Origin of the sequence: Flavobacterium sp. IB48 (assembly GCF_016405855.1) — a bacterium.
In the GTDB taxonomy this organism is placed as follows: Bacteria; Bacteroidota; Bacteroidia; order Flavobacteriales; family Flavobacteriaceae; genus Flavobacterium; species Flavobacterium ginsengisoli.
Genome location: NZ_JAEFCA010000004.1, coordinates 96,075 through 153,745, shown reverse-complemented (window position 1 = coordinate 153,745; position 57,671 = coordinate 96,075). Strand labels below are relative to the sequence as shown.

General features: G+C 33.4%; 49 protein-coding genes and 1 pseudogene (1 of these 50 only partly in view). 34 read left to right on the top strand and 16 right to left on the bottom strand.

Annotated elements, in window-relative coordinates; all coding sequences use genetic code 11:
• Window positions 1-338: the 5' end (the start) of a LytTR family DNA-binding domain-containing protein gene (locus JC605_RS14130; protein WP_198856812.1), read on the bottom strand. 376 nt of this gene lie to the left of the window's left edge; the window shows 338 of its 714 coding nt (coding positions 1-338); its start codon is at window positions 336-338; its stop codon lies off the left edge, out of view.
• A 3-nt stretch (window positions 339-341) separates the two neighbouring features.
• Window positions 342-1,382 (bottom strand): sensor histidine kinase, encoded by a 1,041-nt coding sequence (locus JC605_RS14125; RefSeq protein WP_198856811.1) that lies wholly within the window; start codon window positions 1,380-1,382, stop codon window positions 342-344.
• Between the two features lie 222 nt (window positions 1,383-1,604).
• Between JC605_RS14125 and JC605_RS14120 the strand changes: the two genes are divergently transcribed.
• The gene (locus tag JC605_RS14120; protein WP_198856810.1) at window positions 1,605-2,402 is read left to right on the top strand and encodes a DUF5694 domain-containing protein; all 798 of its coding nucleotides are present in this window, start codon (window positions 1,605-1,607) and stop codon (window positions 2,400-2,402) included.
• A 265-nt stretch (window positions 2,403-2,667) separates the two neighbouring features.
• On the opposite strand, the gene sucC is transcribed toward JC605_RS14120, so the two are convergent.
• Window positions 2,668-3,861 (bottom strand): ADP-forming succinate--CoA ligase subunit beta, encoded by a 1,194-nt coding sequence (sucC, locus tag JC605_RS14115; RefSeq protein ID WP_066035083.1) that lies wholly within the window; start codon window positions 3,859-3,861, stop codon window positions 2,668-2,670.
• 415 nt (window positions 3,862-4,276) lie between these two features.
• On the opposite strand from sucC, the gene gltB reads away from it, so the two are divergent.
• The 20 genes and pseudogenes from gltB (at window position 4,277) to JC605_RS14020 (ending at window position 22,959) form a co-directional block, all read left to right on the top strand.
• Entirely contained in the window at window positions 4,277-8,791 is a 4,515-nt protein-coding gene (gene gltB, locus JC605_RS14110; protein WP_198856809.1) for a glutamate synthase large subunit, read from the top strand.
• A gap of 93 nt (window positions 8,792-8,884) precedes the next feature.
• Window positions 8,885-10,339, top strand: a complete 1,455-nt coding sequence (locus tag JC605_RS14105) for a glutamate synthase subunit beta (RefSeq protein WP_012024227.1) — start codon at window positions 8,885-8,887, stop codon at window positions 10,337-10,339.
• Between the two features lie 453 nt (window positions 10,340-10,792).
• A pseudogene (gene lysA / locus JC605_RS14100) lies at window positions 10,793-12,019 on the top strand (diaminopimelate decarboxylase); the annotation flags it as partial.
• A gap of 347 nt (window positions 12,020-12,366) precedes the next feature.
• Window positions 12,367-12,681: a GIY-YIG nuclease family protein gene (locus JC605_RS14095; protein WP_198856807.1), complete on the top strand. Its 315-nt coding sequence runs from the start codon at window positions 12,367-12,369 to the stop codon at window positions 12,679-12,681.
• 258 nt (window positions 12,682-12,939) lie between these two features.
• Entirely contained in the window at window positions 12,940-13,344 is a 405-nt protein-coding gene (locus JC605_RS14090; RefSeq protein WP_008462113.1) for a helix-turn-helix domain-containing protein, read from the top strand.
• A 163-nt stretch (window positions 13,345-13,507) separates the two neighbouring features.
• Window positions 13,508-13,810: a hypothetical protein gene (locus tag JC605_RS14085; protein WP_198856806.1), complete on the top strand. Its 303-nt coding sequence runs from the start codon at window positions 13,508-13,510 to the stop codon at window positions 13,808-13,810.
• 452 nt (window positions 13,811-14,262) lie between these two features.
• On the top strand, window positions 14,263-14,712 hold the full coding sequence (locus JC605_RS14080; RefSeq protein WP_198856805.1) for a hypothetical protein: 450 nt from the start codon (window positions 14,263-14,265) through the stop codon (window positions 14,710-14,712).
• Window positions 14,713-14,765: 53 nt separating this feature from the next.
• Window positions 14,766-15,302: a hypothetical protein gene (locus JC605_RS14075; RefSeq protein WP_198856804.1), complete on the top strand. Its 537-nt coding sequence runs from the start codon at window positions 14,766-14,768 to the stop codon at window positions 15,300-15,302.
• An 82-nt stretch (window positions 15,303-15,384) separates the two neighbouring features.
• On the top strand, window positions 15,385-15,747 hold the full coding sequence (locus JC605_RS14070; protein ID WP_198856803.1) for a hypothetical protein: 363 nt from the start codon (window positions 15,385-15,387) through the stop codon (window positions 15,745-15,747).
• Window positions 15,744-16,193: a hypothetical protein gene (locus tag JC605_RS23740; RefSeq protein WP_233074113.1), complete on the top strand. Its 450-nt coding sequence runs from the start codon at window positions 15,744-15,746 to the stop codon at window positions 16,191-16,193. Before JC605_RS14070 ends, JC605_RS23740 begins: the two co-directional genes overlap by 4 nt.
• Window positions 16,194-16,335: 142 nt before the next feature.
• The gene (locus tag JC605_RS14065) at window positions 16,336-16,887 is read left to right on the top strand and encodes a hypothetical protein (protein ID WP_198856802.1); all 552 of its coding nucleotides are present in this window, start codon (window positions 16,336-16,338) and stop codon (window positions 16,885-16,887) included.
• A gap of 35 nt (window positions 16,888-16,922) precedes the next feature.
• Complete coding sequence (locus tag JC605_RS14060) at window positions 16,923-17,390, top strand: DUF1572 domain-containing protein (RefSeq protein WP_198856801.1); 468 nt, start codon at window positions 16,923-16,925, stop codon at window positions 17,388-17,390.
• Window positions 17,391-17,411: 21 nt separating this feature from the next.
• Window positions 17,412-17,900 (top strand): YegJ family protein, encoded by a 489-nt coding sequence (locus JC605_RS14055; RefSeq protein WP_198856800.1) that lies wholly within the window; start codon window positions 17,412-17,414, stop codon window positions 17,898-17,900.
• 53 nt (window positions 17,901-17,953) lie between these two features.
• The gene (locus JC605_RS14050) at window positions 17,954-18,661 is read left to right on the top strand and encodes a M949_RS01915 family surface polysaccharide biosynthesis protein (RefSeq protein WP_198856799.1); all 708 of its coding nucleotides are present in this window, start codon (window positions 17,954-17,956) and stop codon (window positions 18,659-18,661) included.
• A gap of 80 nt (window positions 18,662-18,741) precedes the next feature.
• Window positions 18,742-19,107: a hypothetical protein gene (locus JC605_RS14045; RefSeq protein ID WP_198856798.1), complete on the top strand. Its 366-nt coding sequence runs from the start codon at window positions 18,742-18,744 to the stop codon at window positions 19,105-19,107.
• 186 nt (window positions 19,108-19,293) lie between these two features.
• Entirely contained in the window at window positions 19,294-20,481 is a 1,188-nt protein-coding gene (locus JC605_RS14040; RefSeq protein WP_198856797.1) for a hypothetical protein, read from the top strand.
• A 153-nt stretch (window positions 20,482-20,634) separates the two neighbouring features.
• The gene (locus tag JC605_RS14035) at window positions 20,635-20,961 is read left to right on the top strand and encodes a helix-turn-helix transcriptional regulator (RefSeq protein WP_198856796.1); all 327 of its coding nucleotides are present in this window, start codon (window positions 20,635-20,637) and stop codon (window positions 20,959-20,961) included.
• Window positions 20,951-21,448, top strand: coding sequence for an SRPBCC domain-containing protein (locus tag JC605_RS14030; protein ID WP_198856795.1), 498 nt, complete (start codon window positions 20,951-20,953; stop codon window positions 21,446-21,448). Before JC605_RS14035 ends, JC605_RS14030 begins: the two co-directional genes overlap by 11 nt.
• Window positions 21,449-21,489: 41 nt before the next feature.
• On the top strand, window positions 21,490-21,993 hold the full coding sequence (locus tag JC605_RS14025) for an SRPBCC domain-containing protein (RefSeq protein WP_198856794.1): 504 nt from the start codon (window positions 21,490-21,492) through the stop codon (window positions 21,991-21,993).
• Window positions 21,994-22,089: 96 nt separating this feature from the next.
• Complete coding sequence (locus JC605_RS14020; RefSeq protein ID WP_198856793.1) at window positions 22,090-22,959, top strand: alpha/beta hydrolase; 870 nt, start codon at window positions 22,090-22,092, stop codon at window positions 22,957-22,959.
• A 60-nt stretch (window positions 22,960-23,019) separates the two neighbouring features.
• Here the strand turns inward: JC605_RS14020 and JC605_RS14015 are convergent, their stop codons facing one another.
• From JC605_RS14015 to JC605_RS14000, 4 genes are all read right to left on the bottom strand, one after another.
• Window positions 23,020-24,555: a YifB family Mg chelatase-like AAA ATPase gene (locus tag JC605_RS14015; protein WP_198856792.1), complete on the bottom strand. Its 1,536-nt coding sequence runs from the start codon at window positions 24,553-24,555 to the stop codon at window positions 23,020-23,022.
• A gap of 340 nt (window positions 24,556-24,895) precedes the next feature.
• Window positions 24,896-25,939 (bottom strand): hypothetical protein, encoded by a 1,044-nt coding sequence (locus JC605_RS14010; protein WP_198856791.1) that lies wholly within the window; start codon window positions 25,937-25,939, stop codon window positions 24,896-24,898.
• Between the two features lie 156 nt (window positions 25,940-26,095).
• Window positions 26,096-26,311 (bottom strand): hypothetical protein, encoded by a 216-nt coding sequence (locus JC605_RS14005; protein ID WP_198856790.1) that lies wholly within the window; start codon window positions 26,309-26,311, stop codon window positions 26,096-26,098.
• Window positions 26,312-26,361: 50 nt separating this feature from the next.
• Window positions 26,362-27,336, bottom strand: a complete 975-nt coding sequence (locus JC605_RS14000; RefSeq protein ID WP_198856789.1) for a Gfo/Idh/MocA family protein — start codon at window positions 27,334-27,336, stop codon at window positions 26,362-26,364.
• A 315-nt stretch (window positions 27,337-27,651) separates the two neighbouring features.
• Here JC605_RS14000 and JC605_RS13995 point away from each other — a divergent pair, with 315 nt between their 5' ends.
• Window positions 27,652-28,968: an ammonium transporter gene (locus JC605_RS13995; RefSeq protein ID WP_198856788.1), complete on the top strand. Its 1,317-nt coding sequence runs from the start codon at window positions 27,652-27,654 to the stop codon at window positions 28,966-28,968.
• A 347-nt stretch (window positions 28,969-29,315) separates the two neighbouring features.
• Here the strand turns inward: JC605_RS13995 and JC605_RS13990 are convergent, their stop codons facing one another.
• The 3 genes from JC605_RS13990 to JC605_RS13980 all read right to left on the bottom strand — a co-directional run bounded on the left by JC605_RS13990 (window position 29,316) and on the right by JC605_RS13980 (window position 34,222).
• Window positions 29,316-31,397, bottom strand: a complete 2,082-nt coding sequence (locus JC605_RS13990; protein WP_198856787.1) for a thioredoxin family protein — start codon at window positions 31,395-31,397, stop codon at window positions 29,316-29,318.
• Window positions 31,397-32,707 carry a tRNA lysidine(34) synthetase TilS gene (gene tilS, locus JC605_RS13985; RefSeq protein ID WP_198856786.1) on the bottom strand — a complete coding sequence of 437 codons (1,311 nt, stop codon included), beginning with the start codon at window positions 32,705-32,707 and terminating at the stop codon, window positions 31,397-31,399. The genes JC605_RS13990 and tilS overlap by 1 nt, the downstream gene beginning before the upstream one ends.
• 228 nt (window positions 32,708-32,935) lie before the next feature.
• Window positions 32,936-34,222, bottom strand: a complete 1,287-nt coding sequence (locus JC605_RS13980; protein ID WP_198856785.1) for an anthranilate synthase component I family protein — start codon at window positions 34,220-34,222, stop codon at window positions 32,936-32,938.
• Window positions 34,223-34,523: 301 nt separating this feature from the next.
• Between JC605_RS13980 and JC605_RS13975 the strand changes: the two genes are divergently transcribed.
• Window positions 34,524-34,898, top strand: a complete 375-nt coding sequence (locus JC605_RS13975) for a DoxX family membrane protein (protein ID WP_198856784.1) — start codon at window positions 34,524-34,526, stop codon at window positions 34,896-34,898.
• 59 nt (window positions 34,899-34,957) lie between these two features.
• On the opposite strand, the gene JC605_RS13970 is transcribed toward JC605_RS13975, so the two are convergent.
• Window positions 34,958-35,500 carry a lipocalin family protein gene (locus tag JC605_RS13970; RefSeq protein WP_198856783.1) on the bottom strand — a complete coding sequence of 181 codons (543 nt, stop codon included), beginning with the start codon at window positions 35,498-35,500 and terminating at the stop codon, window positions 34,958-34,960.
• A 345-nt stretch (window positions 35,501-35,845) separates the two neighbouring features.
• Here JC605_RS13970 and JC605_RS13965 point away from each other — a divergent pair, with 345 nt between their 5' ends.
• Window positions 35,846-36,334, top strand: coding sequence for a hypothetical protein (locus JC605_RS13965; RefSeq protein ID WP_198856782.1), 489 nt, complete (start codon window positions 35,846-35,848; stop codon window positions 36,332-36,334).
• A gap of 54 nt (window positions 36,335-36,388) precedes the next feature.
• Here the strand turns inward: JC605_RS13965 and lpdA are convergent, their stop codons facing one another.
• Window positions 36,389-37,792 carry a dihydrolipoyl dehydrogenase gene (gene lpdA / locus JC605_RS13960; protein ID WP_198856781.1) on the bottom strand — a complete coding sequence of 468 codons (1,404 nt, stop codon included), beginning with the start codon at window positions 37,790-37,792 and terminating at the stop codon, window positions 36,389-36,391.
• Window positions 37,793-38,154: 362 nt separating this feature from the next.
• The gene (locus JC605_RS13955; RefSeq protein ID WP_198856780.1) at window positions 38,155-38,613 is read right to left on the bottom strand and encodes an Lrp/AsnC family transcriptional regulator; all 459 of its coding nucleotides are present in this window, start codon (window positions 38,611-38,613) and stop codon (window positions 38,155-38,157) included.
• A 203-nt stretch (window positions 38,614-38,816) separates the two neighbouring features.
• Between JC605_RS13955 and JC605_RS13950 the strand changes: the two genes are divergently transcribed.
• The gene (locus JC605_RS13950) at window positions 38,817-40,019 is read left to right on the top strand and encodes an aminotransferase class I/II-fold pyridoxal phosphate-dependent enzyme (RefSeq protein WP_198856779.1); all 1,203 of its coding nucleotides are present in this window, start codon (window positions 38,817-38,819) and stop codon (window positions 40,017-40,019) included.
• Window positions 40,020-40,346: 327 nt separating this feature from the next.
• Window positions 40,347-44,270: a starch-binding protein gene (locus JC605_RS13945; RefSeq protein ID WP_198856778.1), complete on the top strand. Its 3,924-nt coding sequence runs from the start codon at window positions 40,347-40,349 to the stop codon at window positions 44,268-44,270.
• Between the two features lie 65 nt (window positions 44,271-44,335).
• Here the strand turns inward: JC605_RS13945 and JC605_RS13940 are convergent, their stop codons facing one another.
• Window positions 44,336-45,430 carry a DUF695 domain-containing protein gene (locus tag JC605_RS13940; protein ID WP_198856777.1) on the bottom strand — a complete coding sequence of 365 codons (1,095 nt, stop codon included), beginning with the start codon at window positions 45,428-45,430 and terminating at the stop codon, window positions 44,336-44,338.
• A 150-nt stretch (window positions 45,431-45,580) separates the two neighbouring features.
• A complete protein-coding gene (locus tag JC605_RS13935; protein WP_198856776.1) occupies window positions 45,581-47,515 on the bottom strand; it encodes an amino acid permease in 1,935 nt (644 codons plus the stop codon).
• A gap of 426 nt (window positions 47,516-47,941) precedes the next feature.
• Between JC605_RS13935 and JC605_RS13930 the strand changes: the two genes are divergently transcribed.
• Window positions 47,942-49,102 (top strand): Gfo/Idh/MocA family protein, encoded by a 1,161-nt coding sequence (locus JC605_RS13930; RefSeq protein ID WP_198856775.1) that lies wholly within the window; start codon window positions 47,942-47,944, stop codon window positions 49,100-49,102.
• A gap of 219 nt (window positions 49,103-49,321) precedes the next feature.
• On the opposite strand, the gene JC605_RS13925 is transcribed toward JC605_RS13930, so the two are convergent.
• Entirely contained in the window at window positions 49,322-52,228 is a 2,907-nt protein-coding gene (locus JC605_RS13925; RefSeq protein WP_198856774.1) for an FAD-binding and (Fe-S)-binding domain-containing protein, read from the bottom strand.
• Window positions 52,229-52,428: 200 nt separating this feature from the next.
• Here JC605_RS13925 and JC605_RS13920 point away from each other — a divergent pair, with 200 nt between their 5' ends.
• The 7 genes from JC605_RS13920 (at window position 52,429) to JC605_RS13890 (ending at window position 57,513) form a co-directional block, all read left to right on the top strand.
• On the top strand, window positions 52,429-53,241 hold the full coding sequence (locus JC605_RS13920) for a mechanosensitive ion channel family protein (protein ID WP_198856773.1): 813 nt from the start codon (window positions 52,429-52,431) through the stop codon (window positions 53,239-53,241).
• Window positions 53,242-53,602: 361 nt separating this feature from the next.
• Window positions 53,603-53,947, top strand: a complete 345-nt coding sequence (locus tag JC605_RS13915; protein WP_198856772.1) for a hypothetical protein — start codon at window positions 53,603-53,605, stop codon at window positions 53,945-53,947.
• Window positions 53,948-54,105: 158 nt separating this feature from the next.
• Window positions 54,106-54,339 carry a hypothetical protein gene (locus JC605_RS13910; protein WP_198856771.1) on the top strand — a complete coding sequence of 78 codons (234 nt, stop codon included), beginning with the start codon at window positions 54,106-54,108 and terminating at the stop codon, window positions 54,337-54,339.
• A 262-nt stretch (window positions 54,340-54,601) separates the two neighbouring features.
• Window positions 54,602-55,162: a hypothetical protein gene (locus tag JC605_RS13905; protein ID WP_198856770.1), complete on the top strand. Its 561-nt coding sequence runs from the start codon at window positions 54,602-54,604 to the stop codon at window positions 55,160-55,162.
• A 9-nt stretch (window positions 55,163-55,171) separates the two neighbouring features.
• Window positions 55,172-55,618, top strand: a complete 447-nt coding sequence (locus JC605_RS13900; protein ID WP_198856769.1) for a helix-turn-helix transcriptional regulator — start codon at window positions 55,172-55,174, stop codon at window positions 55,616-55,618.
• Window positions 55,582-56,040 (top strand): hypothetical protein, encoded by a 459-nt coding sequence (locus JC605_RS13895; RefSeq protein ID WP_198856768.1) that lies wholly within the window; start codon window positions 55,582-55,584, stop codon window positions 56,038-56,040. Before JC605_RS13900 ends, JC605_RS13895 begins: the two co-directional genes overlap by 37 nt.
• 264 nt (window positions 56,041-56,304) lie before the next feature.
• Window positions 56,305-57,513 (top strand): anhydro-N-acetylmuramic acid kinase, encoded by a 1,209-nt coding sequence (locus JC605_RS13890; RefSeq protein WP_198856767.1) that lies wholly within the window; start codon window positions 56,305-56,307, stop codon window positions 57,511-57,513.
• Window positions 57,514-57,671: the final 158 nt, after the last annotated feature.

Genomic DNA, 57,671 nt, shown 5'->3' with positions numbered 1-57,671 from the left:
TTAGAAACAGCTTGATAAAATCGTTCGAATGCAATTGGTTTTAACAAATAATCAACTGCATTCAGCTCAAAACCTTCTAAAGCAAAATCGGGATAAGCTGTTGTAAAAATGACTTTAATATTTTTCGAAATAATTCTAGAAAGCTGCAATCCTGTTAATTGAGGCATTTGAATATCTAGAAAAATCACATCTACAGATTGTGAGTTTAGAAATTCTAATGCTTTTAACGAATCATTAAAAACGCCAACTTTCTCTAGAAAATTTACTTTTCCGATGTAATTTTCCAATATTCGAGTTGCAGGCGGTTCATCATCTACAATAATGCATTTAAAAGCCATAAATTATTTCTTTAGCGGTATTTTTAAGTAAGTTTTAAAGGTATTATTTTCTTCTGTTTTTTCAAGAATAAATTGGTTCTTGTACATATATTCTAATCTTTTGGTCAGATTTTCATAACCAATTCCAGTTGACGAATAATTCTCTCCATTCACATTATAATTGAAAGTTGAAATCTCTAAAAAATCCTCTTTTATTTTGATTAGAATAACAGCTTTTTCAATTTCATTATTCAGTTTTCCGTGTTTAAAAACATTCTCTACAAAATGAATTAAAGCTGACGAAAGAATTCTTTCATTTGAATATTTTCCCTCTATAGAAAAATCCAAATATAACAGATCTTCAAATCGTTTTTTCTGCAAATGAATGTAGTTTTGAATAAACTGAATTTCTTTTGAAAGTATCGCTTCATCTTTATCTGTTTCTGTAATAACATATCGAAGTAAATCAGAAAGAACCAAAATATCATTGGCCATTTCATCTTCTTTCAAAACCAATTGACTGTAAAAGGAATTCAATGTATTGAATAAAAAATGCGGACTAACTTGCGCTTTTAGCATTTGAAATTCAGCCTTTTTGTTCTCCAAAAGCAATTCCTGATTTTGATGTTGCGTAGTATGAAACTGCCAAAACAAAAAAGTTAATGCACTTAGAATGACCGCTGGCAATCCGAAGAAAAAATTGTCTTTTATGTAATAACCTATTTCTCTAGCTTCTTCATAGTAATTGTGTCTTCCGGTAATATTAAACATAACAACTTCTTGCAAAAAATAGCGAACAGCCGCAAAAAGCAATAGCGAAACCGGAATTGTTAGGATGTAAAAAAGTAATTTCTTCTTGTTTAAAAACCATTCGCAGAAATAGTAAAAATTGAGAATGTAAATACAAAATATTGCTAACAAATGAGTTGGCGTAATTCCATAACATATTCCTTTGATTACAATTTCTACTTTTTTATCATTAAGTCCAATATCCCAGAAAATGTACGTTAGAAATAATAAAAAGAAAAAAACAATGTGATAGTAAAAAGGGATTCTTGATTTCATAGTTTTTTTGATAATTGACTCAAAAATACAATTAAGCCTTAAATAGAAAATTAGATTTATTCAAAACATGCGTTTTTAGGGATGAACTATCCAAAACGTTACACGAAATTATTACTCTGCAAATTCCATGTGTTTATAAAATGAAATCCTATGTTCATCAAAAACAAAAAATAGAGATCAAAAGACAGAATACATTTGTCATGAATTTAAAAACAAAACGTCATGTACAAAATCATTTTATTACTAACAATTATTACATTAAACTTAACTTCTGCTCAAACTAAGAAAAAACAGATATTATTGGTTGGAACATTTCATTACGCCAATCCAGGTCTGGATGTTACTCAAGTAAATAGTTTTGATATCTTATCTGAGAAGAGCCAAAAAGAACTCGAAATAATGAGTGACAAAATCAAAAAATTTGGCCCAGATAAAATATTTGTAGAATGGGAATTTAACGAACAAGCCGATTTAGATAAGTTTTACAATAAAAACACCGACAGTCTTTTTAAAACTAATAAAAACGAAATAACACAACTGGCACTTCGCACGGCTAAAAAACTAAATCATAAAAAATTATACGGAATGAATCTCTACACTTCTTTTCGTTATGACAGTTTAATGATGTCAATGGAAAAAGCAAATCAACAGGATTTATTGAAAAGAAATAATGAGTGGAAAAAAAGGAATGAAAAAGATCATAATGAAAGAATAACAAAAAGCTCGTTACAAGAACTCATGCTACATTACAATAAAAAAGAAACCGAAAATAAAAACATCCAATGGTATTTGGAAGTAGCCAACAGAGCTGGAAATCCAGATGATTTTACAGGAGCGTCTTTAGTCTCAAATTGGTACAAAAGAAACTTATATATGTATTCTTTAATTCAGAAATTAACGGAAGGCACAGATAATAAAATAATGGTTTTAGTTGGCGCTGGTCATGCTGCATTGATTAGAGAATTTATAACACATGATCCAGAATTTGAAATTGTGGAACTATCTACAGTTTTGAAATAAACTTAATGATTTAACCGCAAAGAGCACAAAGAATTACGCAAAGTTCGCAAAGTTTTTTAGCCACGAATTCACGAATTTTATTTTTTACAATCTTTGAAAATAATTCGTGAATTCGTGGCTATTTTCAACATACAGCTTTGCGAACTTTGCGTTTGTACTCACAATCCTTGACAAAAAACTTAGCGCCCTTTGCGGTTAAATAGACTTCAAAAAAAAATCCCTCCAAAATGGAGGGATTTTCTATATAAATTGATTTCTTATTTAATTAAGAAAGAGCAGCTTTTACTTGGTCAGCAGCTTCTTGGAATTGAACTGCAGATAAGATTGGCATACCAGAGTTATCAATTAATTCTTTTGCAATTTCAGCATTTGTTCCTTGCAAACGAACGATAATTGGCACTTTAATAGCGTCTCCCATGTTTTTGTAAGCATCAACAACACCTTGAGCAACACGGTCACAACGAACGATACCTCCAAAGATGTTAATCAAAATAGCTTTTACGTTTGGATCTTTCAAGATAATTCTGAAAGCAGTTTCAACACGTTTAGCATCAGCAGTTCCACCAACGTCAAGGAAGTTAGCAGGCTCAAAACCAGCGTATTTAATTAAATCCATAGTTGCCATTGCAAGACCAGCTCCGTTTACCATACATCCTACAGTACCGTCAAGGTCAACATAGTTAAGACCAACTTCTTTAGCTTCAACTTCGATTGGATTCTCCTCACGGATATCTCTCATTTCAGCATATTTAGGTTGTCTGTATAAAGCGTTATCGTCGATATTAACTTTAGCATCAACAGCTAAGATTTTGTTATCAGAAGTTTTTAATACAGGGTTGATTTCAAACATAGAAGCATCAGAACCAATGTAAGCATTGTAAAGTGCATCGATGAATTTAACCATTTCTTTGAAAGCATTTCCAGAAAGTCCTAAGTTAAAAGCAATTCTTCTAGCTTGGAAACCTTGCAATCCAACAGATGGATCAATTTCTTCAGTAAAGATTAAGTGTGGAGTGTGCTCAGCAACTTCTTCGATATCCATTCCACCTTCAGTAGAATACATAATCATGTTGCGTCCTGTACCTCTATTCAATAAAACAGAAACATAAAATTCAGAAGTTTCGCTTTCTCCAGGATAGTACACATCTTCAGCTACTAATACTTTGTTAACTTTTTTACCTTCAGGCGGAGTCTGAGGAGTAATTAACTGCATTCCGATGATTTGTTCTGCTAACTCTTCAACTTGTTGTAAGTTTTTTGCCAGCTTAACTCCACCACCTTTTCCACGACCACCTGCGTGAATTTGTGCTTTAATTACATGCCATCCTGTCCCAGTTTCGGCAGTTAATTGTTTTGCAGCGGCCACAGCTTCAACTGCATTATTAGCCACGATTCCGCGTTGTACGCGTACTCCGTAACTCGCTAAAATTTCTTTTCCTTGATATTCGTGTATGTTCATAATATAGAATTTGTCTGGTTCTGAATTTATTTCAGAATAAAAGTGCGACAAAAGTAACAAAATACAACTGAAAAGTAAAATCTTTTTTAAATTAATAACGGCTCCTTAAATGATTCTTCAGCTATTTAAATCGAAAGAAAAAAAATCATTAAACAATTGTATCTAAAAAGTTAACACAAAATCGCTAAAACGTTTGAGATTTAACAAAAACTTCACTGATATCAATACCTAAGCGACGATTTTTCTTAATATATTTTAATCGCAATTATGATTTTGATAATTCGCAATGCTTTATCTGATAATTTTATCATTTAAGAACCCTTTTTCTAATATTCCTATAAAAATGAAAGCGAATTCATAATTTCAATACATTATGTTTAACGAAATCTTTATTTTTGTAAAAAAAATATCAAGAATGAGAGTTAAAGAACAAGGGCTTTATCTGCCTGAATTTGAACACGACAATTGTGGTGCAGGATTTATTTGTAATTTGAATGGTATTAAGTCAAATGATATTATTCACAAAGCATTAGACATCTTAATTAAATTAGAACATCGTGGTGCCGTAAGTTCTGATGGAAGAACTGGAGACGGAGCCGGAATTTTATTCGACATTCCTCATGATTTTTTTAAGAAAGTTTGTGACTTTGAAATCCCAGAAGCGCGTGAGTATGCAGTAGGAATGGTTTTTTTACCAAAAAGCAAAAACCAGGTTTCTTTTTGTATTAATGCATTTGAAGCTACTATCAAAGACCAAAACTTAAAAGTTTTAGGTTGGAGAGATGTACCCGTTGACGTTGAAAATCTAGGTGAAATTGCCGCAGAAAAAGAACCAACAATTAAACAAGTTTTCGTTTCTAAAAACGGACAAGATTTAACTGAACAAGAATTTAATGCAAAACTTTTTGCAGCTAGAAAAATTGCTGAACATGCCGTAAGAGGATCTAAAACCTCAGAAAGCCACATGTTTTATTTTACTAGTTTATCGACAACTACTATAATATATAAAGGTCTATTGATGCCAGAAGACATCAGCCGTTATTATATAGATTTGAAAGATCCAGACTTGGTGACGCGTTTAGCGCTTGTACACCAACGTTTCTCTACAAATACATTCCCATCTTGGGACTTAGCTCAACCGTTTAGATACATGTGTCATAATGGTGAGATCAACACACTTCGTGGAAACGTAAGTCGTATGCGTGCTCGTGAAGAGCTTATGCAGAGCAAAGTTTTTGGCGATGATATCAAAAAATTATTCCCAATTATCTTAGAAGGAAAATCAGATTCTGCTTCTATGGATATGGTGGTTGAACTTTTATTAATGACTGGCCGTTCTCTTCCAGAGGCAATGATGATGGTAGTTCCTGAAGCTTGGGAAAAACACCAGACAATGTCTCCAGAAAAAAGAGCTTTCTATGAATACAACGCTTGTATCATGGAGCCTTGGGATGGTCCTGCTTCTATTCCGTTTACAGATGGTAACGTGATTGGAGCTTTACTAGACAGAAATGGTTTACGTCCTTCTCGTTATACATTAACGAAAAGCGGATTCGTAATTATGTCATCTGAAATTGGTGTATTAGATATCGATCCAGAAGATGTAATTCAGCATGGTCGTTTAGAGCCAGGGAAAATGTTCTTAGTTGATATGAATGAAGGCCGTATCATCGAAGACGAAGAAGTTAAAAAAGCAATCGTTACAAAACGTCCATACAAGCAATGGGTTGACGAAAACTTATTGCCATTGGCTAGCGTTCCTTACACCAACAACCCTACTCCTGTTGAAAAATTAGATTTCTTAACAAGACAACGTTTGTTTGGTTATACAATCGAAGATTTAAAAACAATCATTAACCCAATGGGTAGCGACGGAGCTGAAGCAATTAGTTCTATGGGTAATGATACACCTTTGGCAGTTCTTTCTGATCAGCCTCAGTTGTTGTACAATTACTTCAAACAATTATTTGCTCAGGTTACTAACCCACCGTTGGATGGTATTCGTGAAGAAATTATTACTGATATCAGTTTAGCGATTGGTGGAGATTTCAATATTTTCGAAATTGAATCTAAACAATGTAAAAAATTAAAAATCCAAAATCCAGTTGTTTCTAACGAAGATTTGGATAAAATCAGAAATATAGATCACCCAGATTTCAAATCGGCTACTATTTCTACTTTATATAAAATAGAAAAAGGAGTTAACGGTTTAGAGCGTGCTCTTGAAAAATGTGTTCAGGCTACTTTTAAAGCAGTTGAAGAAGGATGCAATATCATCATTTTATCTGACAGAGGTGTAAGCGAAGAATTAGCTCCAATTCCTATGTTATTGGCTTGTTCTTACATTCACCACTCTTTGAACATTTTACAGGTTCGTTCTAAATTTGGAATCATCATTGAATCTGCAGAACCAAGAGAACCTCATCATTTTGCTTTATTGTTTGGATATGGTGCAAGTGCCATCAACCCTTACATGGTAAACGAAATCATTCACGATCAGGTTGAAAAAGGTTTCATTACAAAAGTAAAAGCGGATTACGCTGTTGTAAACTACAACAAAGCGATTGCAAAAGGAATCGTGAAAATCATGAACAAAATTGGTATCTCTACTTTACATTCATATAGAGCTGCCCAGATTTTCGAGATTTTAGGTTTAAACAAAACATTTACATCTAAATACTTCCCTTACACTCCATCAAGAATTGAAGGAATTGGTTTAATGGAAGTTGAAAAAGAAGTTAAAAAACGTTTCCAAAAAGCTTTCCCAAATTCAAAAATTGCAAACTTGCTTTCTCTTGAAATTGGAGGTATTTACAGATGGAGACGTGGCGGTGAAAAACACATGTTTAACCCAACTACTATTTCTAAATTACAACAAGCAGTTCGTTTAAACAGCCCAGAAAGTTATAAAGAATACTCAAATGCCGTTAATGAGCAAAGCTCAAACTTAATGACCATTAGAGGTTTATTTGAATTCAACAATTTAGATCCAATTTCTATTGACGAAGTAGAACCTTGGACAGAAATTGTAAAAAAATTCAAAACTGGAGCAATGTCTTACGGTTCTATCAGCCAAGAAGCGCATGAGAACTTAGCAATTGCAATGAACAGAATTGGTGGAAAAAGTAACTCTGGAGAAGGTGGAGAAGATCCAAGACGTTTCCAGAAAGAAATTAACGGAGATTCTAGAAACTCTGCAATCAAACAAGTTGCATCAGGACGTTTTGGTGTTTCGATCAACTATTTGACAAACGCTAAAGAAATCCAGATTAAAATGGCTCAAGGCGCTAAACCTGGTGAAGGTGGACAGTTACCTGGAGAAAAAGTTGTGCCTTGGATTGCTGAAACGAGAAACTCTACGCCTTATGTAGGTTTGATTTCTCCTCCTCCTCACCACGATATTTACTCAATTGAGGATTTATCTCAGTTGATTTACGATTTGAAAAACGCGAACCGTGAAGCTCGTATTAACGTGAAATTGGTTTCTGAAGTTGGAGTTGGAACTATCGCTGCCGGTGTTGCCAAAGCAAAAGCTGATGTTATCTTGATTTCTGGTTACGACGGAGGAACGGGAGCTGCACCATTAACATCTTTACAACACACAGGTATTCCATGGGAACTTGGTTTAGCGGAAGCACAGCAGACTTTAATCTTAAACGATTTAAGAAGCCGTGTAGTTTTAGAGTGCGACGGACAATTAAAAACAGGTCGTGACGTTGCTATTGCAGCTTTATTAGGAGCTGAGGAATTCGGTTTCGCAACGGCTCCGCTTGTTGCTTCTGGATGTATCATGATGAGAGCTTGTCACTTAAATACTTGCCCAGTTGGTATTGCCACTCAGGATCCTGAATTGAGAAAAAATTTCAAAGGGACTCCAGAGCACGTAATCAACTTCATGTATTTCATTGCTGAAGAGTTAAGAGAAATCATGGCGCAATTAGGTTTCAGAACGCTAAAAGAAATGGTAGGTCAGTCACAAAAATTAAATGTGAACAAAGCCATCAAACATTATAAAGCAAATGGTTTAGACTTGTCAACAATTCTATACAAACCGGAAAAAGCGAAAACAGAGCCAAATCATAATACAACAACTCAAGATCACCAACTTGAAAATGTATTGGATTTTGACATCATCAAAGAAGCGATTCCGTCTATCTATAGAAAAGAGAAAACAAGAGTAACCTTTAAAATTAAAAATACAGACCGTTCTGTAGGTGCAATTTTGAGTAACGAAATCTCAAAAATCTACGGCGCACAAGGATTACCTGATGACACTATTTTAGTTGATTTTGAAGGTTCTGCTGGACAAAGTTTTGGTGCATTCGCAACAAACGGATTGTCATTTAAAATTCACGGAAACTGTAATGATTATTTAGGAAAAGGTCTTTCTGGAGGAAAATTAATTGTAAAAGTACCTCCTACTGCAACTTTCAACCCTGAAGACAATATCATTATTGGAAACGTTGCCCTTTACGGAGCTATTACCGGAGAGGCTTATATTAATGGAATGGCCGGAGAGCGTTTCTGTGTGAGAAATTCTGGAGCAACAGCAGTTGTTGAAGGAATTGGAGATCACGGTTGCGAGTACATGACCGGTGGTACAGTAGTAGTTTTAGGAAAAACAGGAAGAAACTTCGCAGCTGGTATGAGCGGTGGTGTAGCTTATGTTTACGATCCAAATAAGAAATTCGATTCTACAGTTTGTAACATGGAAATGGTTGCATTCGATCCAATGGAAGAAGAAGATCTTACTAAACTAAGAAAACTGATCAAAAATCATTCGTTGTACACAAGCAGTCCATTAGCAAAAAGAATTTTAGCAGACTGGGAAAACCAACAACAGCACTTCGTAAAAGTAATGCCAACTGATTACAAAAAAGCATTACAAAGAATTGCACAAGAAAAACAAATAGAAGAACTAATAGCTTAATTAAAAGGTTCTGAGATACAAAGGTGTAGAGGTGCTAAGTTTTTAACTCACCTCTCACATTTTACAACTCACAACTAAATTTATTTAAATGTCATGGGTAAAATAGGCGGATTTAAAGAATATAACAGAGCCGATGAAAGTAATTTAGCAGTAGCAGAACGTGTTTCGAACTACAACGAATTTACTATTCCGGTACCAAAAGATAAATTAAAAGAACAAGGATCAAGATGTATGGACTGTGGAATTCCTTTTTGCCACAGTGGTTGTCCGTTAGGAAATTTAATTCCTGACTTCAACGACATGGTGCATCAGGAAGAATGGCAGAGCGCGTTAGAGATTTTACAATCGACTAACAACTTCCCTGAATTTACAGGTCGTTTATGCCCTGCTCCATGTGAGAAATCATGTGTATTAGGAATCATCAAAGATCCGGTTTCTATCGAAAACATCGAAAAAAGCATTGTAGAAAGAGGTTTCGCCGAAGGATGGATCAAACCACAAGCACCAAAAACAAGAACTGGAAAAACAGTTGCCGTTATTGGTTCTGGGCCTGCTGGTCTTGCAGCTGCTCAGCAATTAAACAGAGCTGGTCATACGGTTACAGTTTTTGAAAGAGACAACGCAATTGGAGGTTTATTACGTTACGGAATTCCAAATTTCAAATTAGAAAAAGGAATTATCGACCGTCGTGTAGCTATTCTAGAAGCAGAAGGAATCACTTTCAAAACTAATGTAAATGTTGGTGTTAACTTCAGTGTTGAAGAATTAAACCAATTCGATTCTATCGTTTTATGCGGAGGAGCAACTGAAAGAAGAAGCCTTCCAACTAAAGGAATCGAAAGCAAAGGTGTTGTTCAGGCAATGGATTTCTTGACACAGCAAACTAAAGTTTTATACGGAGAATCTATTCCAGATCAGGTAAAAGCTACTGGAAAAGATGTAATCGTTATTGGTGGTGGAGATACGGGTTCTGACTGTATTGGAACTTCAAACAGACACGGAGCTAAATCGGTAACTAACTTTGAGATTTTACCAAAACCTCCAGTTGGAAGAAGCGAGTCAACTCCTTGGCCTTTCTGGCCGTTGCAGCTTAAAACATCTTCTTCACACGAAGAAGGATGTGACAGAAACTGGTTGATCAACACTAAAGAATTCATTTCTAACGATAAAGGCGAATTAACTGGATTAAAAACAGTTGAAGTGCAATGGAAAATGACTCCAGGTCAGCGTCCTGAATTAATCGAAAAAGAAGGTTCTGAGAAAATCTGGCCTTGCGATTTAGCTTTATTGGCTCTTGGCTTTACAGGTCCAGAGAAAACATTAAGCGAGCAATTAGGAATCGAAACTGATATGAGAAGCAATTACAAAGCGCATAACTATCAGACAAACGTTCCTCACATTTTCACTGCTGGTGATATGAGAAGAGGACAATCATTAATCGTGTGGGCTATTTCAGAAGGTCGCGAAGCAGCAAGAGAAGTAGATTTATTCCTTATGGGATCTACAAACTTGCCTACTAAAGGAAAAGGAGATTTACCGAGTTTATAATTTTTAAGTTTCTGAGATACTAAGATGCTAAGGTTCTAAGATACTAAGTTTTTTTTCCTTGCATTTTATTAATCTTTTCCGATAAACAACATAACTACTAACAAACCCTTGAATTTATATTCAGGGGTTTTGTTTTTTTTTAGCCACAGATTATTTTTTTGCCACGAATTCACGAATTTCTCTAATTTCTATTTTTTTAATTTCTCTTAATTCGTGAAATTCATAGCAAAACAATTTCAACAGCATTTTAGAATTAGTCAAATTCGTGAATTTGTGGCTAAAAAAAACTTAGTACCTTAGCAACTTAGAACCTTAGCATCTTAAAAAAAGGTTATAAAATTCCAAAAACAGCAACTTTTTGTTTAAAATAAAACAATTTGTTATAATTTGTTATTTTTCTACAAATTATTTGCTGATAGATAAAAGTGTAATAACTTTGCCCAAAATGATTTAAAAATGCAAGCAAAAGATTTACTGCAGTTAGCAGACCAATTTGGAAGTCCATTGTATGTTTACGATGCTGAAAAAATCCAATCTCAGTACAACAGATTAACTAAAGCTTTCTCTAAGGTAGAAAACTTAAGAGTTAATTACGCCATGAAGGCATTGTCAAACGTTGCGATTCTACAGTTATTAAAGAACATGGGGTCTGGTTTAGACACTGTATCAATTCAGGAAGTTTTATTAGGACTTCATGCTGGCTATGAACCCGAAAGAATTTTCTTTACACCAAACGGCGTTTCTCTAGAAGAAATCGAAGAAGTTGCCGCAATGGGTGTACAAATCAATATCGACAATTTATCTATTTTAGAGCAATTCGGAACAAAACATCCACATATTCCGGTATGTATTCGTATCAATCCACATGTAATGGCGGGCGGAAACGCTAACATTTCTGTTGGACATATCGATAGTAAATTCGGAATTTCTGTTCACCAGATTCCGCATATCTTGCGAATTGTTGAAAACACAAAAATGAGCATTGTCGGAATTCACATGCACACAGGATCTGATATTTTAGATATCGAAGTATTCTTGTATGCTGCTGAAATCTTATTTGATACCGCTAAACATTTCAAAGATTTACAATTCTTAGATTTCGGAAGCGGATTCAAAGTTCCTTACAAAAAAGACGATATCGAAACAGACATCGAAGAATTAGGTAAAAAATTATCAAAAAGATTCAATGCTTTCTGTACTGAATACGGCAGAGATTTAACTTTGATTTTCGAACCAGGAAAATTTCTTGTATCTGAAGCAGGTCATTTCTTAGTAAAAGTAAACGTAGTAAAACAAACAACTTCAACAGTTTTTGCAGGAATCGATAGTGGTTTCAACCACTTAATTCGTCCAATGTTTTACGGATCTTCACACCATATTGAAAACATCTCGAACCCGAAAGGAAAAGAGCGTTTTTACTCTGTTGTAGGATACATTTGCGAAACCGATACTTTTGCAAACAACCGCAGAATTGCTGAAATCACAGAAGGTGACATTTTAGAGTTCAGAAATGCAGGAGCATACTGTTTCTCAATGTCTTCAAACTACAACTCAAGATACAAACCAGCCGAAGTTCTTTGGATGAACGGTCAAGGAATCTTGATTCGCCAAGCTGAAACATTTGAAGATTTACTTAAAAATCAAATTCCGTTGCCACAAGAAATTGCAGCTACGGTTTAACAATAGAAAAAAAAAGAATATCATTTTAATCCCGTTTCTTAATTGAGGCGGGATTTTTTTATTTCAGATTTTTGAGTTTAGATTTTAGATTATTTTGCAACGTCTTGTCAGGCTGAGCGAAGTCGAAGCCCACGCAAAGTAATCACAATATTTGTCATTTCGACGTAAGGAGAAATCTTCGCAAGTAGCTCTACAAAAAAAGTCAAAACACACATAACGAAACCACCAAGTTTGTCATTTCGACGTAAGGAGAAATCTTCGCAAGAAACTCCACCAAGCATATAAAAACCTATCACAAAAAAGAAAGAAAAATCTTAAATAATTATTTATCTTTAGCCGAAAAAAAAATGCATCAACAAGAAGGCTATCACACATACTACACATACATTCTTACAAACAAATACAAAACCGTTTTCTACACAGGAGTCACAAATAATTTAAAAATTCGCTTAAGTCAGCACAAAGAAAACAATACAACTGGGAACAAAACCTTTACCGCAAAATACAATACTACTTATTTGTTGTTCTACGAAAAATTCACTTGGATTCAAGAAGCAATTGCTCGTGAAAAAGAAATAAAAGACTGGCGAAGAGAGAAGAAAATTGAATTAATAAAAACCATTAATCCTGATTTGGATTTTCTAAATTATTTATTTGAATAATGTTTCCAATCTTTGCGGAGCTACTTGCGAAGATTTCTCCTTCGTCGAAATGACAATATTGTGGATAATTAATACTTAATCTCAGTGTTTAATTTCCAATCTTTGCGGAGCTACTTGTGAAGATTTCTCCTTACGTCGAAATGACAAGATTGTGGATAATCGTAACTTAAAAACTAAAACTTTAAACAACAATTCACCTCAGAAAAATCATATATTTACTCTTCAATAAAATCAAAAATTTTAAATACCTTTGAAATTATGAGCACGACATCAAAACCAAAACATATCGGCAGAAACATAAGCCGAATCAGAGAGCTTAAAGGTATGAAGCAGGAAGCGCTTGCAATTGCAATTGGTTTAAGCCAGCAAACTGTTTCTAACATTGAGGCAAGTGAAACTGTTGATGAAGATAAACTTGTTGAAATTGCAAAAGCTTTAGGCGTAACTAAAGAGGTGATTGAAAATTTTTCTGAAGAATCAGTTTTTAATTTCTTTAATAACTTTTATGACAATAGTGCAAATAACGGAGCACAAGGAAGTGGAAACACTAACAATTCTTGCACTTTCAATCCACTTGATAAAGTTGTAGAACTTTACGAACGTTTGGTTCAGGCTGAAAAAGACAAAGTGGAATATTTAGAAAAATTACTAAAAGGAAAATAATTCCTTAGAAATATAAATTTTACAAAAGCACAGAGATTTACTTTGTGCTTTTTTTAAGCCCAGAAACAAAATGTCATATCTTCTTCTTGCCCTTTTTATTGTCTTATTAAATTGCTCTATTTTTTATTTTCTAAAACCTGAAAATGGATTAAAAAAAATACTTTTGTACGCATTAGTTTATTTTGTAATTGCAATAGTTTTTACCAAAATTTATACTTTACTAAACATCGAAGGAATGCCAAATGGTTTTGCCTTTTTTATCCTTTTAATGTTTAGCTGGTCAATCGTATTAATGCATTTTTTAAAAACTTTAAATAACAGAAGAGTAAATATTGCAAAACAATTACAGATAGAAAACAATAAACTTATTAATTCTTCTGCTTATCTCACACTTATTACGGTCTCTATAACTGCCTTTCAATTGTATTTAATTTTATCAAAAACGATTAATGTTTTTAGAAATTAGCTAGAATTGCAAAATCAAATTCACTAAATAAAAAAACAACTCTTGGACATTAAAAAAATTTATCGAAGATTCTTTTATATCAACACAAGATCAATAAACAGTTGGCAGGCCACCACTTCGATTTCAATACACGAATCATTATTAATATTTTTAATTTCACTAATTATTAAGAAAATTTTTCTACCTAATTTAAAAATTAGTGAGCCATTTGTTTTTATCGCTTTTCTTGCTCTCTCTTTTGTTTTTAAATATTTTAATGATCGATTTTTTGATAAAAAAAATGAAGAATATACAACTGAATGGCTACAAGAAACCAAAAGAAGCAGAATGTTATATAGAATTAGTAATGTTGCATTTCAAATATTTCTTTTTTCTACATGTATTCTCATTTTAATGTATTTAGACAACAAATTATAACATTATAAAAATCAAAATTTTAAGCCCCAAAATCAATGAAACCTACAATTCTACTATCAACACTATTCCTACTATTCACAACAAATTCATTCAGCCAAACCTTAGCTGATTTAAAACTAAAACCAAAAGAAATTCCAAAAGGCTATACACCAAACGACGGTAATATTTGTGTGTCACCTCAGGCTTGTAATTTTTATACCGATATTGAAACCTACAGCAATATTGTTGGAACTGTAAAAAGTAAAGCCATTCAAAGTTTTAAAAACAAAGGTGACAAAGGCTCTATTATGTATTTTGAATTTGACCACGTTTTTAAAGGCGATCGTTTTCTGCAAGGTTTATTGTGGGGAAAAGCTGGCGAACCAACAGACGAACATCCGGAAGAATATGTTGTAAAAGGAAAATTTCTAATCATTTGGAGTTTGAAGGCAGATAGTCCGCTAAAAGAAAAATCGGAAACCAAAATAGAAACGCTTTTGCCATAAAATCCTAATCAGAGCTATTTTACGTTTTTCAAAACATTCAAAATAAATTAAACATGAAAAAAATACTTATTATCCTTATATCTCTTTTAGCGATAAGCTGCAGCAATGACGATAAAACTCCTCAAACCGATAAGACTTCTATAAGTCTTGTAACAGGAGTTGATTTTAGACAAACTACAGACGATATGGGATTAAAACTCGGTAACCCAAATACTTTTGTAAAAAACAAATTTTTAATTTTCCCAAATCCTGCACGTAACAACAACAATCTTTACATTTCAGCACAAGAAAACATTACAGCAATATGGTTAGTTCCTGCAACTCCCGAAAAAATTTATCAAAGTGTTGATTTCAGCACTATTTTAAACAGCAGCTTATATAGCGAACAATCTATTATATCAAGTTCTAAACTTTCTTTAAACGAATTGTCTACAAGTAACCCTAAACTTGATATAAAAACCCTTACTACAGGATATTATAAAATTTTCGTTAAAATTGGAGGTGTTATTTATTGGGATAATTTATATGTATACACTGACGCAGAAGATAATGAAGAGCATTTTAACACAGTAAAGAATTTTTGGAAATAGGTCTAAAATTATCTTAACGACATTTTAAGACATTAAATAGTATCTTCGTATCTAAAAAAATTATCATATTAAATAATACAAAATGAAACCACAAGTACGAATCCTAATTTATTCTATTCTTTTCTTTTTATACCTTACTTCTACGCATTTTTTTCTTGAATTAAATGAGAAATTTAAAGGTGATGGTTTTGTAACTTTAGGAGTTGGCTTTGGTATTCTGAATCTTATTTATGCTTTTACAGCCCTAAAATGGAAACCTTTGCTTAATGTACTTTGCGCTGTCGGAATCGCGGCTTTGGCTATGTTTTTGGCCTTACAGTTTACCAATTTGCATCTGCTTGTCAATTACGATCCGTATCAGGTTAAAACGGCCATTTTTGCTAATGCTGTTTTCTCAATTATCTTTTGGGAAATTGTGTATCAGGTGAAGATTAGGAAAAAATGAAAAATATAATTCTAGCTCATGTTCTAGTTTGCATTTTTATATTTACAATGCTAGCGGTGACTAATCCTTTTTTGGTTTTTTTATTCTTCTTTATGACCTTGATAATATATATCTACTCAGGATTTATTACTATAATAAAGGACAATAAAAAAATAAAATACTGTATTCTTGGCTTAATTGGTATAATCTTTTTTATTGCTTCTCTTATTATTAGTCCAAATCAGCTTCCAAATAAGAACATAGAATCAAGTTATGTCTGGACTGGTATGCAATTATATTTATTTCCTTTTGAATGGCCCCTTTTTACAATATTCCCTAACTTTTTAAAATACCCTTCTTTTATAGAAAGAACTGGATTCTATTTAATCGAAATTATTATAATTGGAATATTGCCACTCTTAGGAGCTCTTTTAAGAGAAAGACTTCAATCTTCAAAAATTCGATAGCAGTTTTAATATTAAAACAATTCGCTCTTTTTGAATCTCTAAATTAAAAATGAACTGAAAGACTGCTTAACTACAATAAAAAGCAATCTATTTTCGTACGTAATTTTTTATATTAGCATTTTAAAATTTATCTAAGCCTAATATGAAAATTAGAACTCTACTCCTTTTGTCTGTACTTACTATTTCTTGTAAAAAAGAAGCAAAAACAGAAACTTCTAAAATTGCTCCAAAAGATTCTTTGAAGGTAACTGAAAAGAAAGAACTAGAAACACAAAAAGCAGATACGATTGTGCTATCTACAAAACATAAAACCAACAAAATCTTATGTGATCTTGACGGAGATAATTTAGATGAAACTGTAGAAATTTTTAGAAGTACAAAAAACCAAAAAAGCGGTCTTAAAATCACTTACGGAAACGGAAAAAGAACTGATTATTTAGGTTTTGGAAATGATATTTTAAATCAAGGTTTTGACGAAATTGATTGGATTGGAATATTTGAAAAAGCGCCCAAAAATGAGGTTTATTTTGAAAATGTAAATGAAGACGGAGAAATCATTGGCGAAGAACAAGTTGCAGAAGAAGACAAAATAAAACTTCCAAACGACGGAATCTTTATTCACGCCGAAGAAAGTTGCGGAGGCGGCGTTATTTATCTTAAAAATGGAAAATACGAATGGATTCAGCAAGAATAAATTAATCGTAATTTAACTTCTAAACTATTTTGAATATGAAAAGTACAACCGAAATTGCCAATCGTTTTAGAGAAGTCATTTTAAACGGAACTTGGATTGCAAACACCAATTTTAAAGATCAGCTAGAAAATCTGGATTGGAAAATTGCAGTTAGTCCAATAAAGAACTTAAATACAATTGCAGTTCTGGCTCAGCATATTCATTATTACATTAAGGGACTTAATGAGGTTTTTAAAGGTGGAACTTTGGATATAAAAGACAAATTTAGTTTTGATTTTCCGCCAATTCATTCGCAAGAACAATGGAATGTTTTTTTAAATAGATTCTGGAATGATGCCGAAGAATTTGCTTCACTAATAGAACAAATGCCCGATAAAAAACTCAATGATGTTTTTGTAGATGCCAAATACGGAACTTATAAAAGAAATATCGAAGCTATGATTGAACATAGCTATTATCATTTAGGACAGATCGTCTTAATAAAAAAACAAATAACAAACTAAAAATCAAACAGTAGCATAATAATGAAAAGCTATATTTTAATACTAACAAGTCTTTTTTGTTTAGCAAGTTGCAAAGATTCTAATAAAATAGAAAGAGAAGGCGAACCAACAATTTACAACGTAGAAAGTGAAGATCCGGAAATGAATGCTGCAATTTTGGAAGCAAATGAAACTCTAGATGAATTCAATAAAGGATTGTCTAATTTTAATGCCGATAGCCATTCTTTAAAAGTTAAGTTTTCTAATTCAAAAGGCATAGAACATATGTGGATTGGGGAAATTAAGTATATCGACGGAAATTATTCTGGAATTTTAAACAGTGATCCCGAATACATTACAGAATATAAAGCAGGCGACAAAATCAATATTGAAACTTCTAAAATTAGTGACTGGATGTATCTTATAAACGGCAAACTATATGGAGGCTACACCATTCGTGTTTTAAGAGACCGAATGAGTGAAGAAGAACGAAAAGTATTTGACGAAGAAAGCGGTATGCTGATAGATTAATTTTTCTTTAAATAAAAAAACAACTCAACTATTAAATTGTATAAATGCATTTCATGAAAAAAATTACAATCCTATTATTAGCTATCGTTCTTTTTTCAAGTTGTAAATCAGATAAAAAAGAGGAAATTACAACTTCTACGTCAACTGAGAAATCAACAGAAGAACCTTTTGTTTTAACTGTTGAAAAAATCGATTCAACTCAATTTCCTAAATCAATAAAATATGAAGGTCATATTAAAAATGCTGTTCGTTGGAAAGATAAATCAGGAGATAATATTGTAATTACTACTGAAACAGGTTACCACATCAATAAAAAGTTTGTACACGAAACAGATGGCTCTGATGCCGAATTATTTGCCTACCATTATATTATTTCAGGAAATCAAGCTAAGCAAACTTGGCGAGTTTACGATTTCATTTCAGATTGTCCTGTCGATCTTGTTGCTTCGTTTATTAAAGACACTTTTCAAGTTACAGATTTGAACAACAACGGAATTGCAGAAGTCTGGCTTATGTATAAAACCGTTTGTCACGGAGATGTAAGTCCGTCTGAGATGAAAATTATTATGTACGAAGGAAACACAAAATATGCAATGCGCGGCGAGAATAAGGTTCAAATAGGAGTTGCAGATAATGGCGAAAAGCAATTTGAAGGTGGCGAATTCAAGTTTGATGAAAACTTTAAAAAAGGTCAAAAAGTCTTTAAGGAGTTTGCTCAGAAATTATGGAATGATAACTTAATCGAAACATGGGAAGATTAAAATAATTAAACTTAACGTTAGTTTTTTATTCTTGAAATAGAAAATACTTAAATTTATTCATCAATTCTAAAAAACTAAAAATGAGTAAATTATTTTTTTGCATCGCATTTTTACTTGCATTATCTACATCTGCCCAAACTTCTAAAGAACTTATTGGAAAATGGCAATTGGTAAAATGGACTAAAAACGGAAAAGAAAAAAATATTCAAGAGCGTTTTAAAACAGATCAGGTTTTTCAGGTTTTTAAAGAAAATGGCGATTTTGAAAGCGTTATCGGAGACGAATTGCACAAAGCCAAATGGAAATTATCTAATGACAATTCGCACTTGACTATTATTTCTGTTATCCTGCCGGTTGAGTTTACTATAAACTCTTTTGACAGTCAAAAACGTGTTATAACCAATACGCAAGTTGGTACTTTTGAGTATAAAAAGGTAAGCGAATAAATTAGCATTTATTTTCTTATTCCTTATAAAGATCAAAACATCTAATCTAATCCCGATGGAAGAGATAGCATGCATCGGGACAGATGTTTATTTTGAAAACAGCATTTCTGCTCCTTAAATAAATTAGAAAAAGGCATAGTTGTTGAAAGTTAAATAAAATATATTTGCAACTTCAAAAAACACACTATGCAAAAAATTACTTTTCTAGTTTCTATATTGTTTTTAGCCCTTTCTTCTTGTGGGGTAAAAACAACACAATCAATGCTTAGCGATGGAAATTACGACGGTGCAATTGATCGCGCTGTTGAGGCGCTTCGCACCAAAAAAGATTCTAAAGGAAAACAAGATTATGTTTATTTGCTTGAGGAAGCTTTTGCAAAAGCCAAAGATCGCGATTTGCGTAATTTGGAAATGCTTAATAAAGAAAATAATCCTGCAAATGCCGAGCGTATCTACAACACTTATATACAGCTCAATAATCGTCAGGAAAAAATCAGGCCGATTTTGCCTTTGCCTTTATTGAAATTGGGACGAAATGCAAATTTTCCGTTTGATAATTATTCAAATGAGATTGTAAACAGTAAAAATGCACTTTCTAAATATTTATATGAAAACGCTTCTACGCTTTTGAAATCGAATAATAAATTAGATTTTAGAAAAGCATACGACGATTTTGCTTATTTGGAAAGCATTAATCCTGGCTACAAAAACACTAAAAAACTAATGGACGACGCTCAGTTTAAAGGAACTGATTTTGTAGATGTTTACGCTAAAAATGAAACCAATATGGTAATCCCGAAAATGCTTCAAGACGATTTGTTAGATTTTAAAACTTACGGATTGAATGATAAATGGACGGTTTATCATAGCGCAAGACAAAAAAATGTATCGTACGATTATAGCTTGATTCTTAGTTTCAGACAGATTGCAATTTCTCCAGAACAAATCAAAGAGAAAGAGTTTGTGAAAGAAAGACAAGTTAAAGATGGCGTAAAAACACTTTTAGACAGCCGCGGAAGACCAGTAAAAGATAGTTTAGGTAAAGAAATTAAAGTGGATAATTATAAAACACTTCGCGCAACAGTTTATGAATTCAGACAGTTTAAATCTTGTCTGGTAACGGCAAAAGTAGATTATGTAGACTTAAAAAGCAATCAGCTGGTTCAGACTTTCCCAATAAGCAGCGAATATGTTTTCGAAAATATTTACTCGACTTATAAAGGAAATAGAGGTGCTTGTGAAGATAATTATCTATCGTATTTTGACAAACGTGCCGTTCCGTTTCCGAATAACGAACAAATGGTTTATGATACAGGTGAAGACCTGAAAGCCAAGCTAAAAGACATCATTGTAAAGAATAAAATTAGACGATAATTATATAACATGATTATAAAGAAAAAGACGCATTTTTGATGCGTCTTTTTTTGTTTAGGTTCTTTCATTGAAAAAAAATCATATTTTTTAATTATGCAACCAAAAAGTTGCGTATATTTGCAACTGATTAGTTGCGAATTTATACTCAGAAAAATGAAAAGAGATATTTTTCAAGCTATTGCCGATCCGACGAGAAGAGCAATATTAGTTTTGATTTCTTCTACTGCATTAACACCAAATGCTATTGCAGAGCAGTTTCAAACTACAAGACAGGCGGTTTCTAAACACATTAAAATACTAAATGAATGTGATTTATTGGAAGAAAAAAAATTGGGTAGAGAAATTTATTATCAGCTCAAAATTGAAAAAATGAAAGAAGTTGATGAATGGCTAGAGCAGTTTAAAGCAATTTGGGAACAGCGTTTTAGCCAATTGGATCAAGTATTACTAAACTTAAAAGCTAAAGAAAATGAAAACTGATTTATTAATGAATTTTTCTGTAGATAAGGAAAATAAAACTGTAAATGTAAAACGCGAATTCGACGCGCCATTGTCTAACGTTTGGTCTGCTTGGACAGAACCTGAAATTTTAGATTTATGGTGGGCGCCGGCTCCTTTTGTATCTAAAACCAAAACAATGGAGTTTAAAGAAGGCGGAAAAAGATTATATGCCATGGTTGGTCCAGACGGTACAGAACGTTGGAGTTATTTTGAGTATTCTTCTATTTCTCCGAAAACTAACTTTAAACATTCTGCTACTTTTTCTGATGCAGAAGGAAATCCGAATTCAGAATTTGCTAGTTCGTATTGGGATATCACTTTTTCTGAACAAAACGGTTCTACAATTGTTGACATCGTGATTAGACGTGACAGTTTTGAAGAATTGCAAAAAATAATTGAAATGGGCTTTAGAGAAGGTTTTACTTCGGCAATGCAAGGTTTGGACAAAATCTTAGCAGAAAAATAAACCAATCTAATTAACGATTTACAACTTAAAATCTAAAGAAAATGAAATCAAATCTTTTAATGAATTTTACTGTAGACAAAGAAAATAAAACTGTAAATGTAAAACGCGAATTTAATGCTTCATTGCCACAAGTATGGTCGGCTTGGACAGAACCTCAAATTCTAGATTTGTGGTGGGCGCCAGCTCCGTGGAAATCAAAAACAAAAAGCATGAATTTTGAAGAAGGCGGACGACGATTGTATGCAATGGTTGGCCCTGAAGGTGAAGAACATTGGGCTATTGCCGATTATACTTCAATAAATCCGAAGACAAACGTAAAATGGCTAGATGCTTTTAGCGACAGCGAAGGAAACTTAAACGAAGAATTTCCGCGTTCTGACTGGGACGTTACTTTCTCTGAAAAAGATGGTTCTACTTTTGTTGATGTCGTAATCAAGCACGAAAAATTATCCGATCTGGAAATGATTATTCAAATGGGATTCAAAGAAGGTTTTACCATTGCTATGGAAGGTTTGGATGCTATTTTTGCAGAAAAAGTAAAATAATCATCCAATTACATATAAAAGGCCAAAACAAAAGAAGAATTTACTGATATTAAAATTGTATTTTCGTTTTACATAAACATTTTTACTTTACTATCAATGAACAAATTTTTTGCCTTGGCCTTTTTACTTTTTTCTTCGACTTTAGCATTCAGCCAAAAGAATAAAACAAAAACCATAGAAACTTCAAAGCCTTTTGTGCTTGGCGTAATTGACGAAATTCAATCAAAAGAATTAAACGAAAAAAGAATTCTCAATATTTATCTTCCCGAAGGCTATAATCCTGCTGAAGCAACAAAATACCCTGTAATTTATTTATTGGACGGTTCTGCCGATGAAGATTTTATTCATATTTCTGGATTAGTTCAGTTTAATAGTTTTGAATGGATTAATCAGGTTCCAAAATCAATTGTTGTAGGAATTGCAACTGTCGACAGAAAGAGAGATTTCACTTTTCCAACTACTATCGAAAAAGACAAAACCCGTTTTCCTACAACAGGGCATTCTGATCAGTTTATTGCTTTTATCGAAAAAGAATTACAGCCTTTTATTGAAAAAAAATACAAAACCAACGATTCTAAAACTATCATCGGACAGTCTCTTGGCGGGTTGTTAGGAACTGAAATCCTGCTTAAAAAACCAACTCTTTTTAATAAATACGTTATTATAAGTCCGAGCTTATGGTGGAATAATGGTTCTTTGTTAGATTTGGATTCTGAAATGCTGAAAGAAAATTTTAAACAGCCAACCGAAATTTATGTTGCTGTTGGAAAAGAAGGATTGGCTCCAACTGCAATTCCGCATGTTATGGAAGTTGATGCCAATTTACTTGCAGAAAAACTAAAAGGATCTAAAAGCAAAAATGTAAAAACTTACTTCGATTATTTCCCAGAAGAAAATCATGGTTCAATTCTGCATACAGCAGTTTTTAATTCTTTCAAATTCTTTTATCCTAAAAACAAGGAATAATATTTTTTTGTAAAATGTGAAATGTAAAACTTGTCATTTCACATTTTACATACAACAATTCTATCCAAGCCATCCTTCTCTATCCAAACTTCTATATTGAATAGCTTCGGCAATATGAGACGAAACAATATTTTCGGAATAATCTAAATCGGCTATTGTTCTTGAAACTTTCAAAATTCTATCATAAGCCCTCGCGGAAAGATTCAATCGTTCCATTGCAGTTTTTAGCAGTTCTTTTGAAGGTTCGTCTAAAACACAAAATTCTCGAATGAGTTTACTGCTCATTTGCGCATTGTAATGAACATTTTCTACCGTTTCAAATCGTTTGGTCTGAATTTCTCTAGCTGCTGTAACTCGTTTGCGAATTTCTACACTGCTTTCTGCTTTTCTTTCATCAGCCAATTTCTCAAAAGGAACAGGAGTAACTTCTATATGAATATCAATTCGATCCAATAATGGTCCAGAAATTTTACTCATATAACGTTGCATTTCCTGTGGAGAAGAAGTATTTGGCACGCTCGGATCGTTAAAGAATCCGCTTGGACTTGGATTCATACTTGCTACCAGCATAAAAGACGAAGGATAAGTAATGGTAAACTTAGCTCTCGAAATAGTTACTTCGCGATCTTCTAACGGCTGACGCATCACTTCTAAAACATCACGTTTAAATTCTGGCAATTCATCTAAAAACAAAACACCATTGTGCGCCATCGAAATTTCCCCAGGCTGAGGATAGCTTCCGCCACCAACCAAAGCAACATTAGAAATAGTATGATGTGGACTTCTAAATGGTCTCTGATTCATTAATCCGACTTCCTTTAACTTTCCTGCAACACTATGAATTTTAGTGGTTTCTAAGGCTTCACGCAAAGTCATTGGTGGTAAAATACTCGGAACACGTTTTGCTAACATTGTTTTTCCTGCTCCCGGCGGACCAATTAAAATGATATTATGTCCGCCCGCCGCCGCAATTTCCATACAGCGTTTAATGCTTTCTTGCCCACGCACGTCTGAAAAATCATGCTCGGGAAAATCTAATGTTTTATAAAATTCTGCTCTTGTATCAATAACTGTTGGCTCTAGCGTTCCTTTTCCTTTAAAAAAATCAATTATTTCCTGAAGATTGGAAACTCCATACACATCTAAACCTGCTACAATTGCAGCTTCTTTTACATTTTGAATCGGAAGAAAAAACCCTTTATAGCCTTCTTCTTTCGCTTTTATAGCAATTGGCAATGCTCCGCGAATAGGCTGCAAACTCCCATCGAGAGAAAGTTCTCCCATAATAATATATCGCTCTATTTCTGGAGCTTTAATCTGGTCTGAACCGACTAAAATTCCCATTGCCAAAGTTAGATCATAAGAAGAACCTTCTTTTCTAAGATCAGCAGGTGCCATATTGATTGTGATTTTCTTTCCTGGAAGACTGTAACCATTATTTTTAAGAGCAGCAGCGATTCTATAACTGCTCTCTTTTATGGCATTATCTGGAAGCCCAACCAAATGATAGCCAATTCCTTTATCCATATGAACCTCAACTGTAATTGTTGTGGCCTTGACTCCAAAAACGGCACTTCCGTAAACTTTTACTAACATAAATAAATTCTTATAAAAAAGTAAAAGTATTTAATTAAATGCGAGTAAAAAATATAAAATGTAAATATTTTACTACTTTAAATTCATAACTTTCTTTCATCTGCTAATTTTTTTCATACTCAATTATGAGATTCAAATAAATTAGCTACAAGAATTACCTGTTGAAAAGAAAATCATTTATATAATGCCGTAATGATTTGTAGCAAAATTTGCTTTTTTTACTTTGACATAAGTTTTATTTAGGAAGACTGATATCTGATTTTTTTTCACCTGTAAAGGCACAAAAAATATTTATCGGATGAAAAAAAAAGAGGTCTAAATAACCTCTTTTTTCAATAATTTAAAACCAATTCCAAATTTTATACCATCTTTTTCTCCTTTCGATTTCTTTTTCTACCACTTCATTGGCTTTTTCAATCTCTTTAATTTTTTCATCAGCTTTGTCTTTCTTCTCCTTGTTTAGCGTTTGAATTCTTTGAGTTTCTTTTGTTTTTTCATTCGGATCTAAACTTACAGTAGTATTAAGTTTTGCTAATGCATTTGCTGTAACTTTATCAGCTCTATCTTTGTCTGCCTTTAAAGCATTTTTCATTTCTTCATTACTATTCGCTAATTTTCTTAATTCACCATCTGTTGTCTTCGTTGCAGGTTTATCTGTTTCTAATTTATTAAAACTAATATTTATACCAATCCCTAACCATAGTTTCTCATTATATTTCCAATTAACGCTTTGGTCTTTCTTTCCTAAAAAATCACCACCAACAAAAAAACCCAAATTTGCACGAGATGTAAACTTGAAAACTCCTCCTGCACTAAGTGTTAATGCAGATGCTGTTCGAGGTTCTGTTACGTTACTATTGATTTTATCTAAGGAGATGGTAGATAAACCAATTCCAACAGATGCATCGAACCAAGATAATTGGCTTTGTCTCGTACCAAAACCAACTACAAGATTAGCAAGTAGTGAAAGGTTAGTTTCAAAATCAAAATTATCAGTCCCAAAACCTCTAAGCTTAAATGGAATTGTATAAAGACCTACTTCTGTGCTTTTGTATCTTCGATATCTTTGTTGCGTATAATTTGTAAAGTTATCTACTGATATTCCATATAAATCATAACTTGATTCAGGATCAGTTCGAAAGTAAATATATTTGTCTTTTTGATTTAAACTTTGAATAACAACAGAAGTATTTTTCTGCATTTCAAAATTGAAAATTGTATCAATTACTTCCTCTTTTGAAGTGTTTTTAATTTGTCCATATTTTTTAAATGTATATCGACCATTAACAAAGATTTCAATTGGAGGTTCTTTAGAGCTTGTAAAAACTTGAGTAAAGCCACGAGTAGCCATAAAAATTAACAGTAGGAGTAAAATTCTTTTCATAATTAGATATTTTTAGTTTTTGGATGGCTAAAATTATGAAAGCAATTCCTGTTAATAACAAGTACAAATACTGTTTTTCAATGCCATAAAAAATTCTCCTTATCGCAAATAAAAAACATTATCTAAAAGAACATTAGACAAATAATCTCTAATATGCTACCAAGTCATTTCAATAGCATTAATTCTATCTTGCAATGCATTATATAAGTTTTCTTGTATTACCATTAAATCTTGATATTCTGCATTAGCATTGAAATCTTTTATGCCATTAGATTTAAGCAATTTTCTTAAATCTTTTCTTTCCATAGCATTAAAATCATAAGCCGCTTTTAAATCAGCAATGTTTAAGTCTTCCATTTTTACAATATTCATTTATTATTGTTTTAATTATAAACATATAAAAAATAAAATCTACCCTAATATTAAAAAGGCAGCATAATTTGATTTTTAATCACCTCCACAATACTACTCAACTCCAAACAATTCTGATGTGACCAAAGTTTGCTCTCAATTTCATTATTCAAAATACAATTCTGGCATTCTATAATTTCATGAGAATATCCTTTTCCTAAAGTTGATAAAGTAAAAGTAGCTTCTTTTTCTTCATTTTTAAATAGAGAATAACCATCGGCAATAAACCACGGAGCGTTTAATTCTATTTGACCTTTTGTTCCTGAAATAACCGCTTTCATATCAGATTCCGAAACTATTGAAGCATGCAAAACTGATTGGGCTGCTTCGTATTGCAAAATCATCGAAGTTTGCAGATCAATATCATTTTTATGTTTGATTGCTTTTGCCACAATCTCTTTTGGTTTTCCTAATACTATATAAGACAGAAATAAAGGATAAACGCCAATATCAAATAAAGCTCCTCCGCCTAGTTCTTTATCAAAAAGTCTTTTGTTTTCTTTTTCACTTCCATGAAAGGCAAAATCGGCTTTTATATAATTTACTTTACCGATTGCTCCTTTATTGATTTTTTGCAAAACATCTTGAACTGATGGAATAAATCGAGTCCAAAAAGCTTCCATAAAAAACGTATTGTGCTTTTTGGAAGCTTCAATCATTCTTTCGGCATCTTTGTAAGATAGCGCCATTGGCTTTTCGCATAAAACATGTTTTCCTTTCTCTAACGCTTTTATGGATAATTCGGCATGCGAATTATGAGGAGTTGCGATATACACAATCTCAACTTCTGGATCTTCAAAAAGCAAATCATAAGAATTATACATTCTTAATGCATTGAATTTTCCGCCAAATTCCTCTGCTTTAGAAAAATCTCTAGAAGCAACTGCTGTCAGTTCAGCATTTTCAATCAATAATAAATCTGATGCAAACTGACTTGCAATATTTCCCAATCCTACTATTCCCCACTTAATACTTCTATTTTTCATCCTTAAATTATAATCATCAAAATTGTTAAAATGATTCAAAAAAATCCTTTACAACCAACTCTAGACGTTTTTTAAACAACAAATATCTATTATCCTACAAAAAATAGCAATCAATTACCCTAAAAATTATCAAAATTGAGGGTAAGTGAAAAAAAAATGTTGTCAAATTGTAAATTTTAAGTTTGTTTTAAGAAATTCACGCAAAATGATAGGGGTTAAATTTTAAATTTAACAAAAATTAAACATGTAACCCTATTTTTTTAGGGGGTATTAAATGATTTTATACTTTTATAAAAAATTTAAAACTAAATAACTATGCGAAAAATTATTTTAAGTGTGATTCTTATCACGATTTTGGTACTAACCTTTATTTCAAATTTTATTATTGCAGACAACCCAATTCCTGCAGAAGCTGTAAAATTTGATACTGGAGATACTGCCTGGATGATCGTTGCAACTGCTTTTGTATTGTTAATGACACCTGGATTAGGATTTTTCTACGGAGGTATGGTAGGTAAGAAAAACGTAATTAGTACTATGCTTCAAAGTTTTATGGCAATGGTAATTGTTACTATTCTATGGACAGTTGTTGCTTTTGGATTGGCTTTTGGACCAACAATTGGTGGAATTATAGGAAACCCATCTCAGAATTTATTCTTTGCAGGAGTTGGAACTAACACAGCTTGGAGTCTTGCACCAACAATTCCATTTATTTTATTCGCATTATTTCAGGCAAAATTCGCCATCATTACTCCTGCATTAATTACAGGTGCTTTTGCAGAACGTATTCGTTTCTGGGCTTATCTGTTATTCATGGTTTTATTCATTATTTTAATATATGCTCCTCTTGCTCATATGACATGGCACCCTGATGGAGTTTTCTTCAAAATGGGAGTTCTGGACTTCGCCGGAGGAACAGTAGTGCATATGAGCGCTGGATGGGCTGCTTTGGCTGGAGCTATGTTCTTAGGAAAAAGAAAAGTTCAAAAAGTTAATCCTGCTAGAATTACTTATGTATTATTAGGAACAGGTTTACTTTGGTTCGGATGGTTTGGCTTTAACGCTGGATCTGCTTTAGGAGCAAATGGTCTTGCTGCTCAAGCTTTAGGAACAACAACTGTTGCTGCCGCTGCCGCTGCTATGGCTTGGGTTTTCCTTGATAAAATTTTAGGACATAAATTATCTGCTCTAGGAGCTTGTATCGGAGCTGTTGTTGGTCTTGTTGCTATTACACCTGCTGCTGGTTTCGTAAGTATTCCTCACGCAATCTTCATTGGTTTATTCTCTGCAATTGTAAGTAATATTGTAGTAAGCAAATTCCCTAAAGGAAAAATCGATGATGCTCTTGATGTATTTGCTTGTCACGGTGTTGGCGGTATGGTAGGTATGCTTTTAACTGGAGTTTTCGCTTCAAAAGCAGTTAATCCTGCAGTTGGAGATAATCAAGGTTTAATCTTCGGAACTCCAACATTGTTCATTAACCAATTAACTGCTTTAGTGATTGTTTCAATCTTTGCCTTTGTAGCTTCTTACGCTTTATTCTTCATTGTAAACAAAATTACTCCTCTAAGAGTTACTGAAGAAAAAGAAGAACTAGGATTAGACATCTCTCAACACGGAGAATTCTTATAAAAACAAATTCCCTTTCTCACATTACTTGATAAATAAAAAAGCACTCTAAATTTGACTTAGAGTGCTTTTTGCTTTTTGAATTAAAATCAAACCTTTTTATTTTTATATATTACTTTTTTTTGATTAAAACGAAAGAGAGCCAATGAACGAGAAAAAATAAACGAGACATAATATGCACAAAAAGATAATTATTAACCAAGATCTAAAAATCTCAGACTTTGTAATCGATTCATCATCTCCTTTTTCTCGACGTGTCTTTACATTATCTTTACTAGCTAAATACCATAAAAACGCAACTAACCCAAATGCTCCACTTATTATTAAATCTAAAAAAATAGAAAACTTCATTATTTAAAATTAGCAATTCCTTCTTTTAGCCATTCTAAATATTCATCAGCGTTTACGTAGCTAATTGTCGGTTTAGAAGCATTCATATTTTTTCCTTCCAAATCTGTAATAACATATAAAGGCTGTGTATTGGTTTTATATTTTGAGATCATAAAATCTGTCCATTTATCTCCAACTGTAATAATTTTATCTCCAGCGGCAGTTGTAAATTGCTCTTCTTTTGGCAATTCACGTTTATCATCAACATAAAGAGAAATTAAAACCACATCATTTTTTAGAATTGGTAAAATTGCAGGTTCAGACCAAACGTTATTTTCCATTTTTCTGCAGTTTACACAAGCATAGCCTGTAAAATCTAGCATGATTGGTTTGTTGATTTGCTTTGCATAAGCTAAACCATCTTCGTAATCGTGAAAAACCATAATTCCGTGCGGACCTAATTCTGCTCCTTCAGGCAAACCTTTCCCTGCTTCTGAAGAAACTGCTCCATTTCCTGATCCTCCAACTCCAAACGGACTTTCACTATATTGCGGAGGAGGCGGGAATGCACTAATTAACTTTAAAGGTGCTCCCCAAAGTCCAGGAATTAAATACATTGTAAATACTAAAGTTAGTAATCCTAAATACAATCGTCCAACAGAAATATGGTGTGTTGGACTATCATGAGGCAATGTAATTTTTCCGAATAAATATAAGGTCAAAGCTCCAAAAATAGCAATCCAGATTGCGATGAAAACTTCTCTTTCTAAGAAATGTAATTGTAAAACCAAATCTGCATTTGATAAGAATTTAAATGCTAATGCTAATTCTAAAAACCCTAAAACAACTTTTACCGTATTTAACCATCCTCCAGATTTTGGCAACGAATTTAACCAACCTGGAAACATGGCAAATAACATAAACGGAAGTGCTAATGCCAACGAGAAACCTAACATTCCAACAATTGGAGCAATTCCTCCGTTTGATGCCGCTTCAACTAATAAAGTTCCAACAATTGGCCCTGTACAAGAGAATGACACAATTGCCAAAGCCAGAGCCATAAATAATATTCCGATTAAACCGCCTTTATCAGCTTGTTGATCTGCTTTGTTTGCCCATGAATTAGGAAGCATGATTTCGAAAGCTCCCAAAAATGAAGTAGCAAAAATAATTAAGATAACGAAGAAAATCAAGTTAAACCAAACATCTGTAGACAAAGCGTTTAAGGCATCTGCACCAAATATTTTAGTTACAATAAGACCTAAAATTACATAAATAGCAATAATAGAAAATCCGTAGATAATCGCATTTCTAATTCCTTTTGCACGGCTTTTACTTTGTTTAGTAAAGAAACTCACTGTCATCGGGATCATCGGGAAAACGCAAGGAGTCAGCAATGCTGCAAATCCTGATAAAAAAGCAATGAAAAAGATTGAAAACAAACTTCTTGCTGGCGCTGGCGCAGGAGTTTCTTCTTCAGCAGCTTCTGCTGTCTTTTCAACTTTTGGCTGGACTGCTTCTTCTTTTTTAACAGTATCAACAGCCAATCCAACCACTTTGGTTTCATCAGCTTTAGCTTCAGTTACAACTGGCATTTCATCTATTTTAAAAGTCGAAGGCACTGCAATCGAGAATTTCTTGTTCGAATTGATGCATACTTCTTTACAAACCTGAAAATCAAAATCTACATCAACCGTTTTTAAGTTCGGATTTATAATTTTTATTTCTTGCTCAATGTGTGCTTTCCCTTCAAAGAAAGTTTCATCTACACCAAAAACATCATTGTAAGCTGTTCTGGTTTTACCTTCTTTAGCTTTTCCAACTAGTTCGTAATTTCCTTTTTGATTTTTAAAAGTTATTTCTAATGCCAAAGGTCCGCCGTCTGGAGTAAATTGCGAATACATATGCCAGTCTTTTTCGATTGTTCCATCAAAAATTAAAACTGCATTGTTTCCTTTTTTCTCAATTTTAGAAGTCCATTTTACGGGTTCTAATATTTGTGCATTACCTTTTGCAAAAGCAAAGAAAAACACGAACAGTAAAATGGTTTTAGTCCAAATATTTTTTGACAAATTTGTCTGAAGATTTTGAGTAAAGTTCATTATTGTAATTCTATTTTTAGTATTTGATTTGTGGTTTTCTCTATTTTAAAACGTTCGTCCTGTCTTATTCCAACAACCCAAACGATTTCATTTTCAGAACATAAAATCCAAGTTTTTTCTTTTTCAATTAATGATAATTTTTCGTCTTTAAAAAGCTTGCTAACTTTTTTAGATTTTCCTCTCATTCCAAAAGGCTGAAAAACATCTCCTTCTTTCCATTTACGTAAAATCAAAGGAAAGCGGATTTTATCGGAATCGACAAATATAACCTTATTTGAACCGAATGTTGTGTGACCAACGTTACAAAGACTCATTTTTAAGGGAAAATTAACTTCTGTCTCGTTTTCGCCAATTTCATATTCGCTTTCTTCTGGCATTTCAGAAAATGGACTTAAGATGAGCGTTTCTCTATTTTTTAGCAATCTAAATTCCTCCGAAAGAACTTGTTTTCCTGATTGTCCTTCAACTAAATCATAAATATCATTCCATGCTGTAAAACCAAATTCATTAAGCCATTGATACAAATACGATTTATAATTCGGAAGTTTTTTTAGCTGATTTAAATCGAAATGAATGTCATCACCTGCTTCTTTTGCAACCTGCTGATAAATCATAATCGACGCGTCTTCAACCATTTCTTTTGACTCTTGAAGAAATGACTGTGTCTTTTGAAAAGCATCTAAGAAATTAGGATTAATTTCTTTTAAAATCGGAACCAAATTATGACGGATTTTATTTCGCAAATATTTAGTAGAAGCATTACTGCTGTCTTCACGCCATTCTATCTTATTCTCTTCTGCATATTTCAAAATTTCTTCTCTAGAAAAAGGCAGAAGCGGACGAATAATTTTATCGTTTTGTTCTGGAATTCCAGTTAAACCCTCTAATCCTGTTCCGCGAGTTAAATTGATAATAAAAGTTTCCAAATTATCATCGGCATGATGTGCTGTGAGAATATAATCGAAGTTTTCTTTTTCCAAAAGTTCATAAAACCAACTGTAGCGAAGTTCTCTTGCAGCAACTTGAGTTGATAATTTATAATCTTTCGCAAAAGCTTCAGTATCAAAATGAGTGGTAAAAATCGAGATATTATTCTGATCGCAATAGTTTTGAATAAATTCCTGATCTCCAAAACTTTCCAATCCGCGAAGTTGAAAATTGCAATGTAAAACAGCAATCTCAAAAGGCATTTTACTTAATAAATGTAATAAAACCATACTGTCTAACCCGCCACTCACAGCCAAAAAAAGCTTTTTCTGTGCTAAAAAGGGAAACCTTGAAACGATATGATTTTGAAATTTTGAAAACATCTGATAAAAGTAAAAAATTAAATTCGATCTATTTTTAAACGAAATGTTAAGCGAATATATTTTTGCTACGAATTCCACGAATTCCACAAATTTTTTTTTGCTAAATTCTATAAAATAGCCACAGATTAAAAGGATTAAAATGATTAAAAAATCTGTGCGAATCTTTTTAATCTGTGGCAAAAAAAAAAATAATTCGTGCAAATTTGTGCAATTGGTGGCGAATAAAAATTACTGCAAAACTTCGTGCATTGCTTTTGCCTTTAGCAAACATTCTTCGTATTCTTTTTCTGGAACTGAAAGCGATGTTATGGCGCTTCCAACCGAAAATGAAACATATTTATTTTCTTGATTGTATAAAATACTTCTGATTACAACATTAAAATCAAAATCGCCAACAGGTGTAAAATAGCCAACTGCGCCACTGTATAATCCTCTTTTGGTTTCTTCTAGATTCTCCACAATTTCCATTACAGAAATCTTTGGCGCACCTGTCATACTTCCCATCGGAAAGGTTGTTTTTAAAACGTCTACCGGAGAATATTGCGAATCTAATCTTGAAGTAATTGTAGAAATCATTTGGTGCACTTGCAGAAAAGAATAGATTCCGCAGAGTTCTTCAACCACAACCGAACCTTTTTGTGCTGTATGCGATAAATCATTTCGAACCAAATCAGTTATCATGATATTTTCTGCTCGTTCTTTGGCATCTGAAACTAAAATATTTTTCGACTTTTCATCTTCAATTGGATCAGAAAAACGTTTAGAAGTTCCTTTTATTGGCTGAGAAATGATCTTATCTCCTTCTTTTTTTAAATAGCGTTCTGGCGATGCAGAAAGCAGATAGTTTTTATAGTTTTTAAAGAAAACCGAAAAAGGCGGTTGCGAAATCTCATTAAGCTTCTGAAATTTTTCTAACGGATTAATAACTGCATTTTCGGCATAAAATTCCATACAGAAATTCGCTTCATACATATCTCCAATATGTATATGTTCCAGCATTTTATTCACTTTCTGAACATATAATTCTTTAGAAATGCGTTGGTGAATATTTAGCTTTTCTTTACTTTCAACTTTCGACTTTCGACTTTCGACTATTTCATTAAAATCCTCTTCAAGTTCGTCATCGCAAAACATTAAATATTGTATTTCAAGTTCATTTCCTCTCAGAATAAAAATCTTTTTAGGCTGAAAGAAAAACAAATCAGGAAAATGTAAACCATCAAAATTGTTCGATTGAAGTTTTTCGACATCATTCTTTAAATCATAAGAAAGGTATCCAAAAAGCCAGTCTTTTGTATTTTGCTGATATTGTTTTAAATCTTCAAAAGCATTGTAATAATCTGTTTGTAAAGAAGTAAATGCATCTACTGCCAATATGCAGTCAAAATTGGAATACTGCTGCGGATAAGAATTGCTGTCTAAAAAAACGACTTCGCGAAATTGCTGCGCCCAACTTAAAAGCTGCTCTTTAAACAGTTTTGGATTGGCAATATTTTTATGAATGGAAACTCTCAAAAATGGTAATTTTAAAGGTCAAAATTACGACAAAATTCTGTCATTAGCGGAAAGCAAAAAAAATAATCTAACGATTTGAATTACATTACAAAACTGTTAAAAAGACATTTATTTTATAAGAAAAAATTCGTTATATTTGATATACAATTAGATTAATCCTAAAACAGCCCTAATTTGATTGTAAAATCCTTAAAAAAGAATCTCAAAAAAAAATAATCTGCGATTCTATTTTGAGCTTTTAGACTGCATCTTTTCCAATGACTTAATTATATTTTTTAACCCTAAAAAAATCCTAAGTATTATGAAAATTGCCACAATTATTGTCCGTGTTTTAATTGGCCTTTTGTTGCTTTTTGCCTCTATCAGTTATTTTTTCCATCTAATGCCTGAGCCAGAAACTACAGGAGATTTTAAAGCCTTTAATGTTGGTTTAATGGCTTCTACGTATTTAATGCCTCTAGCAAAATCTATCGAATTACTTTGCGGAATTGCATTTGTAACTGGGCGTTATGTAACTTTAGCAAACATTTTGATCTTACCAATTACGGTAAATATTTTGTTTATCAATTATTTCCTAACACCTAACGGTCTGCCAATTGCAGCGCTACTATTTCTAGGAAATTTATTTTTGATTTACAGATACTGGGATAATTATAAAAGTGTTTTTACTGCGTAAATCATTTTTAAATAAAAACAAAAAAGCCTGTCAGATTTTATCCGACAGGCTTTTTTGTTTTAATTCATCTTATCGTGTTTCACCCAAACTAAATCGGTTACTTTATATCCAATTTCCTGAGCTTTGATAAGAAAATCTGCTTTGATACTTTCAGGAATTGTTTTTTCTCTAGAAAGTATCCACATGTATTTTAAACTTTCTCCAGCCACAAGCGCGTATTTATAATCTGTATCGATTGCTACGACATTGTAACCAGAATAAAAAGGACCAAAAAATGAGACTTTCAGCATACCAATATTGTCCTTTTTGACAAATTTAGCTTTCCCGACACTTTGTTCCCATTTGTCTTTTTTGACATCATAGCCCTTATTATCGACTTTTATTGTATTATCCTCGTTTAAAGAATACTCGGCAGTTACATTGTTCAAATCTCTTTCCCATTTGTAATCTAATCTGGCAATTTCATACCATTTTCCGAGATATTTTTTGCTGTCAAAGTTTGTTACAGCTTTTGCATTTTTTGGAATTCCGCCTCCACAAGAGTACAATGCGATTCCTATTCCTGCTCCAATTAGAATTGGAGCGATATATTTACTTTTCATAGCACTATCTTTTTAATAATCATAAAGATAGTTCCATAAATACACATCTAATTTACAAAATTTTTGTTCAAGTTTACATTTTTAAGAAGCAAAAAAAGCAACAGAATTCGAAATTTTTAAAAAGATCCCGTTACATGAGCTACAAAGCATTAAATTTGAGCGATAATCAATAACACAAAAATGAGAATCCATTTATTACTATTTTTTATTTTTTTTTCTTTTACCTGCCAATCTCAAACTATACAAACAGTAGATTCTTTAAATAACGAAATATGCAAGTCATTAATTCAAAATAAAATTTTAAACGATGAGATAAGACTTAATAGCATTAACAAATCTCATGTAATGCCTTTTTTGGCAAAATTTAAAGATACGATAGCGCAACGTGAAGCCTTTGAAAAAATGATCTATCGCCTGCAAAAAAACTGTAATGAATTTAATGCAATTTTCCCTAAAGACTCTACACAAAATGGATGGGGAATGCAAAATGAAAAACCTTTGGATCACATTTCAAAAGAACAATGCAATAGTTTTGACGAATGTAAAAAATTCTATTATTGGGAGGAAAGAGAAAAAAAAGTAGAAGTTACTATAAATGGAAATTTTTGGATAGAAAAATTTAGCGACAACACGTTTTCTAAACTTTTCTATAAAAAAAGAGGCAATTGTGAATTTGAACTTGAATTTATTGAAAGTAACAATTTGTCACGAAAAAACCTAAGTGTAAAGGGCGATAAATATCGATATAAAATTTATGATGAAGCAAAAAACGTTTATAGTGTTTATTCCAAAAACAAAGAAACTTATTATACTTTCAAATTAATTAAAGAATAAAAAAAACCGTCAGAGTAAATTCTGACGGTTTTTCTTTATTGTTTAACGTAAAAATTATACGTGTAAAGCTCTATTTTCTGTAGCTGCCAATGCTGCTTCTTTTACCGCTTCCGCGAAAGTTGGGTGTGCGTGGCTCATTCTTGAAATATCTTCAGCAGAAGCTTTAAATTCCATTGCAGTAACCGCTTCAGCAATTAAATCTGCTGTACGAGCACCAATCATGTGAACACCTAAAACCTCATCTGTTTTTTCGTCAGCCAAGATTTTTACAAATCCATCTAAGTCAGCACTTGCTCTTGCACGTCCTAAAGCTTTGAATGGGAAACTTCCAGATTTATATTTCACTCCAGCAGCTTTCAATTGCTCCTCAGTTTGCCCAACTGCAGCAACTTCTGGCCAAGTGTAAACTACACCAGGAATTAAGTTGTAATCGATGTGTGGTTTTTGACCCGCTAAGATTTCAGCAACCATTACTCCTTCTTCTTCTGCTTTGTGCGCTAACATTGCTCCACGAACAACGTCACCAATTGCGTAGATATTTGGAGTACTAGTTTGCAAATGATCGTTTACCTCAACTTGTCCTCTTTCTGAAATTTTTACTCCAGCTTTGTCAGCATTTAATCCGTCTGTGTAAGGACGACGACCAACAGAAACTAATGAATAATCTCCTTCAAGAGTGATTGTTTCTCCTTTTGCGTTTTCAGCTTGAACTACAACAGCATCGCCGTTTCTTTCAACCGATTTTACTTTGTGAGAAACGTAAAATTTCATTCCTTGTTTTTTCAATACTTTAGTCAATTCTTTAGAAAGAGCTCCGTCCATTCCAGGAATGATTCTGTCCATGAATTCAACCACAGAAACCTGAGCGCCTAAACGAAGGTAAACTTGTCCAAGCTCGATTCCGATAACTCCACCACCAATGATTACTAAGTGTTTTGGAACTTCTTTTAAAGCTAAGGCTTCAGTAGAAGTGATGATTCTTTCTTTATCAATTTTAATAAACGGCAAAGAAGATGGTTTTGATCCTGTAGCAATTACAGTATATTTTGCTTCGATAGTTTCTGAAGTTCCGTCAGCTTTAGCAACAGCAATATGAGTTGCATCTACGAAAGAACCTAAACCATTGAAAACAGTAATTTTATTTTTATCCATTAAGTAGTTAATTCCACCTACGGTTTGATCTACAACAGCTTGTTTACGCGCAATCATTTTCTCTAAATTGATTTTTACATCACCAGAAACTTCGATTCCGTGATCTGCAAAATGAGCAATTTCTGAATAGTGGTGAGAAGATGATAATAATGCTTTTGAAGGAATACAACCTACGTTAAGGCAAGTTCCTCCTAATGAATTATATTTTTCTACAATAGCAGTTTTGAAACCTAATTGTGCGCAACGAATTGCTGATACATATCCGCCAGGACCTGAACCTATAATGACTACGTCAAATGAACTCATAGTTTATCTTTTTATTTTAAGCGTCACAAATTTAAGGAATAAAGTTCTTTTTGAAGTTTAATTTTCAATGTTTTTTGCGTGAAATTTTGGGTTGCAGTTTTACCGCAAAGAGCGATAAGAATTACGCGAAGATCGCTAAGTTTTTTGTTTTTAATCTCGTAAAGGTGTGATGTCGCAAAGTTTTTTAAAGGCAAAGATAACAATGTACTAATTGTCATTTCGACGAAGGAGAAATCTCCGCGAGAAGCTCTACAAAGATTTGGACTCTCTTTACGGAGTTACTTACGAGGATTTCTCCTTCGTCGAAATGACATAAAATGAGAACAAAACCTGAACCCAAAAAACTTAGAACCTTAGTACCTCTAAAACGAAATCACCGTCGAATTCTTCACTTCACTAATCATAAACATACTTTGCGTACTTCCTATATGCTGTAATGAAGTTAGTTTTGTGACTAGAAACTCTCTGTAAGCTTCCATATCTTTTACCAAGACTTTCAATATATAATCATAATCTCCACTTACGTGATGGCATTCAAGAACTTCGTTTAATTTGATGACTTCGCTTTCAAATTTCGTCAGAAATTCTTTGGTGTGTTGAATGAGTTTTAAATGACAGAAAACCACAAATCCCTTTTCGATTTTAGATTTATCAACTAAAGCCACATAGCTTTTTATTATTCCTTCTCGTTCTAGTTTTTTGATTCGTTCGTAAACTGCTGTTACTGACAAATTGAGTTTTAAAGACAATTCTTTATTGGTCTTTTTACTGTCGGTTTGAAGCAGAACGAGGAGTTTTTTATCGATTTCGTCAAGAATCATATCTATTGTTTTTGAAGATGAAAGAAAATCTACAGAATTGCATTTTACAACTCAAATTTAGATTAAAAATCAACATAAAATCATTTTTATAGTTTTAAAATCTATAAAAATAACTACTTATTGACATTTTTTCTAATTAAACTTTTCTTTGACTAAAAATCCAACAGAAACGATTTAAAACTTGAAACAAAAAACTAACTATAATGAAAGATTTTAAACCAGCAGATAAAATTCAGGATCTACAATATTTTGGCGAATTTGGCGGAGTAAATCCGTCGATTTCAGATTCTTCGACTTATACTTTTTTATCGGCAAAAACCATGTTTGATACTTTTGAAGGCAATATGGAAGGCTGTTATTTGTATTCGCGCCATTCTTCGCCAAGTAATTTATATCTGGATCAAGCTTTGGCAGCAATGGAAGGAACAGAAACAGCAAATGTTTCGGCTTCAGGAATGGGCGCTATTACTCCTACTCTATTACAATTGTGTGGTGCCGGAGATCATATTGTTTCGAGCCGAACGATTTATGGCGGAACTTATGCTTTTTTAAAGAATTTTACACCTCGCTTCGGAATTGAAACGAGCTTTGTTGATATTACAAAACTCGATGTTGTTGAAGCTGCGATAACGTCAAAAACTAAAGTTTTGTATTGCGAAACAGTGAGCAATCCGTTATTAGAAGTGGCAGATATTAGCGGTTTGGCTAAAATTGCTAAGAAACACAATTTGAAATTGGTTGTAGATAATACTTTTTCGCCTTTATCGGTTTCTCCTGCAAAATTGGGTGCAGATATTGTAATTCATAGTTTGACAAAATATATTAATGGAAGCAGTGATACTGTTGGCGGTGTAACTTGTGCATCTAAAGAATTTATTAATTCATTGAAAAATGTAAATTCTGGCGCGAGCATGCTTCTAGGTCCAACAATGGATAGTTTGCGTTCGGCAAGTGTGATGAAAAACTTGAGAACACTTCATATTCGCATCAAACAGCATAGTCACAATGCGCATTATTTGGCTGACCAATTTGAAAAAGATGGTTTAAAAACGGTTTATCCTGGATTGAAAAGTCACCCGAGTCATGAATTGTACAAAACAATGATTAATCCAGAATATGGTTTTGGCGGAATGCTGACAATTGATGTTGGTTCTTTAGAAAAAGCCAATGAATTAATGGAGTTAATGCAAGAACGAAATCTAGGTTATCTAGCGGTAAGTTTAGGTTTTTACAAAACTTTATTTAGTGCGCCAGGAACTTCAACTTCGAGTGAAATTCCGTTAGAAGAACAAAAAGAAATGGGATTAACTGATGGTTTGATTCGCTTTTCTATTGGTTTGGATAACGATATTCAACGCACTTACGAAATGATGAAAGCTTGCATGAAAGAGCTTGGAGTCTTATAAAAACGAAACATTTCTCTATAAATAAATTTGCACGATTTTTTATTAGTTTGTTTAAATCCGCTAAAGATTTTCTTCTCTTAGCGGATTTTTTTCGTTTATAAAAAAAACATTAAAAACTCATTTACAACAACTTAAATAGTTCAAAAATGAATTACACACTAAAAACTAACAAATTTTACGATTAATGTTTTTTAACTCATCGTTTCTAATAAAGTTGTAAACACTAAAACGTTGTAGTGATTGAATTTCAGATTATTACGTATTTCAAATGTTAATAAAATATATTTTTGTCAGAAATTTAACCACTTAACTAACTAAAATAAAATTATGAAAAAACACCTACTTTTGTTTTATGCATTGTTTGCTCCTTTTTTATTTCTACAAGCACAAGTGCATACATCTTATTTATGGCATCTTCACCAACCGACTTATTGGGGAGATATAAGTAAGAAAAATCCAAATCGCTATCAAATCGTAAAAGAATCGCAAGACCTGAAAGTTTCTGGTGCCAACAATGACAAAAATGGTCTGGCGCATCCAACAAACAATCTTGAAGAAATTTTTGGTGCCGGAGATCGTGTTGCCGCTTATCAATTTGCACCAAAAAATGCAATTAATTCTATTCGTGATTTGAGCAAAGCAGGAGCTCAAATTACTTACGGTGGTTCTTTGATGGAAAATGTCAATGAATTAGCCCAAGCAAATCAATGGGGATATTCTAATTCTTGGACACAGAATATCAAAGATGCAAAAGCTTGGAAAACTTCTGGCGGATTTTCTCGTATGGAAGTAGTTTCTTTCACTATGCATCATGCGCTTTCGCCTTTATTGAGTGATGAAGCTTTAAAGAAAGAAATAAAAGCGCATCAATATTACAGCGCTCAATTATTTGGAAGCCACGATTCTAAAGGATATTGGCCAGCAGAATGCGCTTTTTCTGAAAGAATTATAAAAACTTTAGCAGAATGCGGTATTGAATGGTCGGTAATTGCTAACAGCCATTTATCAAGAACTTTAGCCGATTATCCAATAAAATATGGCTCTGGCGGAACCATGTGTGATCTTCCAAACAAAGCCGATCAGGTTGAAACGCTTGGAGGAACTTGGTTCTCTGCCCAAAAAGATGCTCGAGGCGGACAGTTTGCAGTACCTTATTCTTATCTTCCATATAAAGCGAAATATGTTGATCCAGAAACTGCTCAAGAATATAAAATTACTGTGGTTCCAATGGCAGATTACGAGAGTTATGAAGATGGATACGCTGCAATAGGCACTTCATTAATTGCTCCAATTGTGGCAAAAGCATCGACTTCGCCTAGACCTCCATTGGTCTTATTTGCTCATGATGGAGATAATGCTTGGGGTGGCGGATCGTCTTATTACAATGAATCGGTAACGGGATTTTCTCATGCATCTTCTGCAAATGGAAACATCGCTACTACGATTCCACAATATCTATATGATAATCCTGTTCCAGAATCGGCGGTTGTGCACGTAGAAGATGGCGCATGGGTAAACGCAGATGGAGATTTTGGACATCCGCAGTTTACCAATTGGCTTTGGCCTTTCTACGATCCTGTTAGCAAGAAATTCAATCCGAATGGCTGGACCGAAGATATGATGAATCAAGCGATAACAACTGCTGGAGAAAACCACGCAATTATGGCTGAGCAATTGGAAGGCAATAATCTTAGAATGAGCGAAATTGTAAATCCGACCTCTGCGGTAAGTCCTGCTGAAAAAGCATGGCATTTTTTAATGGCTGGATATGACAGCGGAAATGCTTATTATGGATTAGCTGAAGATCTTGAAATAAAAACAACTCTTGCTGTTAATCGATGTGTGCAATTTGCAAAACCAACTTTAGATGCCCATCCTGGAGTTGATGCAACGAAACCATCTGTATTTATTCCGCAACGTTGGCCTTATAATCCTGGTGAAAAAGGATATGGAGCGCCTTACGCTTATAAAGATTTCTTAAACTCTGCCGATTTTACGGTATATACTTTTGCTTATGATGTAAGCGGTATTGAGAAAGCCGAATTAAAATACAGAATTGATGTTGATGGAAAAAATAGTCCTAATTCTAATCAAAATGAAACTTATGCTGGAGGAAGCGAAGTAGGAAGTTGGATAACATTGCCTATGGCAGAAAGAGTTTTTCCAAAAGGAAATGTTACCAATAATCCGCAAGCCGATTTATACATGCTTCCAGATGTAATTGCAAATCAATATTCTGCCGAAATTGCAGGAATATCAGAAAAATTATTAGACTATTATGTCGAAGTAACTGATAAAAAAGGAAATACCACTAAATCTAAAATTCAACACGTTTGGGTTGGGAAAAACTTAGATGTTGCACCAAAAATAGCTTTTACGCCTGAGGCTGGAAATTCAACTACAGCCATAGATGTAACAATTACAGCAACAGACAGCACAGATCCGAAGCCAAAATTGTATTATACAATTGACGGTTCTACTCCAACAACAGCTTCGCCAGTTGTGGAATCGACAAAAACAATCAACATTACGCAAACTACAACAATTAAAGCTTTTGCTGTTGACAAAGATGGCAATCAATCTGATATTATAACCAAAACGTATACGATTGGAGCAATTCCAGAATTTACAGTTTATTTTAAAAAACCATCCAACTGGAATTCTGCTGTAAAAATTTATTATTGGTCACCAACAGGAACTGCTCCTGCGGTAACTTATCCTGGAGTTGCAATGACTCAAGATTGTGGAGATTGGTATAAATATACTTTCCCATCAACAGTGAGCGCTTCAAATTTATTGTTTAATGATGGTTCACTAAAGACAGGCGATCTAAATTCAACTGGTGGAATCAAATTTTATGATAACGGCTGGCTAAGTGCTGAACCTGCAAACAGATGCCCTTCTATAGTACCAGATTTTACATTCTCGCAAGCAGGAGGAAATTTCACTACAGGAACAACTTTAAATCTAACGCTAACAGCAAACGAAAGTACTTCTGTAATTTATTATACTCTTGACGGAACAGATCCTACCACAGCTTCTGCCTCTGCCATTGGTAGTAAAGCAATTACAATAACTAGCACAACAACATTAAAGGCTTTTGTTAAGAATGCCGCGGGAGTAAGTTCCGCTATAAAAACACAAACTTATACTTTTTCTACTCCTACGACATTTACGGTTTATTTTAAGAAACCATCCAATTGGAGTTCTTCGGTTAAAATTTATTACTGGTCACCAACTGGAACTGCTCCTGCTGTAACTTATCCAGGAGCTGCAATGACGCAAGATTGTGGAGATTGGTATAAATATACTTTTCCGTCAACAGTAAGTGCTTCTAATTTACTTTTTAATGATGGTAATCTAAAAACTGGAGATTTAAGTGCTACAGCAGGAATTAAGTATTATGATTCTGGTTGGCTGAATGCAGAACCTGCGAACAGATGTCCTGTTATTGCTCCAGATTTTACCAATTCTAAACCTGGAGGAACATTTACAACTGGAACTACTGTGAGTGTTGTTTTAACAGCAAACGAAACTTCTTCTACCATTTATTACACTTTAGACGGCGCAACTCCAACAACAAGCTCTGCTTCTGCAATTGGCAGTAAATCATTCGCTTTTACGTCAAATACAACTTTAAAAGCTTTTGTTGTCAATACTTCTGGAGTTGCATCAGCAGTAAAAACAGAAACGTATACTTTTACAGCCGTTCCAACGCTTACTGTATACTTTAAACCTCCTACAACTTGGACAACTACTCCAAAAATATATTATTGGAATGCTGTACCTTCAGGAAGTGTAACAAATGCTACTTGGCCTGGCGTAACAATGACAGCAGATACTAACGGTTTTTACAAATACACCATCACTGGGCCAACATCAATTAATATCATTTTCAATAATGGTTCTAGCGGTTCGGCAAATCAAACTGCCGATTTATTAAGTAAAACTGATGGCTACTCCTATACATGGGGTTCTAGCACTTCAAGAATGGCAATTACCCCAGACACCAAAGAAGAAGAAACCTATGCAGTAAGACTTTATCCAAATCCAGTAGATCATACCTTGATGGTTAATTCTACTATTGCAATTAGCCAATACACTATTGTTTCTGCACAAGGAAGCATTGTTCAGGAAGGAAAATCTAATACAAGCAGTATTGATGTTAGCCGTCTAAGTTCTGGACTGTATTTTATTACGATCCGTTTAGAAAATGGTGTAGAAACAATGCAAAAGATTGTAAAAAAATAAACTTTTTGAATCTCCATCAATTCCATAAAAAAGCCGTTCTGAATTATTAGAACGGCTTTTGAATTTTATTTGGCCTGAAAATGTCTAAATGACTGCCAATATTTATCTTTATAAAGTTCGTAGCTTATTTCGAAAACTCCGCTATATTTCTTAATTAGTTCATCGGCAATTTTAGCTGGTTTTCTAAAGTCTTTACAAGTAAAAAATATTTCTCTTTTATTGTTTGCCGTTTCTCTTCCCAAATTTAAATATCCTTCAGAATCTGGCAAACTAACGATAATTTCTTCTTCAATTTCATCTAGAAGCTTATATGTTTTTTCATCTGGCAATCCGCCATTATCACAATCATCAAAAGGAATTGCAACAATAAAAACCCACGGATGCGATGCTTTTTTATCCCATTCTAAAATTGTAGTATTAATTAAAGCCAAAACAATAGAACCATCTTCTCTTTTTCCTTCAAAATTGGCATAACCGTCATTTTCTGTATTATGTCGAGTTCCTTCATATTTTTCAACAAATTCTTTCTCTCTCCAAATTAAATAGTCTTTTAATTTTTCGATTGGAATTAATTCTTCAGAAACATTTTCTGGTCCTACAACAACCAAATTATCGATTAAGGCAACAGAATGCAATTCACCCAAATAATTGTCTAGAAAAATATACACTCCATTAGTGACATTAGATTTTTTCTCTTCAATAAAATGATCATAAACAATTACCAAATCTATTTCATCTGGGTAAGCTTCATGGATGCGAGGATAAAATTTTAAGTTTTCTTTACTAAATTCAAAATCCTGATAGGTAATTCCAATATTATTAATATCCGAAGCTGGTTTTAAAGCCGTGAATTTCCATCCATTAATTTCTGGGGCAGCATTAACTAATTCTTCAATAACATAAATGTTTTTGATTGCTCCATCTGGCGTAAGAACTAATTCGGCAGTTTGATCATCGAACATTCCAGTAAGAAAATAAATTCCTTCGTGAATTTCATCTAGCTTTGGCACTAGTTTATCAAAAAAGCCTTGATGTATATTTTCCCCACTTTGAACGGTTTTAAAAAACTCTTTTTCATTTGCTAAAAACCAATTCCAGAAATCATTATAAGATTGTATTGGAGCTTCATTTTTGCCTAATATTTTATCAAGAAAACTCATGTAATAAAAAAAATAAATTAAAAATTTGAGAGTCCAAATTAGAGAAAAAACGGACTTTCGGCAAGGAAAAACCTCTTTATCTTTTTCTCAAATAAAAAAGCCATTCCAGAGATATCCAGAATGGCTTTTTTATATATTTTTTTTTTGAACTTATATTTTTTCTACAAAGTTCAATTTACTGTTTTTTCTACTATAAGTAAAGTAAATAAGAAGCCCGATCAATAGCCAAACTGTAAAATAAATCCAGTTCCAAACGCTTAATTCGGCCATCATATACAAACAACAGATTAATCCTAAAAGAGGAATTAAAGAAAGATTTTTTCTAAAAGCCCAAACTGCTAATCCAACCAGAACAAATAAGAAAATCCACATAGGAATTTTGTGTTTGAACAACTGGAATCCTGTTTCGTATTTTAATGAATCTTTAATTGGAAGTCCTTTTACAACCTCAGCATATTTAACCTCATCATCTTGATATTGGCTTAATAAATGCTCCAAATCTGAAGTTTCAGAAGTTTTATTATTTACATCGATGCTCTTTAAATAATTGAAAACTTTTTGAGAATCTTCTTTATCTAAAGAAGTTACAATTGAAGTTGCATCAAAAGTTTGTGCCTCATTATTAATGAATGCCATAGTAGCCTTGCTGTTGAAAGCAAAAGCATAATACAAGCCAGCAATAATTAAAACTGGTAAAATGTATTTTGAATTGATATAAGGCGTTTTGAATTTTCCTCTTGGAATTTCGGGTTTATTTTGAAGAACTAATACTCCTGCGCAAACCAATACAAAGGCAAATAAAGTTCCGATACTACATAAATCGGTTACCATTGTTAAGTTTAAAAACAATGCTGGAACAGCTACTACGAATCCTGTAACAATAGTAGCAAAAGAAGGAGTTTTAAATTTTGGGTGAACAGTTGAGAATTTCTTCGGAAGCAATCCATCACGGCTCATACTCATCCAGATACGAGGCTGCCCCATTTGGAACACCAATAAAACGCTCGCCATTGCCACAACTGCACTTACCGCAATAATTCCGGACATCCATTTTAAGTTTAATTTATCGAAAACAAATGCTAGCGGATCTCCAACATTTAATTCATGATATTTTACCATTCCGGTTAAAACCAAAGCAATAGCAATATATAATATAGTACAAATGATAATTGCCCACATCATTCCGCGTGGTAAATCGCGCTGCGGATTTTTACATTCTTCTGCTGTTGTAGAAATAGCATCAAAACCAATATAAGCAAAGAAAACAGCTGATACTCCTTTTAAAACTCCACTAACTCCATTTGGAGCGAACGGATCCCAATTTGCCGTATCTACATAAAATATTCCGACAGCGATAACTAAAAGAACCACACAAAGTTTTACAACAACCATTAAATTGCTCGCATTACGAGATTCTTTCATTCCTCTATAAACCAAAGCAGTAATCAAAATAATAATGAATAATGCTGGTATATCTGTTACAAAATGGAAAGATCCGATCGTTGGCGCTGTTGTCCAAGCTGTATGCGCTTGCTGTAAAGCAACACTTAAATTTTCAAATGATTTTCCGCCTCGCATTAAGGCCTCGGCATCGTTGAAGCCGTTTGAAGCTGTTAAGTAATCCATCTGGATCCATTGCGGCAAATGAATGCCGCCACTCTGGAGAAGTCCTGTAAAATAATCACTCCACGATATGGCCACGGTTATGTTTCCAACGGCATATTCCATGATTAAAGCCCAACCAATAATCCAGGCAATGATTTCTCCGAAAGCCACGTACGAATACGTATAAGCACTTCCCGAAACGGGAACCATCGATGCAAATTCAGCATAAGCAAAAGCTGCAAAACTACAGGCTAGAGCTGTAAAAAGAAACAAAAATATTACGGCTGGTCCTCCATCTGCACTTGCTTTTCCGATCGTACTGAAAATCCCCGCACCAACAATCGCAGCAATCCCGAAAGCAGTTAAATCTTTGGTTGTAAGGTGCTTTCCTAATGCTTCATGCCCATCTGCCTCGTTCTTTGCAACCTGTTTCAGAATATCCTGCACTGTTTTTTTTCGGAATAAACTTGAAAATGCCATATATGTTTTGCTATTATAAATTGATTTAATTCAGTCGTTCTGGTTTTATTTTGCAAATAATGCAAAAATTATCCTGATTTCAAATATATAAAACGATTTTGTTTTTCTGGAGTTTTTTTTTCTTGCCACGAAGACACTAAGTTTTTTTTTTGCTACTAATTACACTAATTTCTCGAATTTTCTTTTTTAAAATTGATAACTCTAATCATCACAAATTTTTGTTTCACGCAGATTTTGCAGATCTGAGCAGATTTTATTTTAAAAATTACAACAAATTAAATCTGTGATATCTGCCTAAATCTTTTTAAATCTGCGTGAAACAAAAAATCTTAACATTCATCACAGTTAAGTCAAATACAAATGTAACATTTCCCAAAATGAGCTTACTAATACAAATAGCATTTAATTTTTAAAGAATCATTTTTTATGGAAAAAATCACGAGACGTTCTTTTGTAAATAAATTTGGACTTGGTGTGGGAGCTTCGGTTATCATGACTTCGCTTCCTTCTTTTGTAACCGAAACAGAAAAGATTCATAAACCCTATACTGGAAAAAAAATAAATATTGCTTTGTGTGGTTTAGGAAACTATGCTTCATTATTAGCTGAAGGCCTTCAGGTTTCTGAATATTGTCAATTTAGCGGAATTGTCACAGGAACGCCTTCTAAAGCTGAAACATGGAAAAAGAAATATAATATTCCGGAGAAGAACATTTACAATTACGAAAACTTCGATTCAATCATAAAAAACAAAGATATTGACCTTGTCTATGTTGTAACTCCAAATTCGCTTCATAAAGAATTTACCGTTCGTGCTGCTAAAGCTGGAAAACATGTAATTGTAGAAAAACCAATGGCAATTACTATTGAAGATTGTGAAGAAATGATAAAAGCCTGCAACGACAATAACGTTCAATTGGCAATGGGATATCGTTTGCATTATGAACCAAATCATCTAGAAGTAAAACGATTGGGACAAGAAAAAGTTTTGGGACAAGTTCGTTATATTGAAACTTCTCTAGGTTATAGCACTTACGATATTCACGACGTAAATAAACCTGTTGATTTAAATGCTCGAAATGAATGGAGACTTACAAAAAAGTTTGCAGGAGGTGGCGCATTAATTAATTTAGGGGTTTATTGCATTCAAGTCTCGCGTTATGTTTTAGGCGAAGAACCAATTGCTGTCACGGCGCAATTTGGAACCATAAACAACAAAAACAGATTTGCACAAGTGGAAGAAAATATCACATGGCAAATGGAATTTCCGAGTGGTGCCGTTGCCAATTGCAGTAGTTCTTACGGTTTTGGAATCGACCGATTTCATGCTGCCGCAGATGAAGGTTTCTTCGAAATGAGTCCTGCTGTAAGTTATGGTCCATTTGTAGGTAAAAGATCTGATGGAAAACCATTTAATTTCCCAGTTATAAATCAACAGCAAACCCAAATGGATGAGATTTGTAAAGTGATTTTAGCAAACCAAAAACTTCCAAATCATATTACTGGTGAAGAAGGAATTAAAGATGTTAGAATCATCAACGCTATTTATAAAGCGGCTGAAACTGGTAAAAAAATTAGTTTAAAATAGTTTTTTTTTGCCACAGATTAAAAGGATTAAAATGATTTTTTTAATCTTTATCTAAATAATTTTCACGCACATTTCGCAGATTTAGGCAGATTTAATTTTAAACTAGCAATACTTAAAATCTGCGATTATCTGCTTAAATCTGTAAAATCTGCGTGAAATAAAAATCTTTTTAATCCTTTTAATCTGTGGCAAAACTTTTTCATATTTACGAGACACATCTTACTTAAGGCAATTCCTCAAAATACTAACAGGATGCTGAGCCTCACGATTAGTTCCATCATAAATTTGATGACGACAACTTGTTCCTGCTGCAGCGATTTTCACGTTTCCTGCTGTAGCACGTACTTTTGGAAATAATGTATCCTCTCCCATTTGCATACTCACTTGATAATGTTCTTTTTCATAACCAAAAGAACCCGCCATTCCACAGCAGCCTGAGTTGTAAATCGTAACCGTATTATTTTTTGGCAGATTCAGCATTGCAAAAGTCGCTTCAACAGAACTTAAAGATTTCTGATGACAATGTCCGTGAATTTTAATTTCTTTACTTTCTTCTGAAAAAGAATCGGCTGTGATTTTACCATCTATGATTTCTTTTTTGAAGAACTCTTCAATTGTAAAAGCATTTCTCGACAACTTTTCCGCAGCTTCTTTATCATCGGCTAAACGAAGATATTCATCCCTAAAAGTCAAAATTGCCGAAGGTTCAATTCCAATTAAAGGTTCGTTTCCTAAAACCAAATCTTTAAAAACACTTACATTATGATTGGCAATTTTTTTCGCTTCTTCCAAAAATCCTTTTGAAAGATAAGTCCTTCCGCTTTCTTCATGATCGACAACCAAAACCTGATAGCCTAATTTCGTCAATAATTCAAAAGCATCGATTCCGATATTTACGTCATAATAATTGGTAAATTCATCTACAAACAGATACAATCTTCCGTTTGGAAAATCGGTTTGTAAAGGTTTATTGTTGGCATACCATTTTCTAAAAGTCTTTTTCGCTAAAAGCGGCACTTGTCTTTCTGGTGCAATTCCCATTGTTTTTTTCACCAAAGACTGATTCGAAATAAAATTCGTAATCGACGGGAATTTACTTCCCATTTTGTTCAATTTGGCGTTATTGGCAAAAATCTTATTTCGGGTTGTAAATCCGTTTGCTTTTTGGTATTGATATAAAAATTCCGCTTTCAAAGTCGCTACATCCACGTTACTCGGACATTCGCTTGCGCAGGCTTTACAGCTTACACACAGCTCAAAAACTTCATATAATTCTTTCTGGTCAAATTTGTTTTCTTTTTCAGAATACGTCAAATATTCTCGCAACGCATTGGCTCTCGCACGCGTCGTTTCTTTTTCATTTCTCGTTGCACGATAACTCGGACACATTGCTCCTCCGCCAGACGGCAGTTTTCTACAATCTCCAGAACCGTTACATTTTTCGGCTGCACGCAAAATTCCTAAACTATCTGAGAAATCTTGAAACGTTTTAATATCTGGTTCAACTCTTCCCGAAACTACACGATGATTCTCGTCCATTTTCAAGGCATTGACAATCTTCCCAATATTCAAAACCGAATTCGGGTCAAATGCCAATTTAATTCTTTTTAAGAGTTCGTAATTCTTATCGCCAATCATAAACGGAATAAACTCTCCGCGCACAATTCCGTCGCCATGTTCACCACTTAACGAGCCTCTATATTTTTTTACCAAATGCGCTACTTCGGTCGCAATGGTTCTGAATAATTTTAAATCTGATGTTTTCTTCAAATTCAAAACCGGACGCAAGTGCAATTCTCCAGCACCTGCATGCGCATAATAAATCGCTTCTTGTCCGTGACGCAACATCATCGCCGAAAACTCTGCAATATATGCTGGTAAATCACTTAATTCTACCGCTGTATCTTCAATCGAATCTGCTGCTTTATCGTCGCCTACAATACTTCCTAAAAGTCCAAGACCTGCTTTTCTCAATTCATTGGCTTTGTCAATATCGTTTCCGTAGATTTTTACTCGAGCGTAACCAAAATTGTTTTGCTCTAAATCGGCAATCAAAGCATCGGCTTGTTTTTCGGCATCTTCTAAAGTGTGCGAGGCGACTTCAAACAACATAATTGCTTTGGGTTCTCCAACCAAAAAGAAACGGTTTTTAATGTGCTCACGATTGGTTTTGGTACAATCCAAAATCGTATCGTCAATCATTTCGCAAGTGTACAAATGATGTTTCATAGCCACCACAACCGATTCTAAAGATTCCTGAATGGTATGATAATGCCCGACAACCATAATACTGTGAGGCGGTGGCAAATCGTCCACTTTCAGCGTCACTTCGGTTGTAAAAGCCAAAGTTCCTTCACTTCCGCAAAGCAGTTTTCCAAGATTTATGGTGGGTTCAGTTCCTCCAAATAATTCTGATTTCAACAGAATATCAACGGCATAACCTGTATTTCTTCTGTGAATTTCTGGTTTCGGAAACTCTTTTACAATTTCTTCTTGAGCTTCTTTTATAGTAAGCTCGTCGTAAATCGTTTTGTATATTTTATTTTCTAAAGAATCACCTTTTGTTTTTTCGATAAATTCAGCCGAAGTCAAATCTTTAAAAACCACTTCAGAACCGTCGCTTAAAAGTGCTTTTACCTCAGCAATTTTATCGCGTGTAACACCATATCGAATCGAAGTTGTTCCCGAAGAGTTATTTCCCACCATTCCGCCAATCATTGCGCGGTTTGATGTCGATGTAATGGGTGCAAAAAATACACCGTGAGGTTTTAAGAATAAATTCAGCTCATCGCGAATTACGCCTGGCTGAACCGTTACGGTTTTCCTTTCAGCATCATAACCTAATATTTTAGTAAAATGCTTCGATACATCAACCACCAATCCGTCTCCTACCGCTTGTCCTGCAAGTGAAGTTCCTGCGGTTCTTGGCGTAATCGACAGCTTATGTTCTGCAGCAAATTGAATCAGTTTGGCTATATCTTCAGTCGTTTTAGGAATTGCCACTGCATTTGGCCGAATTCGATACACCGAAGCATCTGTCGAATAAAGTGTTTTATGAAGCTCATCGAATAAAAGTGTGCCTTCAAGACTATTGGCTAATTGCTCTAAATGAGATTGGGTCAACATGTAAATGTGCTTTTTATAAAAATATTTCCTGAAAAAACTCAGACCACAAAGATAAAAATATCACAGGGCAAAACGATTCTATTTTATGAATTTATCTAACAACTCCATCATATTTTATAAAATTCTAAGAGAATCCTGTAAAGCATTCGGCTTACTAAAAAGGTAATTTTAAAATTTTACTTTTTTATGCCTTTATCATTATGGAAAATTTCTTTCAAGACGTTATCAGCCATCTCGAAGGTTACTACAATAGCATTGTCGATCTTACCCCAAAATTTATTCTGGCCGTTTTGGTCGTTCTCGTTTCATGGTTTATTGCAAGCCGTGTGGGTATTTTTGCAGGAAACCGACTTAAAACAAAAATGCATGATCGTCTTCTGGCGGTTTTTATTGCACGTTTAATTAAATCGGTTTTAATTATTATCGGAATCTTGTTTATGTTCCGAATTATTGGTCTTGAAGGCGTTGCGCAAAGCATGCTGGCTGGTGCCGGAATTTCGGCTTTTGTAATTGGTTTTGCGCTTAAAGACATTGGCGAAAATTTCCTTGCCGGAATTCTGCTCGCTTTCAAACGTCCGTTTTCTATTGGAGATATCATTGAAAGCAACGGTGTAAAAGGTGAAGTCATTAATCTTAACCTCCGTGATACCGAAGTAAAAAGCGATTCTAAAATCATTTACATCCCAAATGCGCTTCTTATAAAAAACACTTTAATTAACTACAACAGCGAAGGCTTTCTCCTTCAAACTTTCACCGTCGGATTAGAATATGGTTCTGATTATAAACACGCTATCGAAATCGTAAAAGAAATTCTAGGAAACAGCGAAGACGTAACCGAAAAAGACCATGAAAACGCTGCCATAATTACCGATGTTATTGCTGGTGGTATTATTCAACTCAACATTCGTTATTGGGTGAAAACTGCATCAACAACCGAAAATTCAGAATGTCGTTCTAAAATTATTGCAGCGGTTTTGAATAAATTGAAGGAAAATGGGTTTGTACTTAAATAAGGCACATGCTAGCGCGAGCGTCTCGCTCGTGAACACAAAGTATCTAATTTTATATCTAGAATTAGTTTAATAATTAAATAAATTTTTAAATATGAAACATCTTTGCGGGCACGGAGACGCTCGCGCTAGCGGGGGTCGTCCAGAACGAAGCCAAAGAATTTTTGAAAACCTACAAATCTCCCCAATCTTGTCATTTCGACAAAGGAGAAATCTTCGCAAGAAACTCGATAAAGATTGGCTTTTCTTTACGGAGTTACTTACGAAGATTTCTCCTTCGTCGAAATGACAAACTGTGTGGAAATCTCTCTGAGTTTACCTTTTCTTATATTTAATCTATATTTGTAATGCTATTAATTAAATTATGGATACACTAAATCAATATGAAGTAAAATTCGCTAATACATTTGGAAAACAAATCCATAGTATTAATACTTGGTTATCCGCTTATATTAATGATCATTATACTATTGAAGAAACTGAAAGACTTTTAAACAAAAACATATATAAAGTTCTTAAGGGTGAAATAGAAAAAGGCGGAGGACAAACTCAAAGTTTATATTTTGCTGATATAACTATTTTAGAAACTAAAATTTACCAAGATATGGAAGCTTGGGAATTCGATAACACTATTACGCCTGATTTTACTTTACCAACTTCACATTTTAAAATTATTGTAGAAGCTTGGAGAGATTATATATTGAAATAAGTTAATCAAAAAAAATAGTATTTTTCTTACTTTTAAATATTTTTTAATACCTTTACAGTCCTAAACACAAAGAATAAGCTAATATAAACTTGACCCTAGATGAAGTAAAATGCAAAATTCATTAAACTTCAAGGGTTATTATTCTAAAATTTAGGAATATGATTAACAACACTCTTTCCAAAGAAACTGAAATCAAGCTTTTGAATTTCTTCAATGACAGAATCGATCCTGTTGAAATGGCTAAAACTTTAAGGCAAGTAAATTTTACACTCGCTTTATGCGTTTTGAGCGAACATGAAACATTTCAAAGCGAAATCATCAAATTAAGAGACAGCTTTTACTGGCTCAATGAATTGGCTGAGACTTTAAATCCTTATTTGGAGGTTGAGTAGAGTTTTAAAAAAGAAAAACCTCGATTAAAAAATCGAGGTTTTTTTATTAAGAATACAGCGCATCGACATTACGAGTGCCTTTTTCATGAATACAAACTTATTTTTATACTTAACACTATTGTTAAGCCTCTTATAATATAATTTTAAGAACTAAATCATTAAGATATGTTTGTGAAAGGACTGAAATGTTTATACTAAATTGTTTGCACATGTCATTTAATTAAATAAATTTGCCAATAAATAAACCTATAAGTTGATTTTTATGGCTGAAAATCGTAAATTTAAACTTGAAAGGTTAATACCTGAACCCGACATACTATATTCTGTTATATATGATGGGAAGAAAAAAAGTGAATTTGATAAACTGTTTGATCATTGGGACGATCCCTACTGGTTGCATAAATTTTTCACAGCCAACTTAGCTGATCTTAAAAATGATGCATGGGGAGGCATCACTATTTCGAACGCTGTTCGCGATACACGCAAGCAGGCAAAAGAAATGAAAAGAACAATTTTGAATATCGCAAATGGAGAAAGCAAAGATTTCAAGTATCTATCAGATTATTTTAAACCATTAACAGATGGTAAAATTGGGAAATTTGAATGGGATAAAGGCAAAGGTTTGTTAAGCCATAACTGGCTCAGAATTTATGCTATTCGTTGCTCTAAAAACACCTATGTAATCACAGGTGGGGGTATTAAACTTACAAGAGATATGTCTCCACCACATTTAAAGGCGGAGCTATTGAAACTTAAACAGGCCGAAGATTATCTGAGGTCTGGGGATGACGAACAAATTGATTTGTGCAATCTCGATGACTAATTTATTATTATGGAAAATAAAAAGCTAAAACAGCTTATTGAAGAAGCAACTTTCAATAACACATGGAAGGAAAAGTTTCAATTTCAATTGGACAATGAGGAATCTGAGGATTTTTTATTTGAAATTTCTTTGAGAATCATCGAGAGACTTGAAGAATTGGGCTGGAAAAAATCAAAATTAGCTGAGGAACTTGGAGTCTCAAAACAATATGTTTCAAAGCTATTAAGATCAAAACAAAATTTGAGTATTGAAACAATATTCAAAATTCAAAGAGTAATAGGGAGAAAATTAATAGAAGTCGCCGAATCAAGCCCTAAAAATTACTCTGTGACTTTTAAATGGTCGGCTAATCAACAACCAATAGTCGCCACACCTATTTACGCAAATAATTATAATTTTCAAAAACACTCGACTCCAAAATGGCTAAACGTAGAAAACTCGAAGTTTCATTGCTAAAACTAACGACAGAGCAATTTTTTATTTCAGAACACCTACTGCCAGCATATAAAAATTCTGAAATAGCAATGAATAATTCAATACAGTTAGGTATTGATATTTCTTTATCAATGTTGGCTTGTCTTTTTAGGTTTGAAGCAACAAAAGATGATAAAGAACTTCTTGTTATTGAGACAGGTGCGCATTTTAAAGCTGAAAAGAAAGATTTTGGCAAGCTTCTAAATAAAAAGGGAAAAACTTTTACAATTCCCTTAGAGACAGCTAAAATTATGCTAGTTGTAGCAATTGGTGCTGCACGAGGTATATTACATGCAAAAACAGAAGGCACTGAAATTAACGGAATAACCATACCTTTAATAGATCCTGATTCTGTACTTGAAGAAGATGTCATTATACATTTTACAGAAGAAGAAGAAGAATAAACCATCTATACAAAAAAAGCTCCTTTCAATGATTGGAGCTTTTTTTTGATAAGCTTATTTTTATAAAAGCTAATTTAGATTACTTATTTCTCCAATTCCTATTATTCAAATGCATTCCAAAGAAATTATAAAATCAAAGAAAAAACAATACAATTTGAAATTTTCCTTTCAAAAACAAAAATTTCACAATTTCCTAAATTTATATCCGAAATAATCCCATTTTAGCGTTATCAATAAACGGACTACTATAAACCCTCATTTTAAATGAATAAAAATATAACCGCACTCTATAATATAGCTCAAAAAGAAACTCGAAAAATACTTGGTTTAATGTCTGGAACTTCTCTCGACGGACTTGATATTGCTTTGTGTGCTGTTTCTGGTTCTGGCGAAAATACGAATGTGAAAATTCTTGAATTTGAAACCATTTCTTATTCTGAAGACATTAAAAACGAAATCAGAAAGGTATTTGCTCAGAGAACAATCGATTTTCAGCATTTGGCTTTATTAAACGAGTGGATCGGAATATTACACAGCGGTATGATTAACGATTGTCTTTCTAAATGGAATATTTCGTCAAGCGAAGTGGATTTAATTGCTTCTCACGGACAGACTGTTTTACACGCTCCAAAGTTTTTACATCAGCAGGAAAAATTTCCAAACGCAACTTTGCAAATTGGAGACGGAGATCATATTGCAGTAAAAACGGGAATTATCACCATTTCAGATTTCAGACAAAAACATGTTGCGGCGGGTGGCGAAGGTGCGCCTCTTGCAGTTTATGGCGATTATTTATTATTCGGAAAAAAAGGAGAAAATAGAATCATGCTCAACATGGGCGGAATTGGGAATTACACCTATCTCCCAGCCTCTCTTAACGCCGAGGAAGTTTTTGTAACCGATACTGGAACTGCAAATACGTTAATCGACATTTTTACCAAATATTATTTTCCTGAAAAAAGCTACGATAAAGATGCTGAAATCGCTCGACAAGGACTTGTAAATCAAGAACTTTTAAACGAATTAAAAAGCGATGATTTCTTCCAAAAAAGTTTTCCAAAATCAATTGGTCAAGAGTTATTCAATTTCGATTTTGTGCAGTCGGCTTTGGTAAAATGTGGTTTAGAAAATATTTCGGCATCAGATTTGCTGGCGACTTTAACACGTTTAAGTGCTGAAACTATTGCAGAAGCAATTTATTTCACCATAAAAAACACTTCAATTCCAGCAGAAGATTTTCATATTTATATGTCTGGAGGCGGAACAAATAATCCGTTGTTGGTAAAATGGTTAACGGAATTATTGCCTTGCCAGTTTCATACTAGCGACGATTTGGGCATTTTAAGCGATGCAAAAGAAGCTGTTTTATTTGCTCTTTTAGCCAATGAAACCGTCTCTGGAGGAGATTACAATTTTGGAAATAGCAAAGGAATTCCATCTGTAACAATGGGAAAAATTTCGTTTCCTGATTAAAGAAAAAAGTTGCCATGAATTGGCACAAATTAATGTTTTTTTTATGCCACAGATTAAAGGATTTCTGGGATTAATCATTTTAATCTTTATAATCTGTGGCTAAAAAAGTTGCCATGAATTGGCACAAATTAATGTTTTTTTTATGCCACAGATTAAAA

What these genes read in the sequence shown, in the direction of transcription:
- JC605_RS14095 (WP_198856807.1), top strand. Translation starts at nt 12,367, where the DNA reads ATGCATCAACAAGAAGGCTATCACACATACTACACATACATTCTTACA.
- JC605_RS13995 (WP_198856788.1), top strand. Translation starts at nt 27,652, where the DNA reads ATGCGAAAAATTATTTTAAGTGTGATTCTTATCACGATTTTGGTACTA.
- JC605_RS14080 (WP_198856805.1), top strand. Translation starts at nt 14,263, where the DNA reads ATGAAACCTACAATTCTACTATCAACACTATTCCTACTATTCACAACA.
- JC605_RS13975 (WP_198856784.1), top strand. Translation starts at nt 34,524, where the DNA reads ATGAAAATTGCCACAATTATTGTCCGTGTTTTAATTGGCCTTTTGTTG.
- JC605_RS14035 (WP_198856796.1), top strand. Translation starts at nt 20,635, where the DNA reads ATGAAAAGAGATATTTTTCAAGCTATTGCCGATCCGACGAGAAGAGCA.
- JC605_RS14020 (WP_198856793.1), top strand. Translation starts at nt 22,090, where the DNA reads ATGAACAAATTTTTTGCCTTGGCCTTTTTACTTTTTTCTTCGACTTTA.
- JC605_RS13925 (WP_198856774.1), bottom strand. Translation starts at nt 52,228, where the DNA reads ATGTTGACCCAATCTCATTTAGAGCAATTAGCCAATAGTCTTGAAGGC.
- JC605_RS14075 (WP_198856804.1), top strand. Translation starts at nt 14,766, where the DNA reads ATGAAAAAAATACTTATTATCCTTATATCTCTTTTAGCGATAAGCTGC.
- JC605_RS14050 (WP_198856799.1), top strand. Translation starts at nt 17,954, where the DNA reads ATGAAAAAAATTACAATCCTATTATTAGCTATCGTTCTTTTTTCAAGT.
- JC605_RS23740 (WP_233074113.1), top strand. Translation starts at nt 15,744, where the DNA reads ATGAAAAATATAATTCTAGCTCATGTTCTAGTTTGCATTTTTATATTT.
- JC605_RS13910 (WP_198856771.1), top strand. Translation starts at nt 54,106, where the DNA reads ATGATTAACAACACTCTTTCCAAAGAAACTGAAATCAAGCTTTTGAAT.
- JC605_RS14120 (WP_198856810.1), top strand. Translation starts at nt 1,605, where the DNA reads ATGTACAAAATCATTTTATTACTAACAATTATTACATTAAACTTAACT.
- JC605_RS14045 (WP_198856798.1), top strand. Translation starts at nt 18,742, where the DNA reads ATGAGTAAATTATTTTTTTGCATCGCATTTTTACTTGCATTATCTACA.
- JC605_RS13955 (WP_198856780.1), bottom strand. Translation starts at nt 38,613, where the DNA reads ATGATTCTTGACGAAATCGATAAAAAACTCCTCGTTCTGCTTCAAACC.
- JC605_RS13965 (WP_198856782.1), top strand. Translation starts at nt 35,846, where the DNA reads ATGCCTTTTTTGGCAAAATTTAAAGATACGATAGCGCAACGTGAAGCC.
- tilS (WP_198856786.1), bottom strand. Translation starts at nt 32,707, where the DNA reads ATGTTTTCAAAATTTCAAAATCATATCGTTTCAAGGTTTCCCTTTTTA.
- JC605_RS14000 (WP_198856789.1), bottom strand. Translation starts at nt 27,336, where the DNA reads ATGAAAAATAGAAGTATTAAGTGGGGAATAGTAGGATTGGGAAATATT.
- JC605_RS14055 (WP_198856800.1), top strand. Translation starts at nt 17,412, where the DNA reads ATGAAAAGCTATATTTTAATACTAACAAGTCTTTTTTGTTTAGCAAGT.
- JC605_RS14015 (WP_198856792.1), bottom strand. Translation starts at nt 24,555, where the DNA reads ATGTTAGTAAAAGTTTACGGAAGTGCCGTTTTTGGAGTCAAGGCCACA.
- JC605_RS14070 (WP_198856803.1), top strand. Translation starts at nt 15,385, where the DNA reads ATGAAACCACAAGTACGAATCCTAATTTATTCTATTCTTTTCTTTTTA.
- JC605_RS13950 (WP_198856779.1), top strand. Translation starts at nt 38,817, where the DNA reads ATGAAAGATTTTAAACCAGCAGATAAAATTCAGGATCTACAATATTTT.
- JC605_RS14025 (WP_198856794.1), top strand. Translation starts at nt 21,490, where the DNA reads ATGAAATCAAATCTTTTAATGAATTTTACTGTAGACAAAGAAAATAAA.
- JC605_RS14040 (WP_198856797.1), top strand. Translation starts at nt 19,294, where the DNA reads ATGCAAAAAATTACTTTTCTAGTTTCTATATTGTTTTTAGCCCTTTCT.
- JC605_RS14010 (WP_198856791.1), bottom strand. Translation starts at nt 25,939, where the DNA reads ATGAAAAGAATTTTACTCCTACTGTTAATTTTTATGGCTACTCGTGGC.
- sucC (WP_066035083.1), bottom strand. Translation starts at nt 3,861, where the DNA reads ATGAACATACACGAATATCAAGGAAAAGAAATTTTAGCGAGTTACGGA.
- JC605_RS13935 (WP_198856776.1), bottom strand. Translation starts at nt 47,515, where the DNA reads ATGGCATTTTCAAGTTTATTCCGAAAAAAAACAGTGCAGGATATTCTG.
- JC605_RS13890 (WP_198856767.1), top strand. Translation starts at nt 56,305, where the DNA reads ATGAATAAAAATATAACCGCACTCTATAATATAGCTCAAAAAGAAACT.
- JC605_RS13900 (WP_198856769.1), top strand. Translation starts at nt 55,172, where the DNA reads ATGGAAAATAAAAAGCTAAAACAGCTTATTGAAGAAGCAACTTTCAAT.
- JC605_RS13930 (WP_198856775.1), top strand. Translation starts at nt 47,942, where the DNA reads ATGGAAAAAATCACGAGACGTTCTTTTGTAAATAAATTTGGACTTGGT.
- JC605_RS14005 (WP_198856790.1), bottom strand. Translation starts at nt 26,311, where the DNA reads ATGAATATTGTAAAAATGGAAGACTTAAACATTGCTGATTTAAAAGCG.
- JC605_RS13905 (WP_198856770.1), top strand. Translation starts at nt 54,602, where the DNA reads ATGGCTGAAAATCGTAAATTTAAACTTGAAAGGTTAATACCTGAACCC.
- lpdA (WP_198856781.1), bottom strand. Translation starts at nt 37,792, where the DNA reads ATGAGTTCATTTGACGTAGTCATTATAGGTTCAGGTCCTGGCGGATAT.
- JC605_RS14030 (WP_198856795.1), top strand. Translation starts at nt 20,951, where the DNA reads ATGAAAACTGATTTATTAATGAATTTTTCTGTAGATAAGGAAAATAAA.
- gltB (WP_198856809.1), top strand. Translation starts at nt 4,277, where the DNA reads ATGAGAGTTAAAGAACAAGGGCTTTATCTGCCTGAATTTGAACACGAC.
- JC605_RS13970 (WP_198856783.1), bottom strand. Translation starts at nt 35,500, where the DNA reads ATGAAAAGTAAATATATCGCTCCAATTCTAATTGGAGCAGGAATAGGA.
- JC605_RS13895 (WP_198856768.1), top strand. Translation starts at nt 55,582, where the DNA reads ATGGCTAAACGTAGAAAACTCGAAGTTTCATTGCTAAAACTAACGACA.
- JC605_RS13940 (WP_198856777.1), bottom strand. Translation starts at nt 45,430, where the DNA reads ATGAGTTTTCTTGATAAAATATTAGGCAAAAATGAAGCTCCAATACAA.
- JC605_RS14125 (WP_198856811.1), bottom strand. Translation starts at nt 1,382, where the DNA reads ATGAAATCAAGAATCCCTTTTTACTATCACATTGTTTTTTTCTTTTTA.
- JC605_RS14065 (WP_198856802.1), top strand. Translation starts at nt 16,336, where the DNA reads ATGAAAATTAGAACTCTACTCCTTTTGTCTGTACTTACTATTTCTTGT.
- JC605_RS13915 (WP_198856772.1), top strand. Translation starts at nt 53,603, where the DNA reads ATGGATACACTAAATCAATATGAAGTAAAATTCGCTAATACATTTGGA.
- JC605_RS14060 (WP_198856801.1), top strand. Translation starts at nt 16,923, where the DNA reads ATGAAAAGTACAACCGAAATTGCCAATCGTTTTAGAGAAGTCATTTTA.
- JC605_RS13945 (WP_198856778.1), top strand. Translation starts at nt 40,347, where the DNA reads ATGAAAAAACACCTACTTTTGTTTTATGCATTGTTTGCTCCTTTTTTA.
- JC605_RS14105 (WP_012024227.1), top strand. Translation starts at nt 8,885, where the DNA reads ATGGGTAAAATAGGCGGATTTAAAGAATATAACAGAGCCGATGAAAGT.
- JC605_RS13990 (WP_198856787.1), bottom strand. Translation starts at nt 31,397, where the DNA reads ATGAACTTTACTCAAAATCTTCAGACAAATTTGTCAAAAAATATTTGG.
- JC605_RS14090 (WP_008462113.1), top strand. Translation starts at nt 12,940, where the DNA reads ATGAGCACGACATCAAAACCAAAACATATCGGCAGAAACATAAGCCGA.
- JC605_RS13920 (WP_198856773.1), top strand. Translation starts at nt 52,429, where the DNA reads ATGGAAAATTTCTTTCAAGACGTTATCAGCCATCTCGAAGGTTACTAC.